The sequence below is a fragment of the [Mycobacterium] stephanolepidis genome (genome assembly GCF_002356335.1).
GTDB classification, from domain to species: domain Bacteria; phylum Actinomycetota; class Actinomycetes; order Mycobacteriales; family Mycobacteriaceae; genus Mycobacterium; species Mycobacterium stephanolepidis.
In genome coordinates this window covers 684,188-739,574 of the sequence record NZ_AP018165.1, presented here as the reverse complement: position 1 = coordinate 739,574, position 55,387 = coordinate 684,188, and the positions used below count along the sequence as shown (strand labels likewise).

Annotated in this window: 62 protein-coding genes, 5 tRNA genes and 1 pseudogene (2 of these 68 cut by a window edge); 31 read left to right on the top strand and 37 right to left on the bottom strand. The window is 62.1% G+C overall.

The genetic code is table 11. The features are described from left to right. On the top strand, window positions 1-9 hold the 3' portion of the coding sequence (locus MSTE_RS03780) for a PPE family protein (protein WP_096499115.1). It extends 1,452 nt beyond the left edge of the window; 9 of the gene's 1,461 nt are visible here — the last part of the coding sequence; the start codon falls outside the window, past its left edge; its stop codon occupies window positions 7-9. 22 nt (window positions 10-31) lie between these two features. On the opposite strand, the gene MSTE_RS03775 is transcribed toward MSTE_RS03780, so the two are convergent. The 3 genes from MSTE_RS03775 to MSTE_RS03770 all read right to left on the bottom strand — a co-directional run bounded on the left by MSTE_RS03775 (window position 32) and on the right by MSTE_RS03770 (window position 1,827). After that, window positions 32-391: a hypothetical protein gene (locus MSTE_RS03775; RefSeq protein ID WP_231896981.1), complete on the bottom strand. Its 360-nt coding sequence runs from the start codon at window positions 389-391 to the stop codon at window positions 32-34. 137 nt (window positions 392-528) lie between these two features. Beyond that, a tRNA-Phe gene (locus MSTE_RS24895) sits at window positions 529-596 on the bottom strand. Window positions 597-649: 53 nt separating this feature from the next. Continuing rightward, window positions 650-1,827 (bottom strand): IS3 family transposase gene (locus MSTE_RS03770; protein ID WP_408645809.1). Its coding sequence is split into 2 segments (ribosomal slippage): window positions 650-1,558 and window positions 1,561-1,827, totalling 1,176 coding nucleotides; the frame shifts between segments, so codons are not numbered across the junction. Between the two features lie 229 nt (window positions 1,828-2,056). Here MSTE_RS03770 and MSTE_RS03765 point away from each other — a divergent pair. Beyond that, window positions 2,057-3,586: a rolling circle replication-associated protein gene (locus MSTE_RS03765; protein WP_096505391.1), complete on the top strand. Its 1,530-nt coding sequence runs from the start codon at window positions 2,057-2,059 to the stop codon at window positions 3,584-3,586. Between the two features lie 36 nt (window positions 3,587-3,622). On the opposite strand, the gene MSTE_RS24890 is transcribed toward MSTE_RS03765, so the two are convergent. From MSTE_RS24890 to MSTE_RS03735, 6 genes are all read right to left on the bottom strand, one after another. After that, window positions 3,623-4,585 carry a hypothetical protein gene (locus MSTE_RS24890; RefSeq protein WP_157997624.1) on the bottom strand — a complete coding sequence of 321 codons (963 nt, stop codon included), beginning with the start codon at window positions 4,583-4,585 and terminating at the stop codon, window positions 3,623-3,625. A gap of 59 nt (window positions 4,586-4,644) precedes the next feature. Continuing rightward, the gene (locus MSTE_RS03755; protein ID WP_157997623.1) at window positions 4,645-4,884 is read right to left on the bottom strand and encodes a DUF4333 domain-containing protein; all 240 of its coding nucleotides are present in this window, start codon (window positions 4,882-4,884) and stop codon (window positions 4,645-4,647) included. Between the two features lie 154 nt (window positions 4,885-5,038). Further along, a complete protein-coding gene (locus MSTE_RS03750; protein WP_096499109.1) occupies window positions 5,039-5,350 on the bottom strand; it encodes a DUF4333 domain-containing protein in 312 nt (103 codons plus the stop codon). Then, window positions 5,328-5,819, bottom strand: coding sequence for a hypothetical protein (locus tag MSTE_RS03745; protein ID WP_096499107.1), 492 nt, complete (start codon window positions 5,817-5,819; stop codon window positions 5,328-5,330). Before MSTE_RS03745 ends, MSTE_RS03750 begins: the two co-directional genes overlap by 23 nt. Window positions 5,820-5,821: 2 nt before the next feature. Continuing rightward, window positions 5,822-7,195: a hypothetical protein gene (locus MSTE_RS03740; protein WP_157997622.1), complete on the bottom strand. Its 1,374-nt coding sequence runs from the start codon at window positions 7,193-7,195 to the stop codon at window positions 5,822-5,824. Window positions 7,196-7,198: 3 nt separating this feature from the next. Continuing rightward, the gene (locus tag MSTE_RS03735; protein ID WP_096499102.1) at window positions 7,199-7,504 is read right to left on the bottom strand and encodes a hypothetical protein; all 306 of its coding nucleotides are present in this window, start codon (window positions 7,502-7,504) and stop codon (window positions 7,199-7,201) included. Window positions 7,505-7,682: 178 nt separating this feature from the next. Here MSTE_RS03735 and MSTE_RS03730 point away from each other — a divergent pair, with 178 nt between their 5' ends. The 3 genes from MSTE_RS03730 to MSTE_RS03720 all read left to right on the top strand — a co-directional run bounded on the left by MSTE_RS03730 (window position 7,683) and on the right by MSTE_RS03720 (window position 9,441). Then, window positions 7,683-8,396 carry a hypothetical protein gene (locus MSTE_RS03730; RefSeq protein ID WP_157997621.1) on the top strand — a complete coding sequence of 238 codons (714 nt, stop codon included), beginning with the start codon at window positions 7,683-7,685 and terminating at the stop codon, window positions 8,394-8,396. A 78-nt stretch (window positions 8,397-8,474) separates the two neighbouring features. Then, entirely contained in the window at window positions 8,475-8,846 is a 372-nt protein-coding gene (locus MSTE_RS03725; protein ID WP_167455672.1) for a hypothetical protein, read from the top strand. After that, the gene (locus MSTE_RS03720; protein ID WP_331712864.1) at window positions 8,806-9,441 is read left to right on the top strand and encodes a DUF3558 domain-containing protein; all 636 of its coding nucleotides are present in this window, start codon (window positions 8,806-8,808) and stop codon (window positions 9,439-9,441) included. Before MSTE_RS03725 ends, MSTE_RS03720 begins: the two co-directional genes overlap by 41 nt. A gap of 122 nt (window positions 9,442-9,563) precedes the next feature. Here the strand turns inward: MSTE_RS03720 and MSTE_RS03715 are convergent, their stop codons facing one another. Beyond that, window positions 9,564-9,992 (bottom strand): NUDIX hydrolase, encoded by a 429-nt coding sequence (locus MSTE_RS03715; protein WP_096499094.1) that lies wholly within the window; start codon window positions 9,990-9,992, stop codon window positions 9,564-9,566. A 98-nt stretch (window positions 9,993-10,090) separates the two neighbouring features. Here MSTE_RS03715 and MSTE_RS03710 point away from each other — a divergent pair, with 98 nt between their 5' ends. Continuing rightward, window positions 10,091-10,870 (top strand): GntR family transcriptional regulator, encoded by a 780-nt coding sequence (locus tag MSTE_RS03710; protein WP_096499092.1) that lies wholly within the window; start codon window positions 10,091-10,093, stop codon window positions 10,868-10,870. Window positions 10,871-10,907: 37 nt separating this feature from the next. Here MSTE_RS03710 and MSTE_RS03705 read toward each other — a convergent pair whose 3' ends face one another. Further along, window positions 10,908-11,966: a hypothetical protein gene (locus MSTE_RS03705; protein WP_157997620.1), complete on the bottom strand. Its 1,059-nt coding sequence runs from the start codon at window positions 11,964-11,966 to the stop codon at window positions 10,908-10,910. Between the two features lie 220 nt (window positions 11,967-12,186). On the opposite strand from MSTE_RS03705, the gene MSTE_RS03700 reads away from it, so the two are divergent. Genes MSTE_RS03700 through MSTE_RS03685 form a run of 4 tightly spaced genes read left to right on the top strand, consistent with a single transcriptional unit; the run spans window position 12,187 to window position 15,410 of the window. Further along, window positions 12,187-12,615 carry a plasmid replication, integration and excision activator gene (locus MSTE_RS03700; RefSeq protein ID WP_096499088.1) on the top strand — a complete coding sequence of 143 codons (429 nt, stop codon included), beginning with the start codon at window positions 12,187-12,189 and terminating at the stop codon, window positions 12,613-12,615. 23 nt (window positions 12,616-12,638) lie between these two features. Beyond that, window positions 12,639-13,988, top strand: coding sequence for a cell division protein FtsK (locus MSTE_RS03695; protein ID WP_408645902.1), 1,350 nt, complete (start codon window positions 12,639-12,641; stop codon window positions 13,986-13,988). 4 nt (window positions 13,989-13,992) lie between these two features. After that, window positions 13,993-14,229 (top strand): helix-turn-helix transcriptional regulator, encoded by a 237-nt coding sequence (locus MSTE_RS03690; RefSeq protein ID WP_096499085.1) that lies wholly within the window; start codon window positions 13,993-13,995, stop codon window positions 14,227-14,229. Continuing rightward, window positions 14,229-15,410 (top strand): tyrosine-type recombinase/integrase, encoded by a 1,182-nt coding sequence (locus tag MSTE_RS03685; protein WP_096499083.1) that lies wholly within the window; start codon window positions 14,229-14,231, stop codon window positions 15,408-15,410. The genes MSTE_RS03690 and MSTE_RS03685 overlap by 1 nt, the downstream gene beginning before the upstream one ends. A gap of 23 nt (window positions 15,411-15,433) precedes the next feature. Here MSTE_RS03685 and MSTE_RS03680 read toward each other — a convergent pair. The 3 genes from MSTE_RS03680 to MSTE_RS03670 form a co-directional block, all read right to left on the bottom strand. After that, a tRNA-Phe gene (locus tag MSTE_RS03680) sits at window positions 15,434-15,510 on the bottom strand. A 34-nt stretch (window positions 15,511-15,544) separates the two neighbouring features. After that, a tRNA-Asp gene (locus MSTE_RS03675) sits at window positions 15,545-15,621 on the bottom strand. Window positions 15,622-15,650: 29 nt separating this feature from the next. Further along, window positions 15,651-15,723 (bottom strand) — tRNA-Glu (locus MSTE_RS03670). A 139-nt stretch (window positions 15,724-15,862) separates the two neighbouring features. On the opposite strand from MSTE_RS03670, the gene MSTE_RS03665 reads away from it, so the two are divergent. Together MSTE_RS03665 and MSTE_RS03660 are read left to right on the top strand one after the other, a co-directional pair. Beyond that, a tRNA-Lys gene (locus tag MSTE_RS03665) sits at window positions 15,863-15,938 on the top strand. A 68-nt stretch (window positions 15,939-16,006) separates the two neighbouring features. Next, on the top strand, window positions 16,007-17,293 hold the full coding sequence (locus MSTE_RS03660; RefSeq protein WP_096499081.1) for an MFS transporter: 1,287 nt from the start codon (window positions 16,007-16,009) through the stop codon (window positions 17,291-17,293). A gap of 57 nt (window positions 17,294-17,350) precedes the next feature. Here MSTE_RS03660 and MSTE_RS03655 read toward each other — a convergent pair whose 3' ends face one another. Further along, window positions 17,351-18,046, bottom strand: a complete 696-nt coding sequence (locus MSTE_RS03655) for an alpha/beta hydrolase (RefSeq protein WP_096499079.1) — start codon at window positions 18,044-18,046, stop codon at window positions 17,351-17,353. Window positions 18,047-18,157: 111 nt separating this feature from the next. Here MSTE_RS03655 and MSTE_RS03650 point away from each other — a divergent pair. Continuing rightward, window positions 18,158-19,111, top strand: a pseudogene (locus MSTE_RS03650) (cupin domain-containing protein); the annotation flags it as partial. 8 nt (window positions 19,112-19,119) lie between these two features. On the opposite strand, the gene MSTE_RS03645 reads toward MSTE_RS03650, so the two are convergent. From MSTE_RS03645 to MSTE_RS03625, 5 genes are all read right to left on the bottom strand, one after another. After that, window positions 19,120-21,750: a LuxR C-terminal-related transcriptional regulator gene (locus MSTE_RS03645; RefSeq protein WP_157997619.1), complete on the bottom strand. Its 2,631-nt coding sequence runs from the start codon at window positions 21,748-21,750 to the stop codon at window positions 19,120-19,122. 177 nt (window positions 21,751-21,927) lie between these two features. After that, window positions 21,928-22,797 (bottom strand): hypothetical protein, encoded by an 870-nt coding sequence (locus tag MSTE_RS03640; protein ID WP_157997618.1) that lies wholly within the window; start codon window positions 22,795-22,797, stop codon window positions 21,928-21,930. Continuing rightward, complete coding sequence (locus tag MSTE_RS03635) at window positions 22,797-23,456, bottom strand: MspA family porin (protein ID WP_231896980.1); 660 nt, start codon at window positions 23,454-23,456, stop codon at window positions 22,797-22,799. Before MSTE_RS03635 ends, MSTE_RS03640 begins: the two co-directional genes overlap by 1 nt. Before the next feature lie 530 nt (window positions 23,457-23,986). Next, entirely contained in the window at window positions 23,987-24,889 is a 903-nt protein-coding gene (locus MSTE_RS03630) for a DMT family transporter (protein WP_096499069.1), read from the bottom strand. Between the two features lie 51 nt (window positions 24,890-24,940). Next, the gene (locus MSTE_RS03625; RefSeq protein WP_096499067.1) at window positions 24,941-25,405 is read right to left on the bottom strand and encodes a hypothetical protein; all 465 of its coding nucleotides are present in this window, start codon (window positions 25,403-25,405) and stop codon (window positions 24,941-24,943) included. Between the two features lie 102 nt (window positions 25,406-25,507). On the opposite strand from MSTE_RS03625, the gene MSTE_RS03620 reads away from it, so the two are divergent. Together MSTE_RS03620 and MSTE_RS03615 are read left to right on the top strand one after the other, a co-directional pair. After that, entirely contained in the window at window positions 25,508-25,996 is a 489-nt protein-coding gene (locus MSTE_RS03620) for a DUF1772 domain-containing protein (protein WP_096499065.1), read from the top strand. A 45-nt stretch (window positions 25,997-26,041) separates the two neighbouring features. Beyond that, entirely contained in the window at window positions 26,042-26,890 is an 849-nt protein-coding gene (locus tag MSTE_RS03615) for an SDR family NAD(P)-dependent oxidoreductase (RefSeq protein WP_096499063.1), read from the top strand. Here the strand turns inward: MSTE_RS03615 and MSTE_RS03610 are convergent. Beyond that, entirely contained in the window at window positions 26,887-28,002 is a 1,116-nt protein-coding gene (locus tag MSTE_RS03610) for a PucR family transcriptional regulator (RefSeq protein ID WP_096505389.1), read from the bottom strand. The two genes, MSTE_RS03615 and MSTE_RS03610, sit on opposite strands and share 4 nt — an antisense overlap. Window positions 28,003-28,290: 288 nt before the next feature. Here MSTE_RS03610 and MSTE_RS03605 point away from each other — a divergent pair, with 288 nt between their 5' ends. From MSTE_RS03605 to MSTE_RS03595, 3 genes are read left to right on the top strand one after another with little or no spacing between them, the layout of a single operon-like run. Beyond that, the gene (locus tag MSTE_RS03605) at window positions 28,291-29,184 is read left to right on the top strand and encodes a 3-hydroxyacyl-CoA dehydrogenase NAD-binding domain-containing protein (protein WP_096499062.1); all 894 of its coding nucleotides are present in this window, start codon (window positions 28,291-28,293) and stop codon (window positions 29,182-29,184) included. Window positions 29,185-29,211: 27 nt separating this feature from the next. Further along, window positions 29,212-30,132: a hypothetical protein gene (locus tag MSTE_RS03600; protein ID WP_096499060.1), complete on the top strand. Its 921-nt coding sequence runs from the start codon at window positions 29,212-29,214 to the stop codon at window positions 30,130-30,132. Between the two features lie 39 nt (window positions 30,133-30,171). Next, the gene (locus MSTE_RS03595) at window positions 30,172-31,056 is read left to right on the top strand and encodes a 3-hydroxyacyl-CoA dehydrogenase family protein (protein ID WP_096499058.1); all 885 of its coding nucleotides are present in this window, start codon (window positions 30,172-30,174) and stop codon (window positions 31,054-31,056) included. Window positions 31,057-31,064: 8 nt separating this feature from the next. Here MSTE_RS03595 and MSTE_RS03590 read toward each other — a convergent pair whose 3' ends face one another. From MSTE_RS03590 to MSTE_RS03580, 3 genes are all read right to left on the bottom strand, one after another. Further along, window positions 31,065-31,739: a GAP family protein gene (locus tag MSTE_RS03590; protein WP_096499056.1), complete on the bottom strand. Its 675-nt coding sequence runs from the start codon at window positions 31,737-31,739 to the stop codon at window positions 31,065-31,067. A 55-nt stretch (window positions 31,740-31,794) separates the two neighbouring features. Further along, window positions 31,795-32,778, bottom strand: coding sequence for an oxygenase MpaB family protein (locus MSTE_RS03585; protein WP_096499054.1), 984 nt, complete (start codon window positions 32,776-32,778; stop codon window positions 31,795-31,797). A gap of 106 nt (window positions 32,779-32,884) precedes the next feature. After that, window positions 32,885-33,895 carry an oxygenase MpaB family protein gene (locus MSTE_RS03580; protein ID WP_096499051.1) on the bottom strand — a complete coding sequence of 337 codons (1,011 nt, stop codon included), beginning with the start codon at window positions 33,893-33,895 and terminating at the stop codon, window positions 32,885-32,887. 74 nt (window positions 33,896-33,969) lie between these two features. On the opposite strand from MSTE_RS03580, the gene MSTE_RS03575 reads away from it, so the two are divergent. Next, on the top strand, window positions 33,970-34,620 hold the full coding sequence (locus MSTE_RS03575) for a TetR/AcrR family transcriptional regulator (RefSeq protein ID WP_096499049.1): 651 nt from the start codon (window positions 33,970-33,972) through the stop codon (window positions 34,618-34,620). On the opposite strand, the gene MSTE_RS03570 is transcribed toward MSTE_RS03575, so the two are convergent. Then, window positions 34,577-34,924: a hypothetical protein gene (locus MSTE_RS03570; protein WP_064407806.1), complete on the bottom strand. Its 348-nt coding sequence runs from the start codon at window positions 34,922-34,924 to the stop codon at window positions 34,577-34,579. The two genes, MSTE_RS03575 and MSTE_RS03570, sit on opposite strands and share 44 nt — an antisense overlap. A 212-nt stretch (window positions 34,925-35,136) precedes the next feature. On the opposite strand from MSTE_RS03570, the gene MSTE_RS03565 reads away from it, so the two are divergent. The 4 genes from MSTE_RS03565 (at window position 35,137) to phoU (ending at window position 40,575) form a co-directional block, all read left to right on the top strand. Continuing rightward, window positions 35,137-36,141, top strand: coding sequence for an acyl-ACP desaturase (locus tag MSTE_RS03565; RefSeq protein WP_096505387.1), 1,005 nt, complete (start codon window positions 35,137-35,139; stop codon window positions 36,139-36,141). An 11-nt stretch (window positions 36,142-36,152) separates the two neighbouring features. Further along, a complete protein-coding gene (dusB, locus tag MSTE_RS03560) occupies window positions 36,153-37,328 on the top strand; it encodes a tRNA dihydrouridine synthase DusB (protein ID WP_096499047.1) in 1,176 nt (391 codons plus the stop codon). Window positions 37,329-37,475: 147 nt separating this feature from the next. After that, window positions 37,476-39,785 carry an LCP family protein gene (locus MSTE_RS03555; protein WP_096499045.1) on the top strand — a complete coding sequence of 770 codons (2,310 nt, stop codon included), beginning with the start codon at window positions 37,476-37,478 and terminating at the stop codon, window positions 39,783-39,785. Between the two features lie 112 nt (window positions 39,786-39,897). Beyond that, on the top strand, window positions 39,898-40,575 hold the full coding sequence (gene phoU / locus MSTE_RS03550) for a phosphate signaling complex protein PhoU (protein WP_096499043.1): 678 nt from the start codon (window positions 39,898-39,900) through the stop codon (window positions 40,573-40,575). A 4-nt stretch (window positions 40,576-40,579) separates the two neighbouring features. Here the strand turns inward: phoU and MSTE_RS03545 are convergent, their stop codons facing one another. From MSTE_RS03545 to MSTE_RS03515, 7 genes are all read right to left on the bottom strand, one after another. Then, window positions 40,580-41,506 (bottom strand): NADP-dependent oxidoreductase, encoded by a 927-nt coding sequence (locus tag MSTE_RS03545; RefSeq protein ID WP_096499041.1) that lies wholly within the window; start codon window positions 41,504-41,506, stop codon window positions 40,580-40,582. A 114-nt stretch (window positions 41,507-41,620) separates the two neighbouring features. Further along, window positions 41,621-42,397, bottom strand: coding sequence for a phosphate ABC transporter ATP-binding protein PstB (gene pstB, locus MSTE_RS03540; RefSeq protein ID WP_096499039.1), 777 nt, complete (start codon window positions 42,395-42,397; stop codon window positions 41,621-41,623). 10 nt (window positions 42,398-42,407) lie between these two features. After that, complete coding sequence (gene pstA, locus MSTE_RS03535) at window positions 42,408-43,316, bottom strand: phosphate ABC transporter permease PstA (RefSeq protein ID WP_096499037.1); 909 nt, start codon at window positions 43,314-43,316, stop codon at window positions 42,408-42,410. Next, the gene (gene pstC, locus MSTE_RS03530) at window positions 43,313-44,389 is read right to left on the bottom strand and encodes a phosphate ABC transporter permease subunit PstC (protein ID WP_096499035.1); all 1,077 of its coding nucleotides are present in this window, start codon (window positions 44,387-44,389) and stop codon (window positions 43,313-43,315) included. Before pstC ends, pstA begins: the two co-directional genes overlap by 4 nt. Window positions 44,390-44,467: 78 nt before the next feature. Next, on the bottom strand, window positions 44,468-45,607 hold the full coding sequence (gene pstS, locus MSTE_RS03525) for a phosphate ABC transporter substrate-binding protein PstS (protein WP_096499033.1): 1,140 nt from the start codon (window positions 45,605-45,607) through the stop codon (window positions 44,468-44,470). Window positions 45,608-45,775: 168 nt separating this feature from the next. Beyond that, complete coding sequence (mshD, locus tag MSTE_RS03520) at window positions 45,776-46,669, bottom strand: mycothiol synthase (RefSeq protein WP_096499032.1); 894 nt, start codon at window positions 46,667-46,669, stop codon at window positions 45,776-45,778. A gap of 20 nt (window positions 46,670-46,689) precedes the next feature. After that, window positions 46,690-47,490 (bottom strand): winged helix-turn-helix transcriptional regulator, encoded by an 801-nt coding sequence (locus MSTE_RS03515; protein WP_408645901.1) that lies wholly within the window; start codon window positions 47,488-47,490, stop codon window positions 46,690-46,692. On the opposite strand from MSTE_RS03515, the gene MSTE_RS25790 reads away from it, so the two are divergent. From MSTE_RS25790 to MSTE_RS03490, 7 genes are all read left to right on the top strand, one after another. After that, the gene (locus MSTE_RS25790; protein WP_408645854.1) at window positions 47,425-47,565 is read left to right on the top strand and encodes a hypothetical protein; all 141 of its coding nucleotides are present in this window, start codon (window positions 47,425-47,427) and stop codon (window positions 47,563-47,565) included. The genes MSTE_RS03515 and MSTE_RS25790 overlap by 66 nt on opposite strands. An 81-nt stretch (window positions 47,566-47,646) precedes the next feature. After that, window positions 47,647-48,444 (top strand): mannan chain length control protein LmeA, encoded by a 798-nt coding sequence (gene lmeA / locus MSTE_RS03510; protein ID WP_030094250.1) that lies wholly within the window; start codon window positions 47,647-47,649, stop codon window positions 48,442-48,444. A 44-nt stretch (window positions 48,445-48,488) separates the two neighbouring features. Further along, entirely contained in the window at window positions 48,489-48,908 is a 420-nt protein-coding gene (locus tag MSTE_RS03505) for a thioredoxin family protein (protein WP_162291551.1), read from the top strand. Between the two features lie 10 nt (window positions 48,909-48,918). Continuing rightward, window positions 48,919-49,005, top strand: coding sequence for an Ms5788A family Cys-rich leader peptide (locus tag MSTE_RS25785; RefSeq protein ID WP_353615267.1), 87 nt, complete (start codon window positions 48,919-48,921; stop codon window positions 49,003-49,005). A gap of 69 nt (window positions 49,006-49,074) precedes the next feature. After that, a complete protein-coding gene (locus MSTE_RS03500; protein ID WP_096499027.1) occupies window positions 49,075-49,548 on the top strand; it encodes a DUF4395 domain-containing protein in 474 nt (157 codons plus the stop codon). 30 nt (window positions 49,549-49,578) lie between these two features. Further along, window positions 49,579-50,412, top strand: a complete 834-nt coding sequence (locus tag MSTE_RS03495; protein WP_046252538.1) for a sulfurtransferase — start codon at window positions 49,579-49,581, stop codon at window positions 50,410-50,412. Window positions 50,413-50,414: 2 nt separating this feature from the next. After that, window positions 50,415-50,720: a DUF1416 domain-containing protein gene (locus tag MSTE_RS03490; protein ID WP_096499025.1), complete on the top strand. Its 306-nt coding sequence runs from the start codon at window positions 50,415-50,417 to the stop codon at window positions 50,718-50,720. A gap of 101 nt (window positions 50,721-50,821) precedes the next feature. On the opposite strand, the gene MSTE_RS03485 is transcribed toward MSTE_RS03490, so the two are convergent. The 4 genes from MSTE_RS03485 to MSTE_RS03470 form a co-directional block, all read right to left on the bottom strand. Beyond that, window positions 50,822-51,391 (bottom strand): hypothetical protein, encoded by a 570-nt coding sequence (locus MSTE_RS03485; RefSeq protein ID WP_096499023.1) that lies wholly within the window; start codon window positions 51,389-51,391, stop codon window positions 50,822-50,824. 40 nt (window positions 51,392-51,431) lie between these two features. Next, a complete protein-coding gene (locus tag MSTE_RS03480) occupies window positions 51,432-52,010 on the bottom strand; it encodes a hypothetical protein (protein WP_096499021.1) in 579 nt (192 codons plus the stop codon). Between the two features lie 18 nt (window positions 52,011-52,028). Beyond that, the gene (locus MSTE_RS03475; protein ID WP_408645852.1) at window positions 52,029-52,676 is read right to left on the bottom strand and encodes an MspA family porin; all 648 of its coding nucleotides are present in this window, start codon (window positions 52,674-52,676) and stop codon (window positions 52,029-52,031) included. A gap of 333 nt (window positions 52,677-53,009) precedes the next feature. Beyond that, complete coding sequence (locus MSTE_RS03470; protein ID WP_096505385.1) at window positions 53,010-54,473, bottom strand: ATP-binding protein; 1,464 nt, start codon at window positions 54,471-54,473, stop codon at window positions 53,010-53,012. A 125-nt stretch (window positions 54,474-54,598) separates the two neighbouring features. Between MSTE_RS03470 and MSTE_RS03465 the strand changes: the two genes are divergently transcribed. Further along, complete coding sequence (locus MSTE_RS03465) at window positions 54,599-55,252, top strand: response regulator (protein ID WP_096499017.1); 654 nt, start codon at window positions 54,599-54,601, stop codon at window positions 55,250-55,252. Window positions 55,253-55,297: 45 nt separating this feature from the next. On the opposite strand, the gene MSTE_RS03460 is transcribed toward MSTE_RS03465, so the two are convergent. Beyond that, window positions 55,298-55,387 carry the end of a hypothetical protein gene (locus tag MSTE_RS03460; protein WP_408645900.1) on the bottom strand. The gene runs 276 nt beyond the window's last position, so only the last 90 of its 366 coding nucleotides appear in the window; its start codon lies off the right edge, out of view — the gene reads right to left on this strand; the stop codon is at window positions 55,298-55,300.

Sequence of the window (55,387 nt, the reverse complement as noted above, 5' to 3'; positions counted from 1 at the left end):
GCAGATTAGCGGCGCCGCATGCGGTGGGCGCTTAGCAGGTGATCGAGACCAGAGCGACCTTGTGATCGATCACCGACACAGTTGTCGGAGCATTCCGCACGTCCCGGGCCGTTTGCGCCGAGTAGACCGGGGACTGCTCCTCCACGGAAGCAACACACCTACTCAAATCTGTCGCAGCGCCACTCTTGGAGACGATCACCCGGTAGCCCTTGGCTTTCAGGTCGTTAATAACGGCACTCGCATCACCGACCCCCGTAGGACCCGCGTGGGCAAGCCCCGGGGAGTCCACGGCGCCGATCATGCCGACGGCCGCGATGGCAAGCAGTCCAGTCCGCCAGTACGTCCCCCGCCACACTGAACGGGACCGGTCTCGAAGAGCGAACTTAACCATAACTAGATACTATACTGGTTAAGTATTAATTAACAATGCCGCTTTCGTGGGCCTATGGCGGCAGCGACTGCGCCTCAGGTAATGGACACGATTGGTCCACAGATACAGAAAAACCCGCCGTCTCCGGCGGGCTCTCGTGGTGGCCAGGGCCGGGATCGAACCGGCGACCTTCCGCTTTTCAGGCGGATAGAATAGCCATTGAACTGCGGTTTATCTGTCTCTATGCGTTGGGTCTGCTGCACGGATAGGTGACAGTCTTTAGGCGGCCTGATTGGCCGGTGTGGTCATGATGGTCTCGTATTCGATGGGGGTCAACTTGCCGAGGGCGGGTTGGCGTCGGCGGCGGTGGTAGGTGCGTTCGATCCAGGTCACGATCGCTGTCCGTAGTTCGTCGCGGGTGTTCCATCGGCGCCGATTCAGGACGTTCTTTTGCAGCAGGGAAAAGAAGGACTCCATCGCGGCGTTATCACCGGCGGCGCCAATCCGGCCCATGGAGCCAATCATGTTGTGCCGGTTGAGGGTATGCACGAATTTTCGGGACCGAAATTGGCTGCCCCGGTCGCTGTGGACGATGCACCCACTCACATCGCCACGGCGGGCCACCGCATTGTTGAGCGCGGTCACCGCTAGGGCAGCTTTCATGCGGTTACTGATGGAATAGCCGACGATGCGGTTGGAGAACACGTCCTTGATCGCGCACAGATAGAGCTTGCCTTCGCTGGTCCGGTGTTCGGTGATATCGGTCAACCACAACATGTTTGGGGTGGTTGCGGTGAAATTGCGGCATACCAGATCGTTGTGAACAGGTGGGCCTGGTTTCTTGCCGACACGGCTGCGTTTCTTGCCGAATGCCGACCACCAGCGGTTCTCGCGGCAGCGTTTCCACACCGTCCGGTCAGACACAGCGATTCCCGCGGCCCGGACTTCATCAGCGAGGAATCGGTAGCCGAACTCGGGGTCATCACGGTGGGCGTCATAGACCGCGTTCGTCACTGACGCTTGCACCCACTCAGTTCCAGTGACCGGGCCAGCACACCAGCGATAAAATGGCTGACGAGCGATTTTGAGGACCCGGCACGTCACCGTGACGGGAACACCGTCGGCGGCCAGCTCACGAACGAGCGGGTACATCATTTTGGGGACTGACCCAGCTTGAGGTTGGCCTGCGACAAATAGGCCGCCGCCCGCCGCAACACCTCATTTTCCTGCTCCAGCAACCGGACTCGCTTCTTGAGTTCGCGGTTCTCGGCGGACTCAGTGGCGGTCACACCAGGGCGAACCCCCTCATCGACATCGGATTGGCGTATCCATTTCGACAGCGTCATCGGGTGAATACCGAAATCAGCAGCGACCTGCTCCAACGTCACACCAGCATCGCGATCACGGGCAATTCGCACCACATCGGCACGGAACTCTGCAGGAAACGGCTTCGGCACAGCGACATCCTTCCAGGCCCACCCCACAGGGCAAGCCATCTCAGTTGTCACCTATCCGTGCACCAGACCCGTTCTATGCGTCGCATTGAGCAGGGCTGACGTATTCAAGCTGTCCGGGGAACGGACATAAACCGGACACGGTGCTTGCACTCCCGATCAGGGACTCCCCTCGCTGTCGCGCTGATGCTAATGCGCGCTGTGGGTGGGGTTCCGGGGAGCGGGTACCTCGATGCCTTACAGCATCGCGTCCTCTACAACCGCGACGGAACCTCTCGACGGGGTTGGGTCGTCGGCAAGTTCTGCGTGCGCGTCTGAGTTGGTTTGTGGTGGGGCCGGAGCCGTGGACGGCGGGAGGCCGCGAGTGCCCGAGGCCCGAAGGGCCGCAGGGCGCGAGAGCGGCAGCGATCGGCTGTACGACGGCCACGGCGCAGGCCGCACCACCACCGCAGGCGGCGGGCTTGTTATATGTGCCAAAAATGTCCGTACCCCCGACGAGCAGGATTCCGGGGAGCGGGAGTGGCGGGCTGCTGATGCGTTGGGGCTGCGGTTCCCGAGCCCGGAAATGGTTGCCTCGGCTGCCGCGTTGTTCGATAGGGCGCTACCGTGGGCCTCGGGTCGGGACCGGCAAGGTTGCGAATCTGAATCCGGCCGATTCCGTATCACCGTGGGTCCGGGGGTGATACGGCTCGGCTGGACCAACCCCGTCCGCACCGAGAAAGCCAACCAGCGGGCCGTGGAACGCCGCGAACTGGACGTGGCTGACTGGCAGCACCGCATCAACGACCTCCTGACCAAAGCGAGCAGACTTGATGCTCAGGCCGTCGTGACTTTGTCGCGACGGAGTCTTACGGATATTGCCCCCGGCAGAACCGAAGGCACCATTACCAAGTGGTCACGTAAGTCTCGGTCGGCGATGTGCCGCACCTTCGCCGAACTCGACTACACCCCATTGGTCGAATCCGGGCGGATTCCTGCCATGATCACCTTCACCTATCCGGGCGACTGGGAAACCGTCGCACCCGACGGAGCCAGCGTTAAACGTCATATGGTGTTGTGGCGCAAACGTTTCCACCGCGAATACGGCGAACCGCCACGCTACATCTGGAAACTAGAGTTCCAGCGCCGAGGCGCACCCCATATCCATTTGTGGATGACGCCCCCGCTATCCCCCGGCAAGACGAGGTTGCCGTTCGCGTCGTGGCTCTCGGAAACGTGGGCCGATATCGTGGACCACCCCGACGACGAACAGAAGATTCGCCATCGACTTGCAGGGACCGCTATCGATATCCTCTCCGGGCTGCGGGCCTGCGATCCGAAACGGCTGGCGATCTACTTCACCAAACACTCATCCCCAAACACCCAGGGCGACAAGGAATACCAGCACATCGTCCCCGAAGCCTGGCAGCATCCCGGCAAGGGACCTGGCCGCTTCTGGGGCATCTACGGCCTACGCAAGGCAACCGCCGCCGTCGAAATCGCTCAAGACACCTACCTTGCAGCTCGGCGCATCATCCGCCGCTGGTCCCGCAACCAAGCTACCTACGCCAACCCCGACAGCCGCTTCCCCACCGCCGTGGTTCCCCGCACCGCCCATCGCATCGTCCAACGAGTAGACCGCAGCACCGGAATCGTCACCCACAGACGAGTCCGACGACGACGTCACATATGCGACCAAGGCGGCCTCAACGGCGGCTACGCCCTCGTCAACAACGGACCAGCATTCGCCGCCCAACTCGCACGTGCACTCGCTGTCACGTAAGTTTTACCGGCCAAAGGTGAATCAATGGTGCGCTGATCACAACGTGGATGGCCCATACTGTGCTCGCATGTAGTTGATTGCGTGGCGGGACACGGCCAGGAGAATGTACAGCGCAGCTGCGCGTTGTCTTGGTGTTGAGAAAATCTGGAAGTCCAACCGCTCTGGACCGAGTACTACGTATCTAACGGCGAACTCCCACGACGCTGGATGCGCATCCCGTTGAATCCCGATCTCATCCTCAACGTCTTGAGTGTCCACCGCCACGTTGGTATTGGGCCACCTGTCAGCCAAAATGTTGCGTGCCGCACCAGATATCAGCTGGAACGCGATATAGAACTGCTGTGTGGTAGCGACGGCGCCTTCCGCAGCGGGTACGCCGATCACGGCCGCCACCGACAGCTCATCATCGAATCCATCCGCCCAGCGGTACATGGCCTGTTCCCACAGGTCGCGATGCTCGGCCATCTCATCTTCGTTCAAGACGAGCGCGTTTGACTGATCGCGATACGAAGCGCTGTTGTACGGGTTCTCACTCGGCACCTTGAGTGTTCCATTGAGCAGCCGCAAAGATATGACCGCCTCGACCGCTTGTACAAGTACAGCGAGTGTGGAACGGCGCCGTTGCGCGCTAGGAAATTCTGTCAATGGAGGGTTAGCGGGATTTGCGATGGCCGACCGGGCAAGCTCCCACATTGCTGGTCGCGCACCGCCAACTGTTGGGAAATTCGACTGTGCATACTCACGAATTGAAGTGGTGTCCGGTACGAGTGAACGATAACGATCTTGAGTAATGGAGAGGCTTTCAGACAGCAATTGTTCCGTCGGGCCTAGGATACAGATTGCCGCCATTTCCCATTTCGTGTCACTACCCGCTGCGGCCTCGACTATTTGGGTGGGCAACAACTCATCGACAGACAGATAGTTGCTTGAACCCCGCGCGTACCTGGGAAGACTGTCGTAAACGTCACGCATGACGTCGGTGAGGTTTCTGAACATCATCCTCCTTGAGTTCAATCATGCCCAAATGCTGTTCACGACAGGACAGCCCGTCAGTCGTCCTACGAAGCGGGGACGAATTCAATGTCGTAGTCGATTCCGTCACCCTTAACAGATGTCGCCGTTACCTCCACACCTGCCGATGATCCGTCGGTCTCGGCAGTGGCGACACAGTATTGCTTGAAACCAATTTGCCCCTTGAGAGGGCCTTTGCACTCGACAGTCCGCATGGAGGTACCGGTCTTGGCCTTGATTGCCTGTTTCAAGTCGCTCTCCAGTTGAGACTTCGGTATCTCAGCCACAGCAGCACTCCTAGATGACGTAGTTGTGGCGCTGGAGCTGATACCGCCACCGGTAGTTGAATGACAGCCAGTCGCCGCCAGACCGACCAGAGCTAGTGGAGTCAATATGCGAGCGAGGTTCAAAACCATTGTCTACCAATCTGGTTGGTCTGCATCACTTATCAAGTCGAATATCGTAGTCGATGGCGGTCCCCTCCACCTTGTTTACCGTGACGGTCACGCCTCGCTCGGAGGAATCAGGCGAGGTCATCACGCATTTCTGGATGGCACCTGCTACGCCGCTGAGATTGCCCGCGCAGGAAACCATCTTCGCCTCGTAGTCGTGATCAACCAGCCACTGCTTGACTGAGGACGCGAGCTTGTCACTGGAAACTTGGACTTCAGATGAGTAACCAACTTCACCCACAGAGCATCCCGCTAAAAATAGTGTAGCCGTCAACGTGCTAGCCCTCGCCGCCGATAACATTAAGCGACTCAAGGAATTTGACGAACTCAACATTGGTCTCTCGCGCTTTCCCTTGAGGCGTAGTGAACACGATTTCTTCAATAAGCGTCGAAGCGTATGTCAATGGAAGAGCAATACAGATCCGGGTCTGGCAGACCGGGAGAAGCACAGCGCCCAGGTCCAGAAGGAATTCGAACTCCTGACCGTATTCAACCGGTGCGGTTCGGGAGATGTAGTCCGATCGGATCATTTTCAGGGCATGTACCCGGCTCCTCAGGTAATCGGCGTATCTGTCCGATGCCTCCTCCATATCTACGGCGGGAACGGTGAGTAGATGCTCGGTCACCGAGATATTCGTGACTAGACCACCCCCGCAATCCGCCTGTCTCACATAAGCAACCGACGCATGGGGCTGCCCCGCGTCTGTTGGCATAACGGAGACCCAGCCGTCCGGAGGGTTCGCGGTGAACCGGACATTGAACGCAGCCATCGCTAATTATTCGCCCAAGCCCACAACTTGCCGATGTTCTTGGCGACTTCCTTTGGGGCAATGGAGATCTCGACAGTGTCCTTCAAGCCGAGGCCCCACGCAAGCCCGGTCCGTCCCCCGAACTTGAACTCGTCGCCCTGCCATCCACCATAGAAGTGCAGCGCACCCCCGCCACCGGCATATTCGTTCACCGTGTTCTTGACGCCGAGACCCCAGATCTTCGCATCAATCTGCTGACCGCCTCGAAGCCCTGCCATGGCGTCGCCGCCGAATTGGATACCCGAGCGCGGAGCATCAGCCCCATCTCTCGTAAGAGTGAGTGCCGAATCCGCCTTACCGTCCACTCCCAGCGCCCCGGAAATCTGCCCGTTGAGAGTGAGCGGCCCCAGCCGAATCTCCTTGACGTGGGCCTCATTAGCGACAATGTCGGCGTTCACCTTGGCTGAGCCGCCGCCGCCATCAGTGCGGACTTCCCCTCCCGCACCGGCAGAGCCGGTCAGAAACTTCGAACTCCATCCCCACTTGGCGTCCTTACCAGCCCAATCAGGAAGCTCGCCCCCACCCTTCCCGAGATCCTTAACCGTTCCGCCAATTACTTTGGTCTTTGCTTCACTGAGTACCGGCCCCTCCGGTTTATTCACCTTTAGATCGTCGCCCCACTGATACTGCTTTCCGTTCGCGCCATCTTTGAGAATGTCCTGACCGAACGGCGCACCCTTGCTCTTACTCCAATCCTTGACCTTCTGATCGGGTGCTACTTCTACGCCACCTGCACCCGCCGCTTGTGTCTGACCATCTGCTTTAGGCCGCTCATCGGGGCTCTCCTTGGTCGCTCGTTGGACCACTTTCCCGCCCGTGCCACCGTTAATCACTTGCGCAAACTCAATATCCATCGTCTGACCGGCCTGCAAAGCGGTCGCGATGCGCTGATTCAAGCGCTCGACCTTAGCTTGCACTTTCGCCAAAGTCTGCGCATCATCAGGATTTTTCGGATTAAGGTTGCCCACCCAAGCGGGAACGACAACCCGATTCATATCCAGGTCGATGTCCATTGACGGCTCGCCGTTTGCGCTTCCGCTGGCATCCGCGACTATGTTTCGGATGCCCTTTGCAACGTCGTTGGCTCCGTCCCAAACGCGCTTAGCTTCCACACCCAGCTTCAAGTTCTCTTCGGCAGTTCCACTCGATGTTGCCGCATGTCGTCCGGACGCCTCTCTGGCGGCGCTACCAGAAGCACCGTCCCACGTAGATGCTTCCTGGAGTCTGCGGAGAACTTCTGCGTTGCTCTCGCTGGAGCGTCCGCGTTGGATGATCGCCTTGCTGATGTCCGCCACGGCATTCGGATATTCCAGCCATTCCCGGAGTGAATGCGCCATCGCTTAGCCCCGCTCGGAGTTCAGCTTGGCAGCGTTGGATTGATCCTGTTCCAACAGTTTGGCCAGCGCGTCTCGATGGTTCTGAGCATGGACCATCTGCCTGGTATACATGCTTGAGGTCTCTGCCTCCCAGTCTGCAAGGCGGCCGGAGAGAGCAGCCGCAGCTGCCCCACTACCGAGGCTGCGAGCGGACTGCCCGAGAAGCAGATGTGCGGCGGCATGCTGCTGGCGTAGCTCCGCAGCAGATGCCTCGATCTCACCGGCATGACTGTGGAGCTCATGTGGGTCGAAATTTAGGCGTTCTGACATGGCGCCGCCCCTACCTCCCGTTTCGTCTTAGACCTCGCCTCTCTAATGCTACGACGCTGCGACACCCGATCCGGTTCCACTACTTTCAAGATTTTTGAGTTGGCGCCTCAGGCCCAGCTGTTGACCCGACAAGGTATGCAGCGCCGAGGAGAGGAGAACGCCCGAGATAATGGCGCTCATGAGTAATCCATTTGGGGACGACTTAGCGAATGAACCGTTCGAAGTGGTATTTGCGAACCTGAATCCGTCCATCCAGAGCGCTCTAGATGGATTCCGGCAGCTGGCTGGAATGTTCGGCGCTGGGCCGCAAGCAACCGCCGATGCGGTCAAAACGAATTTGGAGCGTGCGCAAGGTGAGAATGAAGTCGCCGTGGCCTCTCTGCTGGCTGGTGTCGCCGGAATTTTTGATAGCTACGGGACGTGCTTCATATCCGTGGGCGATAGCCTAAATGCGCAGATCCGAGTAATTTCGGACGCATGGGATAGGTATGGCCACACCGGTTCTTGGACACAACCAGCCCGTCGGCCAGTTTCCGGCACCGACGCGCCGGATGTGGTGACCTCCACCTGTGAACCGCGTGCGCTTACTGACGACGAGCACATCAGCGCGACGGCAACCGAATCGACAATCGACAAAGTCCGCACTATCGCCACCAACCTTGCGAGTACTAGTCACCATATGTTCGGGGGCCTAGTTGCCAACGGCCTACCCGTCGGTGAACTTATGGATGCAATCGACATCGCGGCGGTTGATCATGCGAAAGCATTTGCGGACCTGCATAAGTCGTTGGCGAAGAACGTACAGGAATTCAGCAGTGCCGTCGAAAACGGTGTCGACACCTACCAGCACACCGACCGGTGGAGTGGGCCAACCGTCTCAATCTCCACCTAAGAACCGCTGCGGCTCGGCTCGAACGGCGCCTATGATGGTGGCTAAAGGCTGCAAACCTGGACGACAAGGGGGATATTCGTGACCGGTCTTCAACAAGCAATTGAGAACGCGCGCGCTGGCAGGCTCACTCTGTCGCTGAACACGGACGAGTTTGACAAGCTCATCACTGCGTGTGATGTGTACATCGAGGCCCTACGCGATCTGCAGTACGACGCTGTCAACCTGAGCGTGCACCCCTTGGGATTTTCCGAGGATCATCTCGGTTCCGGCAAGCAGCTTGCCCAACTCTTTCAACGCAAGGCAGCGGGCGAACCCAACAGTGCAGAAAGCACCTTCCTGTCGCACATCGAACAGGCCGAGGAAATGAAAGCTCTCTTCATTGCCGTGCGTAGCAGCATCGTGCAGACAGATGCCAGCAATGCCAATAACTTCGGTCAGCACGGCAGATAGTCAGGACACCACACTGTCACGCTACGCACGGTGCACGACACTCGCTCTCGCGGCACTAACTGTTCTCGTGCCCTCTTGCGCATCAACAAAAATTAGTACTGACGGAACAGCGGCAACACAACCTGTCAGCGCCAGTACCTCGACAAACCCAACCGCACCAGCGACCAACACCGGCAGCCGACCAAAAATCACTTTCGATCCCTGCAAGGACATTCCGGCAAGCGCATTGCAGGCCGAAAACCTCTCGATGCCCCGCCCCAACCGCAGAACCGACGGAGATATCGAGGACGTGTCGTGCGCGTTTCGTCCACAACCGACTGAGTATCGGGTCGGAATTGAGGCATCCAACTACACCCTGGATATGGACCGAAAGATTGACGGGCACTGGGGTTTTCAAGATCTGACAATCGGTGGCCGCAAGGCTCTCTTCTTCCACCCTGGGCAACGAGCCAGCGATTGCGTCATCGATATCGAGGCAGTCACCGGGGTGTACGGGATACTGATCACTGGCGACAACAAATACGGCCCTTACCCTGATTGCATGGCGGCAGCCCGCCACTACGCTGAGGCGTTCGTCCAGTACTTCCCCGCCTAACAGTCCATATTAAGGCCACGATTACCACGGATTGCCTTGCACGACAGTCTGATGCGCGCCAATTCGCCCGGCGGTCGCCTTGCAGCGCACGTTCAGCAACCCATGCTGGCAACTAGACGACACTAGGCCGGTACGAGATTGACTCCATCGTGGGCACGGGAATGCACCTGCACATCGAATGCGTCGAGAACCCTCACTGCGAAAGCTGGGGTCATGGATGCTTCAACTTGCCCTCTAGTCATCCATCGGACCTCGCGGGCTTCTGCCGTGGGGTGCGTATCACCGCGTACTGGCCGGCACCGGTACACCAGGGCAACGATCCCGTGCGTGAGGTTCTTGTAGACGCCAGTCAGACGTTCGACAGATACTTCAAGACCGGTTTCCTCTAGCACTTCGCGTCGCACACCGTCCTCGAAGGATTCGCCTAGTTCAAGGACGCCACCGGGTGCCTCCCAGTGGCCGTTATCGTCGCGTCGAATGACGAGAACCCGATCGTCGTCATCGAAGACAATCCCGGCGACACTCACGGAATGTTTCGGTGTGCCTGCCATCACGAGCCCCTTAAATCGAATTCAATACCGCATAGTGACATGGCCGTATGTCAAGTCCTAGACTAGTCGTCTAGACATCTAAGGGGAAGGCTGAACTGGTGTTGCAACTTGGCCAGGTCGACCGGGCAGACGACCGACCTCCCTACCGTCAAATCGCGGACATGCTCAGGGCCGCAATCGAATCGCATCGACTCAGCACTGGCGAACGACTTCCATCCGAATCGGAACTGATCGAACATTTCGGCGTAGCCCGCATGACCGTTCGGCAAGCTGTACAAGAATTGCGAGGCGAAGGCCTCGTTGTTTCCGAACACGGCCGTGGGGTTTTCGTACGACCAACCTCACCCATACGACGACTGGCCTCAGACCGATTCGCACGTAAGCATCGCGACGAAGGCAAAGCCGCATTCTCGGTAGAAGCTGAAAAGTCCGGCTACTCGCCCCGCGTCGACAAGATCGTCATACGTCGCGAAAAGCCGAATTCTGTTGTTGCAGAAAGGCTTCGTATATCAACGACAACTGAGGTCGTTGTCCGGTCCAGGAGGTATCTAGCAGACGAGCGGCCAGTCGAAACGGCAGTGTCTTACATCCCGGCCGCATTCGCTGAAGGGACACCAATCGAACAACCAGATACAGGACCGGGAGGCATCTATGCCCGCCTGGAAGAAAACGGCTACACCCTCGCCCGCTTCACCGAAGAAGTCGGTGCACGCATGCCCACACCCGAAGAACGACGAGTACTGGACATCGGGCCTGGCGTCCCGGTGCTCACCGTGCTGCGGACGGCATATGACACGAACGACGTCGCCGTGGAGGTCTGCGACACCGTGAAAGTCGCACCCGCCTACCTTCTCGAATACGAGTTTTCAGCAAAATAAATGGGGTTCTCGCTGAGAACAACGAGTTAATGCCGAGCTAGCATTCCATCTTCTCAGCTGCTTCAGTGATGCCGAGTTCTTCCCGGGATTGCTTGAAGGTCCGTACGGGCGCAACTCCGTACGCGCAGCTAAAGCTGCCGGTTTCAGCGAATTCGACGTACTTGCCAACGATCTGTTCTGTTAATTCAGGATCAAGGGTGCTCGCAGGCCGGTCGGTAGGCGTTTGCGGTGCGCGGTAGTAGCCGTCAAATAGCTTGATGCCCGAATCGGTGAACTGCACTCCGACACTGCCGAACTGAGCATGCACGCCGGATTCGTCATCGACGTAGTGCAATGTAAAGCCTTGTCGTTCACAAGCGGCAATGAACAGCAAGTGGCTGTCCTCGTCAGAACATTCGTGTGGGGCCCCGACCGTGGCCTTGACTGCCTCCAAGAATACGTAGGCCGCCTCGACCATCATCAATGTACGGAGTCCACGCACAGTCTCGTTTCCTTTCGAGTCTTGGGAAACCAGGTGCACCTCGTGGAAGCGACTGCCTGACAGCGCGGCTCTCAGGTCAGCCGATAAATACGTTGTTACTGGATAGTCATCGCCTAGCGCTGGCGGCGAAAGGACACGATGAGTTCGATCGTTTATTACTAGGTTGACGTGGGTCAAGCCGGGTTTGTAGTTCGCCGCTCTCGCATCCTTGTCTTGGATACGTTGAGCAAGAAGAGCCGCCAAACTCGGATGACCGGTGACCTGTCGCACTATCGCTCTGACACTGACGGGCTCATCGAGGCCTTCAGCTCCCCTGGTCATGATCTGAACTGTTTCGACCTTTAGCGCATCGATATCGTCGCGATGTCGATGCGGTTTGCCTTCCATCAGATCGTCGAAATAGCCGTCGATGTTCTGCAGGCGAGCTTCGGATTCATCTTCAAACACCTCGGTGATCTCTACGCCGAACTTGGATTGCCTGGGACCGTATGCCGTCAGAACGAAGTCTGGCCTGTCATGAGGACTAACGTCCGCGACGTGGTCCGGGTTGTAGACGGTGTTGAAGATCATTCGTTCGATCTGCTGCTTCGTGATCCACGGTCGGGGCTGCTTCAAATTGACCTCCTGGGCCCAAAATCTTCACTTGCCTCCATTCATGGTGGCGCCCTGGCCTCAAAGTCGCGCCCACTGCCACGCTGGTATTTTCCACGCCTCGACGGCCACCGCAGATGATTCCCCGCCAGAAGGATATGCATCCTTGACACTCCTCTAGACGGCTATATAAGCTGTCACCGTTCTCCCACTCCTCTAGACGACTAAGTAAGGAGATTTCAAAATGTCTATTCCCAGGTGGATCAAGATGCCGCACAGCCAGGCGTTCGCCCAGGGGGCGTTCCTGGTGTCGGATGTGACGCCCGTAATCGATTTCGACCGCTCTTCCGGTGAGAACCGGGTGCAGGCGGCCGATAAAGAAACCGCCTTGCCGTTGTGGCAGGTCGAAGTGCTCGACGGTGATCGGGCCGCATCCAAGCGGGCACGCACGGTGACGATCAAGTTCGCCGCTGCCGTACAGCCAATCCCACCGTCTAACGACAGTGGAATGCCTTTTACCCCGGTGGTTTTCGAAGATCTGGTGGCCCTGCCGTATATCGAACGCTCGGGAGATTTCGGGCGCATCGCGTGGTCATTTCGGGCCGCTGGCATGAGCGCACCCGGCAAGGCCAACACCTCGGGTGCTCGCAGCGGATCGGCGGTGTCGGCATGAGCACCGATTACCCCTACCCCACCATGCCTGCACTACCGGACTACTCCTACTACCCCAGCGGAGGCGTAGATCTCATCCAACTGGTCACGGTGGCCGGAATCTGGCTGGCCGTGATCGCCGGTCTCATCTTGATCGTGTTGACCTGGTGGAAGCACACGGACGCAGGCAGTTTCGAGCAATACCTAGCAGGTCCGGTACGGCGTGCCCGATGGCGCTGGTGGCTACGTGGCCGCTGGTCACACATCAGCAAACGGTGCGGCCTGTCGGTGTCCGAGCAGGTCACGAAGAAGGACAGCGAAGGCAAACCGACCACCGAAACAGTGTGGACGCACCCCACCCTGATGAAGGTGTCCACCTCCGATACCTGCCTGTACGCCACCGTACGGACCCGTGTCGGGCAGACCGTCGATGACCTAGAAGCCGCCGTACCGGCAATTCGCGATGCCGCTGGGGCACATTCGGCCCGCGCCACCGTGGTCGCTCCCGGCACGGTGCGTATGGAATTCGTAATGCGCGAGCATCTCTCGGCGGTGAGCCACGCCCCCGCCCCACCAACATCGACCACCGCGCATGCGGTTTCGACGGTGTCAGCGTCCTCGGGGGTGTCAGCCACGAGCGTGCGGTTAGGGCGCTGCGAGAACGGCTCTCCCTGGGTGCTGCCGATCGCTCAACGACACACCCTGGGCGTCGGCTGTTCCCGTTCCGGGAAAGGCTCGCTGTTCTGGGGCATCGCGTGCGGGTTCGGCCCAGCCATCCAAGCTGGGCTGGTTCACCTGGTGGGCATCGATCTGAAATACGGGATTGAAATCTCTATGGGTAAGCAACTGTTCACCAAAGTTGCCACTACCGAGGCCGACGCAGTGAAAACCCTTGCCGCCCTGGAACAACTCATGGAGCAGCGCGGCCTAGACATGAAAGACAACGCACGCAACCACACTCCCACCAAGCAGTCACCGTTGGTGGTGCTGCTCATTGATGAACTCGCCGGATTGACCCACTACATGTCCGATCCGGCACTCAAGAAACAGGCCAACGCCTCGCTCAATCTGATCCTGTCCAAGGCCGCAGGGCTCGGAATCGTCGTGGCCGCATTCCTGCAAGATCCCCGCAAGGAAGTCCTGCCGATGCGCGGACTTTTCACCCAAACCATCGCCCTGCGGCTGCGCTCCCGCGACGAAGTGAACATGGTTCTCGGTGACGGAATGGCCGACAAAGCACCCGCACACCGCATCGACCCCAACAAACCCGGCACCGGCTACGTCATCGCCGAAGACGGCGGAGTCATGAAAGTCCGCGCCCACTACTGGACTGACGACCAAATACGTTCCACTACAACACAATACAATCCATCTACCACAACACGGAAGGAATGAACCTATGGTGATACACGACATTCGGGAAGCGCTCATTACTTCCGGGAATTTCCCGGAACTGTTAACGGCTGATCAGGTTTCGGCGCTGCTGGGGGTGTCTGCGGCCACCCTCAACCGGTGGGCTGCGATCCGTGAAAGCACCGGCCAGCAGGTCGGCCCACCGTGCTACTCGCTGTCAGAGCGGGTACGCCGCTGGGATAGCGCCGAGGTCCGCAAATGGCTCAAAGGGGCACAGCGCTGATGGCCGGAAACACCCCTCGCGGTATCCGCAAGCGCATGGGCGCCTCCGGCCAGCCTCGCTACCAGGTGCGCTACCTCGTGCGAGATGCATCATCGTCGTCCGGCTGGGCGGAAACCTCGGCCACCTTCGCCACACTGCGAGAAGCCAAGGCGTTCAAGGCAGACCGCGATAACGAAGCGGCCCGAGGCCATGAGCGATTCGACCCCCGCTTAGGGCGTATTGCGCTGGCAACGGTGTGGGAACACTACAGCGCCGTGAAAAAGCCTGCGGTATCGCCGAAGACGTGGAGCGGCTACACCCAGCAGTGGGAGCTGCGCATAAAACCGCGTTTCGGACACGTCCCCGTCGATGAAATCACCCGTGCACAAGTTCAACAGTTCATGGCCGATCTCACCGTAGGCCCCTGGGCCAAAGTATCCACACTGCAACGATTGCGCTCCATCCTGGAAGTTGCTCGCGAGGATGGCCGTATCCACCGCAATCCCGCCATGGGTGTCTCTGCTGGGCGCATACCGGAGCGGGAACGTCACCGCTACCTCAGCGCCCCGGAGGTAGCCGCGCTGGCTGCCGCCTGCGGCGACCAGGGCGATGTGGTGACCATCCTGTCCTATACCGGCCTGCGCTGGTCCGAACTTGTCGGCCTGCGCGTTGGTGACATCGACTTGGACGCCAAACGACTACATGTCCGCCGGGCCGCACCCGAAGTCGAAGGCCGCATCATCATCGGCCCACCTAAGACCCGTGCCGCCAAACGCACCGTGCCGCTGCCCCAAGTCGTCATTGATGCACTGACGCCGCGTATTACCGGGCGCAAGCCCAACGAGCCCGCCGTAACCTCGCCCAACCGAGCACTACTGCGCTCGAACAACTGGCGCAGGCACACGCACTGGAACAAGGCTCTGAAAGCCACCCAGCTCGCGCCGCTGACCATTCATGACCTACGCCACACGTATGCCAGTTTGGCCCGCAAGTCCGGCGCGGATCTGCGCTACGTGCAGAAGACCATGGGCCACTCCACGCCGACCGTGACCGCCAACATCTACAGCGACCTTTACGCGGACGAACTCGACCACGTCGCCACCAACCTCGACCAACTGCATAACAGTGAGACCAAGCCCGACAAGACGGGCGATAAGACCGGACAAGAACCGGACGAACAAGACAATCCAGCGAGTGCTTGAACCGTGTTTATGCAGGTAAAGAATGGTGGCCAGGGCCGGGATCGAACCGGCGACCTTCCGCTTTTCAGGCGGACGCTCGTACCAACTGAGCTACCTGGCCGGACGGCAGATCCACAGATACTGCCTCGCCGTACTGGCGACCCTGACGGGACTCGAACCCGCGACCTCCGCCGTGACAGGGCGGCGCGCTAACCAACTGCGCCACAGGGCCTTACTCTGCTCCCAGTATGACTGGTTGCGTACCCCCAACGGGATTCGAACCCGTGCTACCGCCGTGAAAGGGCGGCGTCCTAGGCCACTAGACGATGGGGGCCCATTCCGAATCTCTCCGGGGTACCCACAACGCTTGTCGCGTTGGGAGCTCGCCCAGCTTAGGGCACAACCCGCCCAGAACCCAAACCGGATAACCACGGTGCTCGCGTGGTGAGCCAACCAGTATCCTGTCTCTCCGCGCCCCTATAGCTCAGTTGGTAGAGCTACGGACTTTTAATCCGCAGGTCCCAGGTTCGAGCCCTGGTGGGGGCACCAGAACGCCGTTGCAATCAGCGGGAGCAGGAGCCTTATCAGGCCATCGCCCGCTGCCTACCGTTCGGACAATGACGTCCACGGCCGAGGAAACCACCGAGACACCCGCGCGACAATCCCGGCCGGTGACCTTCCGGCAGGCGTTTTTCGTCGCCGTGACAGCGGGCCTCGGGTACGGCTTCGACTCGTATGCGGTGAACATCTACGGTCTGGTGCTGCCCGAGATCAAGAAGACGCTGCACATCACCGAGGCCCAGGCGGGCTACATCGGCTCGATCTTTCTGCTCGGCTACACCATCGGCACCGTCGGCTTCGGTCTCGCTGCCGACCGGTGGGGTCGCAAGACGACACTCGGGGCCTCGATCCTGCTGTACGGCATCACGACCGCCCTGGCAGGTCTCACCACGAACGTCGCCGCATTCACCGGGCTGCGGTTCCTGACGGGTGTCGGCGGGGCCGGCGAGCTTGCGGTGGGCGCTCCCTACACCGCCGAGGTGTGGCCGGCCAAGACCCGTGCCATAGGCGTTGGCGGCGTCATCTTTTCACTGTTCTCGCTGGGATACGTGCTCGCCGCCGGCGTTGCTCTGGTCCTGGTTCCGCGTTTCGGCTGGCAGGCGGCATTCGTGGTGGCGATCGTGCCCGCGGTCGTACTTTTCCTTGCCCGGCAAGGCATCAAGGAATCTCACCGCTACACCCAGACGAAAGCCAAAGTCGAACGCGGCGCCACCAAACCCAAGCTGTGGCACGTTCCCGGTGTGCGTCGACGGCTCATTGTCGGCTGGCTGGTCTACACCGCCAACGCGGTCGGCTACTGGGGCATGACTCTCTTCCTGACCACGTACATCGTCAAAAAGTTCCACGCCACCTCGGTAGAGGCGATCCGCTACGCCCTGATCTTCTTTCTGCTGCAGGCCGTCTTCGTCTTCATTGGCACCGCACTCGCCGACTGGATAGGGCGGCGCCCCTCGGCCATTCTCGCCGCAGTCATCGAAATCACTTCTACGGCACTGGGAGCCACATCAGACTCGCTCTCGCAGTATCTGGTGTTCGGCGCCATCTCCATCGCGACACTCGGTTGGCTGTGGGGCGTCGGCGATACCTATGTCGCCGAACTGTTCCCCACTGTCTTGCGCGGCACCGGATTCGGTATCGCAGTCGGCGGTGGCCGTGTTGTCTCCATTGCCGCGCCCACCCTGGTGGGCTGGGCCATAACGCACTACGGAATCCAAACGCCCTATCTTGCGCTCAGTGGGCTGTGGATCCTGACGATTGTCGGATACCTGCTCGGCCCCGAAACCAAGGGCAGGGAGCTCGAAGACCTTGCCGACGAGGCCTTTACCGAAGACCTAGCGCCCTAACGAACGCAATTGGGGACACCGGCAGCATGTGCCGGTGCCCCCAACTCGCGTGATTTCCTAGTCGGCGAGTTCCTCAGCGGCCTCGGAAATGAGATCGGCGATGGCGACGGGCTGCGACGCCAGCGAGGCGTGGCTGGCGTCCAGTTCGATGGTCTTGCGGGGGTTGATCCGCTGCGCCATCTTGCGTTCGTTCTCCGGGTTGATCATCCGATCTTGCGTGGATACCTGGTACCAGGAGGGCTTGACCTTCCATGCGGGTGCCGTGATGGCGTCGCCGAATGTCGATGCCAACGGGGCTTTTTGAGTGACGGCCATGATGAGGGCCGCATCCTCGGGCAGATCCTGCGCGAAGCTCTCACGGAACTTGTCCTGCTTGATCCACAGATAGCCATCGCTGTCGGGGGCCAGATTGGCCGCCGCAGCGGGAGGCAGCTGCTCGGTCAGCTGACCGGGGCTCTCCCCCGCGTCGGGAGCGAATGCCGCGACATAGACCAGGCCCACCACGTTCGGGAGATCGCCCGCCTCGGTGATCACCGCGCCGCCGTAGGAGTGCCCGACAAGGAGCACCGGCCCGTCGATCTGCTCCACCATCTGCCGCGTGCGAGCAGCGTCATCGGCCAGTGACGTCAATGGGTTCTCGACCGCATACAGCTCCCCGTAGCCACGCTTGTGCAGCTCGACGATCACGTTCCCCCAATGTGCGGCGCCACCCCAGAATCCGTGGACCAGGACGATAGCCGGTTTGCTGGACATATCTGCCTCTCAGTAGATGTTGGACGACCTCGACCCCGTCGTGTCCGCTCTCGGCGACACTGTTGACTTACCGGGGCTCCACCAACATATTTGGACTATGGAGCAAGTGGTATGACCGATCATCCTGAATATTTTGCCGATCAGCCAAAATCGCACAGCTGGTTCTCAGATTCTCCCGATATCGACGCCTTCTCTGGAGTCTTGTCCGCCATCGGGTTGCGCGGAGAAACCGTGATGCGTTGCTCCTCCGAGCCGCCTTTCGATATCGCACTGCCTTCGAGCGATCGCGTGCTGCACATCGCAGAAACCCCGGGCCTTCGCGTGCACACCGACGGAGATCTTGAGTACACCCTCGGCGCAGGGGACATGGTGCTACTGGCACGGGGTACGGCGCACCGCCTCGCCCAGGGCGAGCCAACCTGTGTCCGAAATCTGTCCGCGGCGGACGGGCACGTCAGCGCCCGTGATACCCACACCGCAACCCGTTGGGTCAGTGGGCGATTCACCGCGGAGAAGAAGGCTGCCGACCCACTGCTGTCGGTCTTGCCGCCAGCCATCGTGGTACGGACCGACCAGCCCGGCCATGAATGGTTATCGCTGTCTCTGCAGCTCGTGCTGGCCGAGGTCGTCACACCCAGCCCGGGCTCGTGGGTAATGCTCTCGCGGATCCTGGACCTGCTGTTCATTCACGCACTGCGGGAATGGTCGACCTCCGATCGCGCCGAACCCGGCTGGCTCACTGCGGCTCTGGATCCTCGCCTTGCGCCAGTCCTCACCGCGATACACAACAACCTGGAGCATCCCTGGTCCATCGCGGAGCTCGCCAAGCACGCGCAGCAGTCGCGCTCGGCCTTCACCCAACGATTCACCGCGCTACCGGGGCAACCGCCCGCCGGCTACATCACCGAACGACGGCTCGACCGGGCAGCGCATCTCCTGCGTTTCAGCACCGATGCGGTCAGCCAGGTCGGCAGAACTGTCGGTTACAACTCAGATGCCGCCTTCAGCCGGGCATTTCAACGCCGATTCGGCGAGCCTCCCTTGCGTTGGCGCATGCGACGGCGCGACATCTTCTACCCCGGAAGGGGCTGGCGGTTAGGTGGTACCAGCAGGCGGGAACGGCCCGGCCCGGCCATGTCCGCGAGGCCAATCGCCTCCCTCCTATTGGCGACACGGAGCTTGCGATAGATGGCCCGCTGATGCGTCTTGAGGGTGCTGACCGATATCGACAGGCTTCCCGCTATTTCGGCCGCTGTCATAGGAGTTCTCATGTATGCCAAAACTTCCCGTTCTCGCGAGGTGAGCGGCGACACCGCGCCAGGTACGTCAGGGGCTTCGCATGCGAGCAGACACTCCGCCAAAAACCTGGGATAAGCCGTCATTGCCACATGGGCCGCCAGAAGCTTCCGGCAGCCCGCATCTGCATTGTCGACGAAGGGATACAAGATCGACTCCGTCGAGGCAAGCGCTAGAACATCTTCCAGAAGTACATGCGCGGAGTCAGACCGACCGGAGTCCCAATCCAACAACGCGAGGATCAGCAAGGCATACGCGCGGGCAAAGGAGGCCGTATCAGGAACCAAGGCGCGGTCGGCCAACGTGCGCGCCAGCACAGGGTCACCGACACGACGACACATGCCGGATACGACCGCCGACGCCATCGGGGCATGCACCTCGGTGAGCCCGGCCGCTAGGCGCACTGCCTCATCCTTGCCCGCGCGCGCCTCCGCCAGCAGAGCCAAGCTAGCGCTCCGAAAACTTGCGAGCGGCAGCCCTCGGCTATTTGTCTCTGAGATGCGCACTGCCGCAGCCTCTGCCAGCGACCACGCGACTGAAACACCGCGACGTGCGAGCGTCGCGGTGCAGAAGACCACCATCATCCGGCCCACATCCGGATAGCCGGTCCCGAGCGAATTGTCGATGGACAGAAAGTCCTCCAGGGCCGCTGGCAGCGCAGCCCGCCAGAACTGGATGAATCCCGTGGAAAGACGACGAGTCCCTACTCCGTCCTGCATCAGCCACGGCTTGAGCGCTACCGCAGCGTCCTCCTCATCGTCCGAATCCTGCAGTATCCTTTCCGCATTAGAGAACTCGCCGGAGTGCGCATAGGCCACCGCCACATGCTCGCGGACCCGCTCAGTGACCTCAGCCATGCGCAGTGCCCGACACTCGTGCAGCGCAGCTTCCAGTAAGCGTGCGGATCTACTGACGTTGCGCCGCAACCGGGTTTCGGTCCATCCGGCAAGGAATAGCGCACAGGCATACACGCGGGGTGGCACGACTTCGGGATCTCCCAACGTCTCCACGAGCGAATCCACGGCGGCGGACATGGTGCCGTAATCGTCGGACGTCAAGATCTGACTCAAGTTGTCGATGAGATTCAAGCGCCGCGAAACGGTACCGCTCGGTGCCATCGACTGAGCCCACGACAACAATGTTTGGGCGCCCAACCGGTCACCAACGAGCTCTCGACAACATGCCTGGATCATCACGATCTCTGCGAAGTCACCGAACGATTCACTGACCTCCGTACAGGCCCGATCCAAAGCCGCTGTTCTGCACTGCAACAGCATTTCGAGCCAGTGAGTGGTGATCACATCGCAGGCCGCATCTACGTCCTCGGCCTGTATCGCATGCCCTACGGCCTCCATCGGATGCTGGTCACGCAGCTCCTGCACGGCCAGCGTGTTCAGCGTCTTCCACCGGGCAGCGTCGGACTGGCGCAGGATATTGCGACAATGAGCCGCAAACATCGAATGCCATTGGTAGACAGTGCCTTCGCTTGATTCAAACCGTTCAATGAAGAGCCCCGAAGACACGCATTCGGCTAACAACTTGGCAGCATCGTGCCGCCCGGACAGCACCCGCGCCAACCGCTCGTCAATGCTCGCGCACACCGAGGTCGCGGATACGAAGTCCGCAAGCTCTGGCCGGAGCTGCTCGAGTACGGCCGACCGGATGTACTCTGCGAAATCAAAATCCGTCGCCAACGCTGAATGACGGCGGCCCACCAGCGCAAGACGGACAGCGGCAGGCCAACCGCCGGTGACGTCGAAGATCGCGTCAGCAGACTCCTCGGTGACCGACCCCCCGACACTCGCCGCGGTTCGAACATCTTCTCGGGTGAAAACCAGTTCACGGGCACCGATATTGGCGACCCTGCCGTATGCGCGCAGACGGACCAACGGTGCGTCCAGAGCGCCGACAGCAATGAGGATCAGCCTGAGCCATTCGGGGCCATGTTCAAGGAACTCTATGAAGAGCGGATCCTTGAGCGCCGCGTTCGCCTTGTGAACATCGTCGACAACGATGGTTACCGTGCTAGCCATCTCAATCTCCGACAGCGCAACCATCATCAGAACGGGAGAAGAGAGTTCGAATGCTGCGGTGAGAGAATCACAAAGCTGGTCGGCCCCGCGAGAACGAATGGCCTGGCGCAGGGCGGCGACTATGCCACGCACCAATTCACCAAAGTCGTACGTGCGCCCCGTGACAGCCAGCCACGCCACCGAACCCTGCTCCTGCTGGGCGGCCCACTGCCCGACTGCTACCGTCTTGCCGAAGCCAGAGGGCGCGACGACGACGACCGTCCTACCGTGGCACAGATGAGCCTCGATCAAACGCCCGATCGCTGGGCGATCGATCATCTCGGGATTCGCGGTGGGCTGCGTCGCCAGGTACCACGGCACCGAACGCCAAGTCACAGAGACGAGCCTTCCATATCTACCAACCGATTTCGTTATCGGCAGCTCCGATGGCAGCAGAGTGCGCAACGGATGATCGGCCCCCTCTTGAATTGTCCACCCGGGGCCCCAGCAGGCCCCAGGCGGACAATTCTACTGCGGCTCTCTATTGAGAAAGCCCGCCCCCGGCCCCCTTGGTCACCTCACGCCATCTTGGGCGATCTCGTTGGGGTGGTATGAGATTGAAATCTCGATCGGATGGTCAAACACTCCGGGAGACCCTGCGTCGACCGTAAGCTCGCCCAACGGTGAAAGGCTAGAAGATACCGGAATAGCCGCCCCGCCAGCGTTCTTCGCAGTCGGTGGCGAGAAGGTACCGACTGTAGCGGCTGGAGCACCCGCCCCCGCCTCGCTGGATTTGATAACAAGGCGGTCGCCCTCCATCGTCCCGTACATGCCACGCGGCAGCTTGAGGAAGTACTCATAGCTCGCGGGCGCCAACCCGTTCTTCTTGCGGACAACGAAGTCCGCTCCCCCGTCGGGCAGCGGTGTGACCACGAAGTCGTTGTTGTCGTTGCTGTAGGTCGCCATGCCATTGGGGCCCCACGCGGCAGGCGCCAGCAGCATTTCATCGGGCAAATGGACCGTCAGATCCTGCCCTGCCAGTCCCGTCTTCACAAAGATCCCATTGCGTGCGAACACGGGCAGAGTAGCCGCCGTCCGGGGCACCGCCCCGGTGAGTGGCTTACCGTTGCCCGGGCCCATCTCGACGGGCACCGAGGAACCTATGCGGGCTCCGCCAATGGGATTGATGCGCGCTGGACCACCGGGCTGCGCGTCGGTTGGCGGCGAGATCACGAGCGTCGGCTGGCCGGCCCCGCCCGGAGTCGCGGCCACGACCACAACCGGCGGTAGCTGGCCCGCGCCTCCAGGGGACGGAGCTGGGCTGATGGGGTCGGCATGCGCCAGCGCAGGAGCTGCCAGCATCACCGCGATCGACGTGCCCACCACGGCACGCTTGATGCCGCCTCGCTTATCACTGCCCGGAGAATTAGTGCCATGCATCATTAAAGGTCCTTTGGTTCGCCATAAATGGTCTGCGTGTTGTTTCCGCGTGACGTGCGCACTTTGACAGTCGCGTATGACTGGATTTTCACCTGGCCTCCGCATCCGTCAGCCTCAATGTTCTGGTTGTTGAATTCGGAAACCACCGAGGTATCACGGAGCATGATTCGGTCCAGTGGCACCTGCGCCAGGCCACCGGGCTTCAGCAGGACATGGATACCCCCGCCGATGCCACCATGCACACCGACGCCCTGGGCCGCGCCGACACCGCCGAAGACCGTGCCACCACTGGGGAATCCCGCCTGTCCACCGATGCCCTCAGCCAACCCGGCACCCGCATACACGTCACCCGTTATTTGACCCGAAAGATCAACACCTGCAGAGGAATCCGTACGGCATCCAACGAAGTAGCCAGACTCCAGCTGCCCATCCTGAATGGGGTTGGCCCCGGCGCCCGTGATGTTGACCTCTGCCTTGAGGCTGACCCGGGCCTGCCACGAGTTGGATGCCCCGGCGATGTTGTCGATGTGGTCGATGATCTCGTTGGACAGGGTGAGGTCGACCGTCCAACCATCTGCCGTCACATACTGCTGCTGCTTGAATGGCATTACCTGGGGGTCCGCGAAGGCTATCGGCACCCCCAAGGAAACGATTGCCGCCATCGCCAATACGCCCGCGGCGGGCGTACCAGCGATACCTCTCGATAATGAACTACTCCACCGCATGCATGTACCCATAAACTCCCTGCCTGCCAATTATTTTTAGGAACGCGGTTCGCAATACCTGATATCAACGGAAAGGCGAGACGCCGCTACAGCAATACCTGCAACAGCGCTACTCCGACCCTTAATACTTCTTTGACCCAGCTAGTCCTGAGCAACATACATTAAGGGCTTTATACCGCCAGGCCCATCCCAATCAAGATCCACTTATGGCTAACCCATTAGCATGTCAATACATCATATTTACATGGCTTTTTATAGATTCTTTGGTGGTACTGGATAACTCTGGCAACGGCTGAGATCTCGATCACATCGCTTATTTTTACTGCATCTAAAGCAATGGCATAGCTAACTATATTTTCGTTGTTAATAGTTCATTATGGTCATCGTTCGAAAAGGATGATGACGGGCGTCATAGTGGTGACGACACTGTGTGCCACGCAACTACGTGGGCGCCAGCGACAGCTAGATCAGCGACTTCCCTTGCGGCTCAGAACAATTCCGGCGACAACGATCGCCCCTCCCAGTGGTTCGTGCCACCCGATTCGCTCGTTCAAGACCAGCGCCCCCAGCAGCACCCCGATCACCGGAGCCAAGTAGGTGACCGACGACGCAGCGGTGGCACCCCACCCATTGACGATCTGGGTGTTCCAGACGTACGCCAACCCGGTGCCCAGCACCCCGAGTGCCGCCATACTCAGCACCACGGCAGGGGTGACCACCATCCGGTGATGGTCCGCGAGCGCCACCACGGCGGTCATCAGCACCGCCCCCAGACCCACCTGAATACCGGCGACCGTAAGAGCCGGTAGTCCCAGCGGCGTGACGTACTTACGCATGTAGACAAACCCGATCCCGTAGCTCAGAGTTGCCCCCAAACACGCGAATTGCGCCAGCACCGGCCCTCCGTGCCCGATCAACTGCCACGGAGCCAGCACCACGCACACCCCCAGAAACCCGAGCCCCAAACCGAGCAGCTGCATCCGGCCGGGTCGCTCGGCGCGCAAGGCGACAAGTGTCACCAATGTGGTCATCAGGGGGGTCGCCGCGTTGTAAATACTGGCCAGCCCCGAGTCGATGCTCTGCTCGGCCCACGGATAGAGCACAAACGGAATGACGCACAACGTCAGCGAGACGACGCCGATGTGCCCCCACACCTTGAGCTCGCGTGGTAACGAAACACGCAGCAGCGCAACCAGAAATACCAGCGTCAGGGCGCCGAAGTCCAAACGCGCGGCAGCCACCTGCAGCGCCGACAGTCCCTGCAGCCCCACCTTGATGAACAGGAAACTCGCACCCCACACCAAAGCAAGAGCCGCGAACCGCAAGGGAAGCCAGCGGCTACGGGCAGGGGCGGCAGTCGCGGTGTCCACCCACCAATTGCACAGGACGTTCGACCGCCCGCGCTAGCGCTTTTCCGCCATCTAGACGCCGGTGCTGGACCCTGGGCGCACGATCATCAGCACGGTCACCGCCGCCCACAACAGGTTGAAGATCCCGGTGAACATCGCCAACCGCGCGAAGACCCGTGCATCGAGAGACTCACCAGCGCCCAACTGGGCCAACACCCGTTGTTGTCGCGGCAGCACCACGAACACCAGCACCACCGCCGCTATGCCGGTGAGGACCAGCGATGCGATCAGCCAGGGGCTGCCCAGTACACCCATCAGATCGGCCAGCGGCAGACCAAACATCGGAATCGCAATCCCTACCACCGCATACACCCGGCAGACCCGATGCAGGGTGCGCAGACTTCCCGGCTCGCCGCCACCATCGGGCGTGGCTTCAGCCCGGCGCGCGAAAGCTGGAAACATGCTGGCTGCCACGGCGATTGGCCCTACCGCGAGAATCACCGCCAGGACATGGATGGAGAGCAATAGCTTGGTCACGCGCAGACGGTATCGGTACTAGCGCAATGCCGAAAGCGTGCAGCTGGCCATATTTCGACGACTTTCGGCCGTATCACGCCACGATATTGGGAGTATGTGCCGATGGGCCGTCGGATACTGATGTACTTCACCGTGTTCGGGATCGCGATGTGGTTCTTCGGAAACCTCTACGAGGCCGTCGTGATCGGACCGAACATCGCCGGTGACACCAAGGAACAGCTACGGGCCTTTCAGCAGTTCACCGAGGTGACCAACCCGGTGTACTACTACATCCCACTCACCCAGATCGCCGCCGTCACGCTGATCGTCTGGTTCGTGCGCACCCCGTGGCGGGCCCCGGAGAAGCGCTCACTACTTATCGCAACCCTCGCCGAGATAGCGGCCGTCGCTCTCTCAATCTACATCATTACCAAGCTCAACATGACGCTCTTTTTCGGATCGCTTGGCGAAACTCCCGAGGAGCTCCACCGTCTCGCACTGCAATGGAACCTGCTCAACCTCACCCGGGTTGGGGTGACGGCACTAGCACTGGTGTTTGCTCTGGGGGCACTGACCAAAGTACGCGCGCGGACGTCGACCCAGATCCCTTAACCTGTGACACTCGATCTCATTTAGCCATCTCAGCGAGGAGTGCGCATGCCCAAGACGATCGTCATCACCGGCGCCAACGCCGGAATCGGCCTGGCCAGTGCGCACCGATTGGCTGCCGATGGACACACCATCGTCATGGCGTGCCGCAATCAAGACAAAGCCAGAGCCGCCCGTGATCAGATCCTGGAAGCGACGCCGGGTGCTCGGGTCGATGTCCTGTCGCTGGATTTGTCCTCGTTCGGGCACATCCGACGTTTCGCCGCAGAGCTGGCAGCGCAGCACCCCCAGGTCGATGTGTTGATCAACAATGCCGGCGCCTCACCCATGCGCCAGTCCAAAACTGAGGACGGTTTCGAGCTGCAGTGGGGCGCCAACTATCTGGGCCCATTCTTGCTGACGCACCTGCTGCTTCCTCAGCTGCAGGCCGCACCAACCCGCGATGCCCGCATCATCCACTTGGCTTCCGTTGCCCACAGCGTGGGCAGGATCAACGAAAACACCTGGCGAGGAAGGCGTTTCTACTTCACCTTCTCTGCCTATGCGCAGTCCAAGATGGGCAATCTCCTGTTCAGCAATGCGCTGGCGCGCCGCCTCCCCGAGGGGGTCACGTCGAACGCACTGCATCCCGGCAATGTCAGATCCGACATCTGGCGTGAGATACCGCAGCCCGTGCGGTCAGTGGTGATGCTGGCGCTGATCACACCGGAGCGGCCGAGTCAGCTGATCACCGACATGGCGGTGTCGGCGGAGCACCGCGGACGCAATGGGGAATACCTCGCCGCACAAACACCGAGCCCGGTACGGCGCTACACCAAAAATAAAGCGGCGCAGGACGACCTATATGCCAAGAGTTGCGAGCTCGTCGGTGTCGAGCCGTTGCCGGTCCGCGGCTAGGAAAGGTTCAGGCGGCGCTCGGCTTCGATGGCGAGATGCAGCTCGGCGATGTCACGGGGGCGAGCGATATCGCGTCCCGTCAGTTGCTTGAGCCTGCGCAACCGATACCGCACGGTGTTGGGATGGCAGAACATCGCACCTGCAGTGGCCGGAATGGAACCGTCACAAGTGACCCACTGCTGAAAGGTGCTCACGAGCAATTGCCGATCCGCGGCACCAATGTCACCGAGGCCACCTAACACCAGATCGCAGTATCGCTCCATGGTCGGCGGATCGGTAACCGCCGCTATCGCATAGGGATTCACGTCGAACGCCAAAACCGCCTCGTCCCCCGTGGCCGCCGACAAAGCGGCCTTCGCATAGTTCAGAGCCGAACCATGCGGAGGGTAGCCGTCATATACCGGGCTAACCCCTATTCGCTGCACGACAAGACCGCGTAGCGCTTCGCCCAGCTCTCCGAGCCGCGAACGCATAACGAGCGCAACCACTCCCACCTGCATATCGGGCTCAACCCGCCACGCGGAGGCAAAGCCACGGTCGCCCAGGGTCTTCTCCGCAGCACGCAACGCGCGGTAGTCGAGCGGCCCCGAATCAATGGCAACCACGACGAAGCACCCAGAATCCGGTAGCCCGAGTAGATGTGCCGCATCCCCTGCGGTCATGCCCGCTGGTAGGCGGCCGTCGATAAGCCCACCTACCAGCGCAGAACGTTCCTGATCCCGGTGGATGAGCTGCTCGACGACGACCTCGCGGTACCCCTCGGCCATCGCGTCGGTATAGATGTCCTGGTTCTGCCACGCCTGTGAAGCGGCGGCCCGCAATTCCTGCCGTGACAAGCCGGCTGCGTCAATCGCCTGCAGGATTTGGTCCCATAGAAATTGGCCCCCGGCCCGGTAGGCCGACATCACGTCGGCCAACGGCACCCCTTGTTCTGCGCGCAGCCTGCCGACCCTCCCCGCCACACTCGTATCGGGAGCTCCCGCTCCCATTACCTCCAAGACGAACACCATCTGGTCACGGCCGGCCGCGAACAGATCGTCATCGGTGACCAGCGCAGGATCCCGGTATGCGGCGACGCGTTCGCGAATGATCCGACATTGTTCGGCGCACATCTCGTCCACTCGAACAAGCAGCTGACGTCCGACAACATTCAGATTTGCCTTCGCGGCGTCGGACAGTGACTCACCCACGGTGACCAGGCTACTGCTTTCCCACGTCACGGATTGTTCAAATGGACAATCAATCTTGGTCTGTACACCATCGACGTGCGACTTAGAGCTAGATACGTTGTTCATGGAGTCAGAATCAAGTCGATAGAGCACGGTGAGGCGCCACACGGACAGCCGCGGGCAAGAACCCGAATCTGCCGTTGCTACGCCACACAAGAGGCAGGAGGAACAATGAGCGATCAGCAGAAGACCATGGCAGTAGTCAGCGCCGGCGTCATCGGACTGTCGTGGGCACGGCTGGCCCGTGACCATGGGTGGCGCGTTGGCATAACCGATCCCCGCGAGGACCTCGATGCGGTGGTTGAAGCAACCTTCGGCGCAGGTGACCCCGACGTCTTCGCGAGCCACACACTCACCGAGGTCGTCGCCGAAGCTGACTTGGTCCAAGAAAGCGGTCCCGAGCGCCTAGCCGTCAAGCACGACCTATTCGGCCAGTTCCTGGAGTCGGCCCCCGAACACGCGGTGTTGGCCACCTCAAGTTCCTCGATCGGCGCGACGCTCATCGCCGACGGCCTCGATGCAAGTGACCGCATCGTTGTCGGTCATCCTTTCAACCCGCCCGAGTTGATGCCTCTCGTTGAGGTGGTTCCCGGAGCGCATACGAGTGATTCCACGCTTCGGACCGCCCTCGAACTGTATCGAGCTCTGGGCCGCGCGCCGATCGTGATTCGTCGCGAGGTCCCCGGTTTCGTCGCCAACCGGCTCCAGGTAGCACTCACGCGCGAGGCCCTGTACCTCGTCGCGGAAGGTGTGGTCAGCGTCCCGGACCTCGACTTCGCACTCCAGAACTCGCTTGGCTTACGCTGGGCTGCAACAGGATTGTTCGAAGGAAACGCACTGGGCGGTGGCCCAGAGGGCGCGCGGCATCTGTATAAGGGCCTTGGCGCCGAGGTAGGCAAGATCACGCCGGGAACTCCCCCATCGGACCCGCAGATCATCGAACAACTCCTCGAAGCAATCGACGCCGCCTATGGGACCGGCGACGAGAACTACCACCGGCTACTGACGCGACGCAACGAACACACCCGTGCGATCTTGGCGGCACTACATCAACTAGATGCCTGAATAGCACGACATCCTAAGGAGAACAGCATGTTTCGACACCTTCTTGCCCTGAATCAGCTCCAGAGGGCGATCCTGAAGTTCCCCGTCTCGGGTGGAGAACCCACGGAATTGGTGACCGAACTCAACGAACTGCCCGACGGCATAGTCGTCGACCCCGCACGGCAGAACATCTACTGGACCAACATCGGCGTGCCTACGCTCACCGACGCCAACCAACCCCTTACCGAGCACAACCTCGACTTCTACGGAAAGAACGGTTCCATCGAGCGAGCTGCCATCGATGGAACCGAGCGGTCCTACCTCCTGCCAGCAGGAAGTTTTGTTACTGGTAAACAACTTTCGGCGGCGTGGTCACTCGGACGGCTGTACTGGTCCGATCGCGAGGGCGCGGCTGTCCGCAGCGCGCGGCTGGACGGCAGTGACCTACGCGACGAGGTGACCGTCGCGGTGACCGAATCGGACCGCAACATTGTTCGCAATCATTGCGTCGGCGTGGCGGTCGACGAACAAAACGGACTTCTGTACTGGACGCAGAAGGGCCCTACCAAGGGCGGCGATGGACGGATCTTCAGAACTTCCTTGGAGATCCCCTACGGACAGAGTCCACAGCGCCGAGACATAGAGGTGCTGTGGACCGACCTGCCCGAGCCGATCGACATCGAACTAGATCTTGACGCCGGATTGATCTACTGGACCGACCGGGGGGCAGCGCCCTTGGGCAATACGTTGAACAGAGCCAAGATTCCTGCACCCGGACAGGGAGGTGGAGAGGTCACGATTCTCGCTTCGGGATTCAGCGAAGCGATCGGCCTGGCAATCGACAAGGAAGCCGGCATCGCCTACGTGAGCGACATGGCGGGTGAAATCCGGGCCGTCAACCTCGACGGAAGCGGCGAGCGCTCGTTCGCGAAGGTCGAAGGCAACCTCACCGGAATCGTCGGAATCTAAACGAAACTCGCCGATCGTCAACATAGAACGGAACAAAACATGACCTACTCACCCCCGACAAACATCGCCAATCGACCCGTCACCGTCTTGGGCGCGGGCACACTCGGCCGCCGCATCGCCCTCACCTTCGCAACGCGTGGCGGCGCGGTGCATCTCTACGACGTATCCGAGGACTCACTGAAGTCGGCCAAGGAATTCCTCGATCAAAGAATTCCGGAATTGGTCAAAGCCAGAGCCGATGTGGGCGCCACACCGGCGAGTGTCGAGTTCTTCACCGATCTGCCCAGCGCGGTGAAAGACGCTTGGTATGTCGCCGAATCCGTTCCCGAGGTGCAGGCACTCAAAATCGATATCCTCGGCCAGCTCGATGACATCGCCGCGCCCGACGCGATCATCGGCACCAACTCGTCGTCCTTCATGAGCAGCGAGCTCATCGGCAAGGTCAAACACCCAGAAAGATTTCTGAACACCCACTACGGCCAGCCTCCCGAGGCGCCGCAGGCCGAGCTGATGACCGACGGGCAGACCGATGAACGGATCTTCGACATCCTTAGTACAGAGCTGCCTATGCACGGCTTCGTCACTGCCGTCGCACGCACGGAAAGTGTTGGTTTCATCATCAATCGGGTGTGGGCCGCCATCAAGCGGGAAGCCTTGGCCGTAGTTGCCGAGGGCGTTTCGACACCGACAGAATTCGACCGGATCTGGGTCGCGGCACACATGAGCCCGGTGGGTGTGTTTCGCGCGATCGATCAGGTAGGCCTCGATGTCGCGCTGGACATCGAAGAAAACTACATCAAGCACTTCCCCCATATCCCCACCACATCGCGGGACCTTCTGCAGCGATATGTAGATGACGGCAAGCTGGGCGTGAAATCCGGCGAGGGGTTCTACAACGACTACCCGAAGCCATCACACGGCTGAACACGGCCTCAGGCCAACGCGTGAATTCCGTTGTATAGCACCATTACACCGATGACGATCAAGATGGTGGCCATCAGGGCGGCGTTGTTCTTCTCCATCCAATCCTTGAGCCGGCTCATCGTGTCATCGAGTCGGTGCCCCGCCGCCGCGTAGGCCAGTATCGGGATGGCGACGGTCGAGGCCGCAACTACGACAAAGAACGCCGCTGCCGTCCACCGGTCAGCGAGATCCAGCCCACTGGCACCAATCGCCAATCCGGCTGGGACGCAAATGAACAGGACATCCGGCCGTACCAGTACCAGGGCCGTCCCCGTGATCGCCGCCCGGGCCGGGCCGATGGTGGAGAACGATCGCATCCACCCCGGTGAGTCGGTGTGATGATGCCGGGTCAGCCATCGATAGATACCGAACAGGATCAGCACCGATCCGAGGACCACCCGCACCCACGAGGCCCAGTTCGGCGCCGATCGGTGTAGGCCGCCGAGTAGACCTGTGGCCGAGACACACAGCGCCGTGAGCGCGGCGAGGCCGAACAGCCATCCGGCCAGGAAGGCAAGCCCACTCGGCCGTGGCCGTGACGCTTGCAAGACCAACACTGCCGGGATGACGGTGATCGGTGAGAGCGCGACAACCAATCCGAGCGGAACGAGTCCGGTAAGGACAGAGCCCCAACTTCCTGCCATGAGCAGAAATCATGGCACTAAGAACGCGGTGTCACCGGCGAAAGACAAACAACGGCTAGGACACCTTGGGGCTGTAATGGTGGGGGCTGTCGCGCAACTCCACCGGCGGCAGATAGCGGGCTGACGCCTGCGGCAACGGCGCGGTGGCGGGCGCCCGTCCGGTTGCCCGGTCCCAACCCGCTCGCGCGCGCGGATGCTTTCTCCACCGGAAGGGCACGAGCCTGAAGACCGCGTGGTTCACCCGGCCCAACAGCTCCAGGCGCCGCTCATCACGATCGGTCCAGATGTACCCCAGTCGCTGTCGCACCGGATCATCGAACATCCCAACCATCACCCACTCAGAGAACCGAGTGAAGACAGGAAGAGTCAATCGCCACATCCAGTTCGGCAGCAGCGGCAGGAATGGCGGTTTGGGCAACTGGGCGAAGTCCAGCAGGTCACGTGTGGCCTTGTTGTCCTCTAAGACGTTGGCACACATGTGATCCCAGTACACCTGGAACTCCTCCCAGCTGGCCGGCACGGGCCGCATGCTCATGCCGTACATCTGGTACCAGACGATGTGCTCGTCGAAAAGCTGGCGCTTCTGCGCTTCCGATAGGCCCCCACCCAACCGCTCCACGGAGAGCAGCAGCGACTTGAAGAAGGTTGCGTGCGCCCAATAGAAGACATCGGGATCCAATGCGCTGTAGCGGCGCCCTTGACTATCAACACCTTTGATACCGATGTGATAGCTGCGCACCTCTGCGCCGGTCGCCGGCGCCCGGTCCGCATCGAAGACCACACCGGTGATCGGATACAGGGAGCGCAGAAGGCGCTCCCACCGCTCACGCAGGAAAGTCGAGTGCTCCTCGACGGCGGCACCGAGTTTGGGGTGCATGTTCTGCATCGCGGTGGCGTACGTGCCCATCAACATTCCGGACCAGTCCGCCGTGAGCTTCCAGGTCAACGAATCGGGCCCCAGCGGCATAACCACCGATCGATCAGAACCGTGCGAGACAGGACACCCTGCCGTCAGGGAATTGATCTCGCCATCGGTCATGACCCGCTCCGTCGTAGCCCATCTCAGAAACTGAATCTGGATTCAGATGTGTCTTGAGACTAAGAGCCCCGATGTGGTGACGTCAAGCACCAAAAATAACCAGAGTTCAGGAGACCTTCGGGTTGTAATGGTTAGGACTGCCCCAGGTATCCAGCGGCGGCAGGTTTCGATCCGGGGTCTGCGGCAGCGGCGCATCCGCCGATATACGCCCGACCGCGCGATCCCATCCGGCGCGGGCGCGGGGGTGACGCCGCTTTCGCTCGGGCACGAATGTGAAGAGCACATTGACGGCCTGCCCGAACTTGCGGTGCCACCATTCGTCGCGCGCAGACCAGGTATAGCCGAAACGTTCCCGAACGGCCGGGTGGTACAGCCCAACGGTCAGCCACACAAACATCGGCGCCACCAAACGTCGTTGGAACCGCCACAGCCCCTCGGGAATCCAGGGCGCAAACGGCGGCACCGCCAAAGTTGTCAGGTCGAGCACATCTCGCGTGGCCTTGTTGTCCTCTAAGACGTTGATGCACATGTGATCCCAGTACTCCTGGAAATCCTCCCAGGTCTTCGGCACTGGCCGCATACTCATGCCATACATCCGGTACCACGTGATGTGCTCATCGAAGAGCTGACGCTTCTCGGCCTCACCGATACCGCCGCTGAGCCAGTCCGCGACGACGATCGTGCCCATGAAGAAGGTTGCGTGGGCCCAGTAGAAGACGTCCGGATTGAGTGCGCTGTACCGGCGCCCCTGATCGTCGACTCCCTTGATGTTGACGTGATAGTCGCGCACCTCGGCGCCCGTAATCGGTGCGCGATCCCCGTCGAACACGACGCCACCGATCGGATACAACGAGCGCAGAAGCCGCTGCCAACGTTCCCGGAAGAAGAGGGAGTGCTGCTCGACGGCCGCGCCCAACTGTGGATGCATGTTCTGCATGGACCCGGCATAGGGGCCTTGCAGTACACCCCGCCAATCGCCGAAGTACTTCCACGTCAAAGATTCCGGGCCGAGTGGCACGGTGGTCGACGAACCCGCACCGTGACTCACCGGGCAGCCCGACACGAACGCACCGGATTCCGCGGCAGACTGGGCGAGCTCGGACATATCGTTGACCATTCGGAACGCTCCATTGCAGTTCGACGTATAGTGACAATCAAGGTTGTCAACTTTGATATCAGATTAGGAGGCCCGTGACGAACGGTCAAGCGCAGCGACGTAGCTGGGCGGGCGTCTCGGCGGCCGAGCGCGCCGATGAGCGGCGGCGCGAGCTCATGGCAGCCGGCGTGCGACTACTCGGCCTGAGCCCCCGGCCGGCCGTCACCGTCCGTGCCGTATGTCGATCCGCCGGCATGACCGAGCGGTACTTCTACGAGAACTTCTCCGACCGAGACACCTTCGTTCGCGCTGTCTACGACCACGTCGGATTTCGCGCGATCGAGGCGCTCAGCGGCGCGCGATCGGCACACGAGGGTGTCGACGCTTTCGTCCGGCTGATGGTGGACGAACCCACCATGGGGCGAGTTCTCCTGATAGCGCCGACATTTGAGCCGACACTCTCGGAGTCCGGTTACGACTGGCTGCCACGATTCGTCGCGCTGCTGCAGGGAAAGCTCAGCACCAATCTGGCCGACGAGGTGCAGCAACAGCTGGTCGCGACCAGTTTGGTCGGGGCGCTGACAAGCCTTTTCAGGGGATACCTGAATGAGGAGCTGAAAGTGGAACGCCAGCGGTTCGTGGATTACTGCGTGCAGATACTGCTACAGGGCGCGAACTCGACGCCGGCGACAGCTGGGTCGACTACGCCGCCGCAGACTTCGCCTTCTCCTCGGCAGCCTTCTTAGCCGCCGCGACCTCCGCCTTGTAGCAGCGCAGGGTCACATGAACCATCTTTCCGCGGTCGTCCTGACCCTTCTTGACGGTGAACGCTTCCTGGTGCGAGACAAGACAGTTGTCCAGGCCTACCTGATCACCGGAGCGACCGGCCACAACGACCGTGTAGCCCTCGCCCTTCAGGGTCGAGGAGGCGTCGCTGTAGAACTGCCCGGTGGTATCGGTCGGACCACCCGCATGGGCCAGCCCCGCCATCGCCAACGAAAAACCCGCACCCGCAACCGTGACAATGGCCGCGTTGACTACCGACTTCACTGGTTACACCTCCACCTTGGGTTGTCAGCAAGCATACTGCGGGTGTACAGGCCTCGCAGCTCGAACGAGAAATGCCTTCATCCGCACGCCAGAAGGCCCGCGGGCAGGTTGTTGTGCACCACAGTCCACCCACTTGTATGCAACCGCCGTTTACAGATATATTGACTGCAACTTCCAGATACAGATAACTCTGTCGAACCTGAGGGATGTCCATGCAGAAGGAATTCACCGACCTGGAGCTGCTCCATGAGCTTGAGCCCGTGGTCGAGGAGAATGTCCATCGCCACCTCGGCGTCACCAAGGACTGGAACCCGCATGACTATGTCCCCTGGTCAGAGGGCAAGAACTACAAGGCTCTAGGCGGACAGGACTGGGACCCCGAGCAGTCCAAGCTCTCCGAGCTGGCCAAGGTCGCCATGATCACCAACCTGCTGACCGAGGACAACCTGCCCTCGTATCACCGCGAGATCGCCATGAACTTCACCATGGACGGACCCTGGGGTACCTGGGTGAACAGGTGGACCGCCGAGGAGAACCGCCACGGCATCGCCATCCGCGACTACCTCGTGGTGACCCGCTCGGTGGACCCGATCGAACTCGAGAAGCTGCGCGTGGAGCAGATGACCCGCGGGTTCTCCCCCGGCCAGAACCGCCAGGGCGGCGAGGAGCTCTTCGCCGAGAGCCTGTTCGACTCGGTGGTGTACGTGACGTTCCAGGAGCTGGCCACCCGTGTCTCGCACCGCAACACCGGAAAGGCCTGCGCCGAGCCCATCGCCGATGAGCTGCTCAAGCGCATCTCCACCGATGAGAACCTGCACATGATCTTCTACCGCAACATGGTCGAGGCCGGTCTCAAGATCGCCCCGAACCAGGCCATGAAGTCCATCTTCCGGGTTCTCGACAACTTCAAGATGCCCGGTTATACGATTCCCGGCTTCCGCCGTAACGCGGTCACCATCGCCACCGGCGGTGTCTACGACCCGCAATCCCACCTCGATGAGGTGGTGCTGCCGGTGCTGCGCAAGTGGCGCATCTTCGATCGTGACGACATCAACGGCGAGGGCGACGAGTACCGCGCGGGTGTCGAACGCATCATCGGCGATCTCAGGACGACCTCCGAAGACTTCGAAGAAGTCAAAGCCAAGTACCTGGAGCGCCAGGCCAAACGCGCCGAACGCAACGCCGCCAAGGCCGCCAGGGAAGCGATCAGCGTCTAATCGACTGACACGTGACCGCATCCGTCGACCTCCCGAAGGCCCGATCCCACCAACTGCGGATCGGGTCTTTGGCATTACCCAGCCCGGTCGTACTGGCACCGATGGCGGGTGTCACCAACGTAGCGTTCCGGACGTTGTGCCGGGAGCTGGAGCTGGCCACTACCGGCACCGTGAGCGGACTGTATGTCTGCGAAATGGTGACCGCACGGGCGCTCGCCGAACGCCACCCCGTCACCCTGCACATGACCACCTTCTCCCCCGAAGAGTCGCCACGCTCGCTGCAGCTCTATTCGGTAGATCCGGAAACGACCTACCGCGCCGCCAAGATGGTGGTCGACGAGAATCTCGCCGACCACATCGATATGAACTTCGGCTGCCCGGTACCCAAGGTCACCCGAAATGGCGGAGGCGCCGCGCTTCCCTATAAACGGCGACTGTTCGGCCAGATCGTCTCCGCCGCCGTACGCGCCACCGAGGGCACCGACATACCGGTGACGGTCAAGTTCCGTGTCGGCATCGACGACGACCACCACACCCATCTGGATGCCGGAGCCATCGCCGAGGCAGAGGGTGCTGCGGCCGTCGCGCTACATGCCCGTACCGCCTCGCAGCGTTACTCCGGCGCCGCCGACTGGAACCAGATCGCCGCACTCAAGAATCACGTGACAACCATCCCCGTCCTCGGGAACGGCGACATTTTCGACGCCGCCGATGCAGTCGTCATGATGGAGCAGACGGGCTGCGACGGTGTTGTCATCGGTCGCGGTTGCCTCGGCCGCCCCTGGCTCTTCGCGGAGCTGAGTGCCGTATTCAACGGTCAGACGATTCCAGAGCCTCCGAATCTCGGTCAGGTCACGGACATCATGCGGCGTCATGCAGTGTTGCTCGTCGACCATTTCGGGGAAGACAAGGCGTTGCGCGATATGCGCAAGCACATCGCGTGGTATCTGCACGGCTTCCCGGCCGGTGGAGACCTACGCCGCGCACTCGCACTCGTCAGTACCCTCGCCGAGCTGGACACCCTTCTCCATCAGCTGGACGCCACCGCGCCTTTCCCCGAAGGCGGAAACGGTCCCCGTGGGCGCCAAGGGTCACCGGGCAAGGTGTCGCTACCCGATGGCTGGCTCAATGACCCCGACGATTGCACTGTTCCCTCGGCCGCCGATGTCATGCACTCTGGCGGGTGACGTGGGGTCACATCTCGGTCACTGGGCATGGTGATCTGCGGCAATGCTCAGTAGCATGTGACGACGACCGTGCCCCGGGCACGGCGCTATGTGCTGCCGGTGTGCCGTGTACTTGCAACTGTCCAGACGTCTTAAGCGAGGTTGAACATGGGTGATGGCCCCAACGCCACTCCTGCCCAACCACGCGCATATGGCGCGGCCCCATGGGAACGCGCCATCGAGCCCGTTGGCAGTCATCCTGACATCGACGTGGCGCCGGAACGGTCCAACACACCGTGGACACCGCCGCCGGCCCTGAGTCACTCACTGCCAGACCCCACCGACGACGAGTGGACGCGGCGTTTGGAGATCGAGCAGTCGGTACGCGAGACGCAGCGCGCCGAGCCCTCGACTCCCCCTCCCCGGCCCGCACCCCGACAGGCCGCACGGCCTCCCCGACCGGCTCCCGGCGGAGCGAAGCCGACTCGCGCACCGGAGGCGACCCCGCCGTCGGCACACGAGACCGGATCACACTCCCTGTCGGTGGCCGACCTGCTGGCCCGTGAGGGTGCCGGCGGTGGACGCCGATCGCGGCGGCATGCTCGCTCAGAGGACGAGGACCGCGCCGAGGAGCCCGCTCCCGGGCCGATCGCCGACGAGAGCCACACCGATGTGCTGCCGCAGGTGCCGCAGAAGACACCCCGTCTCGATCACCAACCCGAAGAATCGGTCGATGAACATCCCGACTTTGTGGACTACCCCGATGACGCCCCCCTCTACGACAAGGCCGCAGCACGCCGCATACGGGCATCGAATCTGGACGACAACATCGACACCCGCGCCATCCCGATCCGGGTGGGTAATCCGGAAGCCTTTGTTCAGGAACCTGAGCCCAAGCGCTCGCGGCGGCCCATCTACTTCGGGCGCTCCATCGCCGCCGTCGTCGCGGTGTGCTCCCTGGCCCTGACCGGTGGCGCGTGGCAGTGGAGCAATGTCAAGAACAACAGACTCAACCGCGTCGAGGCGCTGGACCCGAACTCTCACGACATTCGCGATCCCAACGCTCAATACGGCGACGAAAACTTCCTGATCATCGGCGTGGACACCCGGGCGGGCGCCAATAGCAACATGGGAGCCGGAGACACCTCCGACGCCGAAGGCACACGCTCGGACACCATCATGTTGGTCAACATCCCGGCGAACCGTAAGCGCGTCGCGGTCGTGTCTTTCCCGCGCGACCTGGCGATCCAGCCGACACTCTGCGAGGTCTGGAACGAGGACACCCGGTCCTACGGACCCGATAAGGCGTACACCGAAACCAAACTCAATTCGGCATTCGCATTCGGCGGACCCAAATGTCTGGTCAAGGTCATCCAGAAGATGTCGGGGTTGAACATCAACCGCTTCCTCGGGGTGGACTTCGCCGGCTTCTCCAAGATGGTCGATGCACTAGGCGGCGTCGAGGTGTGCACACCCACGCCGATCGAGGATTACGAGCTGGGCACGGTACTGGAAAACGCTGGGCGCCAAACGATTGACGGGCATACAGCCCTGCAGTACGTCCGCGCACGTCAGGTCACCACCGAATACAACGGCGATTACGGACGCATCAAGCGCCAGCAATTGTTCCTGTCGTCCCTGCTGCGTTCGATGATCTCGCACAACACGTTCTTCTCGTTGAGCAAGCTCAACAACGTCGTGAACACCTTCATCGACGACTCCTACGTCGACAACATCAGGACCAAAGACCTTGTGGACCTGGGGCAGTCGCTCCAGGACGTGAAGGCCGGGCGAATCACCTTCCTGACGGTGCCGACCGACGGCACCGATTCCGAGGGCAACGAGACGCCCCGCACCACCGACATCCGAAAGATCTTCGACGCCATCATCAATGACAATCCGCTGCCCGGCGAGCTGCAGCCCGACGGCACCCGCGTTCCGATGCCCGGCACCACCACCCAGGACACCACATTGGCGTCCAGCGAGCACGGAGCCGCAAGCGAGCTCGGCGAAACATCCACCGCCACACCAACTCCGGCCGCCACGCCGAGTGAGCCCGTCGACCTGGTGACCACCGAGCCCAGCGAGATCAATGTGCACGTGTCCAACAGCACGGGCCAAACGGGCCTGGCAGCGTCGGCCGCGAGCCAATTGACCCACTATGGATTCGGCATCACCACCACCGACGACTATCCGTCCGCCCTGCCCTCCACCACAGTCTTCTTCTCGCCAGGGCACGAGCAGCAGGCCGCGACCGTTGCCGCCTCCTTCGGCGGTGCCAAGCTCCAGCGAATCAACGGCGCGCAAACCACCGTGCGTGTGGTCCTCGGCAGCGACTACGCCTCCACCGCGAACCTGCAGGCTCCGCCCGCCGCCGGATCGACCGTGCCGCTACAGCTGTCCTCGGGCGCGATGGCACCCGCCGAGCTCCCCATGGACCTGACGGTCGTGAACGCCGGCGACGCTACCTGCGGATAGTCCGTCTATTTAGACGCTGCTCTCAGTTTCTTCCACGGAACCTGTGGCGGCATTCACTCGCCGTTCACGCCAGGGCCATGACTCAACGACGGCGGGTCCGTAGGCTTGATCCATGCGTACCGCGTTTCAGGAGCAGCTGTCCTCACTATCGGCACAGCTGGGGGAGATGTGTGGGTTGGCCGGAACCGCCATGGAGCGGGCCACTCGTGCACTGCTGCAGGCCGATCTCGTCCTCGCCGAGCAGGTCATCTCCGACCACGAACAGATCACCGCGATGAGCGCCGCCGCCGAGGAGAACGCCTTCGCCATCTTGGCCCTGCAAGCTCCCGTGGCCGGAGATCTCCGCGAGGTTGTCAGCAGCATCCAGATTGTCGCCGACGTGGACCGGATGGGCGCTCTGGCCCTGCATGTCGCCAAGATCGCCCGGCGCCGCCACCCGCAGCACGCCCTGCCCGAAGAGGTCAACGGGTACTTCGCCGAGATGGGCCGAGTCGCAGTCGATTTGGGTAATAGCGCGCAAGAAGTGCTACTGACTCGCGACCCGGAAAAGGCCGCCCGCATCAATGAAGAAGACGATGCGATGGACGACCTGCACCGGCATCTGTTCACCGTCCTGATGGACCGTGAGTGGAGGCACGGAGTGGCCGCGGCCGTCGACGTGACGCTGCTGGGCCGCTTCTACGAGCGCTTCGCCGACCACGCGGTGGAGGTCGCCCGCCGGGTCATCTTCCAGGTGACCGGCACCCTGCCGCCAGAGGGACAGGGTCACGATCACCTGACGTCGCTCTGAGCGGCTACGGCACCAAAACGATCTTTCCCCGGGTGTGCTGCCGCTCTAGAAGTTCGTACGCGCCGCGCACCTCGTCCAACGGAAATGTCTGCGCGACAATCACATCCAGCTTTCCGTCGACAATCAGTGCGGCCAGCTCCGCAAGCACCTGCGCGGAGGCGCCTTCGGCGTTTCCCACACTTTGCACGCCGTATCGCTCGATCGCCGCGAAATCGATGATGGTGTCGATTCGCCGCAGCTCCACTCCAAGCTCGTTGAGCGCCAGCTCCACGTAGCCGCCACCGAAGAGGTCGAGGAAGGCGTCGACCCGCCCCTCGGGCGCTGCTGCCTTGATGCGGTCTGCCAGCCCGTCGCCATAGTTGACCGGGATGACGCCGTGCGCGGTCAGCCACTCGTCGTTACCCGGCCCGGCGATACCGATCACGGTCGCACCAGCGGCCTTGGCGAGCTGCACGGCGATCGTGCCCACTCCCCCCGCCGCGCCGGAAACGGCCACCACGTCGCCCGGAGCCAGATCAACCGAGCCGACCGCGGCGTAGGCGGTGGTACCCGCGACGAAGAGGCTGCCCGCCACCTCCCACGACAGACTCTCGGGCTTGGTCACCAGCTGGCTCGCCGGAACGACGACGAACTCCGCGTGACTGGCCCGATCGTCGGTATAGCCGAACACCTCGTCCCCTGGTGCAAAACGCGCCACGCTGTGGCCAACCTCCACCACGACACCTGCCAGGTCGCTGCCCTGCCCGGAGGGGAAGGTCGCAGGGAACCGATCGTGCAGCACCCCGGTACGGATCTTCGCCTCGCCGGGGTTGATTCCCGCCGCCCGCACCTGCACAAGCACATCAGTGGGCCCAGGTACCGGACGCGGTACCTCACGCACCTGAAGGACGTCGATATCGCCGTACTGGTCGAACTGCACTGCCTTAGTCATGCCGACTAAGACAGCGGCACGGCCCGAGGTATTCCGCCGAGTCTGCGTCTCACGGCGTCTCGAGGCACAAAACCGTCGTGAGATGCAGACTCGGCGCCAATCGTGCGATCTGGATCAGCCGAAGCGACCGGAGATGTAGTCCTCGGTGGCCTTCTGACTGGGGTTGGAGAAGATCTTCTCGGTGTCATCGATTTCCACCAGCATGCCCGGCTTGCCGGCGGCCTCCAGGTTGAAGAACGCGGTCTGATCGCTGACGCGAGCGGCCTGCTGCATGTTGTGGGTGACGATGACGATGGTGAACTCTTGCTTGAGCTCGGAGATCAGATCCTCGATGGCCAGCGTGGAGATGGGGTCCAAGGCCGAGCACGGCTCGTCCATCAGCAGCACATCCGGCTGCACGGCGATGGCCCGGGCGATGCACAGACGCTGCTGCTGACCACCGGAAAGCCCGCCACCCGGGCGGTCGAGACGGTCCTTGACCTCGTTCCATAGGTTGGCGCCCTGCAGTGAGCGCTCGGCGACCTCGTCAAGTGTCTTCTTGCTGCGCACACCCTGCAACCGCAGGCCGGCAACCACGTTGTCACGAATCGACATGGTGGGGAACGGATTTGGCCGCTGAAAAACCATGCCGATGGTCTTACGCACCGATACCGGATCAACCCCGGAACCGTAGATGTCAGCTCCATCGAGCAGCACCGAACCCTCGACACGGGCACCCGGTGTCACCTCGTGCATCCGGTTGAGAGTGCGCAGCACCGTCGACTTGCCGCAACCGGACGGGCCGATGAACGCCGTCACGCTGCGAGGCGGAACCGACAGCGCGACATCTTGCACGGCGTGAAACTTGCCGTAGTAGATGTTGACGTCCTTGAGATCGAGACGCTTGGCCATGACTACCTTCCTAGACCTTTTTGGGCGCGAAGAAACGCGAAATGAGTTTGGCGACCACGTTGAGAATCGCGACCAACAAGATGAGGGTGAGAGCGGCGCCCCAGAGCCGGGACTCGGCAAGGCCCACCACCGAACCACTGCGCTGATCGAGCATCATGCCCGGCAGCGAGGCCATCTCTCCGCCGAACATGTCGTAGTTGATCAGCTTGCTGTAACCGACGAGCACGAGCAGCGGCGCGGTCTCGCCCATGACGCGTGCCAGCGCCAGCATCACACCGGTGACCACACCCGAGAGTGCGGTCGGCAGCACGATGCGCGCGATGGTCTTCCATTTGGGCACGCCCAGCGCAAAGGAGGCCTCGCGCAGATCATTCGGGACGATCTTGAGCATTTCCTCCGAGGAACGCACCACCACCGGAATCATCAGCAGCACCAAAGCCAGCGAGACCGCAAGACCGGACCGCGGCAGCCCGAGCGTGGCCACCCACAGGGCGTAGATGAACAGCGCAGCCACGATGGACGGCACACCGGTCAAGATGTCGACCATGAAAGTGGTGAGCTTGGCCAACCGGGAGTTGGCACCGTACTCGACCAGGTAGATGGCCACGAAAATGCCGATGGGCACCGAGATGATCGCACAGAACAGACCTTGGAACAGCGTGCCCACGATGGCGTGATAGGCGCCGCCGCCCGCGATCCGGTTGGTCATCATGTTCTGCGATTTGAACCACCAGTCCGCACTGAGGATGGCACTGAATCCACGATCGAACACCGTGTACAGCACCCACACCAGTGGGATCAGGGCGATCAGCACCGCGGCCGAGACCAAGACCGTGGCAAGAGCGTTGGTGGCCTTGCGCCTGCCCGAGAGCGGATGGAAGGCGGGTTCCTTCACAGGCCTGTCGAGAGTCGCGGTCATGCCCGGCCCTTTCCGCCGACGACGGCTCGGGCCGCCGAGTTCACCAGGAATGTCAGCACGAACAGCACCAGTCCGGCTGCGATGTATGCGCCGGCCTCCAGCTCATTGTTGAATTCCGATGCGTTGGAAGCGATATGAGTTGCAAAGGTGCTTCCACTGTCGAACAGCGACCATCCGAACGCCACCGAGGTGCCCGACAGGATCAGCATCAGCGCAATGGTCTCGCCCAGTGCACGGCCGAGCCCCAGCATGGAACCGCTGATGTATCCGGAGGTACCGAACGGAATGATGGTGGTACGCACCACCTCCCATTTGGTGGCACCCAACGCGAGCGCGGCCTCGATCTGCCCCTTGGGGGTCTGGATGAAGACCTCGCGCGTCACGGCCGCGATGATCGGCAGGATCATCACCGCCAGCACAATGCCACCGGTGAACAGGTTGCCGCCGCCTCCGATGTTCACGGGACTGTCGGCGAAGAGCGGGATGAACCCGAGGTTCCTGTTGAGCCACAGGGCAAGCGGCGCGATCGCCGGTGCCAGTACGTAGATGCCCCACAGACCGTAGACGATGGACGGCACCGCGGCCAGCAGGTCGATGACGTAGGAAAGCGGCCCACGCACCCGCGCGGGTGCGTACTCGGTCAGGTAGATCGCGATGCCGAGAGCCACCGGCATGGCGAGTAACAGCGCGAAAACCGAGACGAAGACCGTGACCTGGAACAGATCGAGCACACCGAACTGCATGTGCGCCGTGTCGTCGGTGCGCCACGGCCCGTTGTAGAGGAAGAAGTTCTCGTCGTCGTTACTCAGCGCCGGCACAGCGCGCAGGATCAGGAATACAGCCACCAGACCGATGAGCGCGACAACGAATACACCTGACCCCTTGGCGAGTCCGGAGAAGATGCGGTCGCCGGGACGGGTGACCGTCTTGGTGGCCGTATTGGTGGACTTGGCGGGTGGCTGATGGTCGCCCTCGTCGCTCATGGGTTGTGGCTTCTCCTCGAAGACCGATCCGTCAAGACCCGCCGGACGCGCTACCCCCACGGGATCGATCCCGCTGGTCTGGCTGCTCATTGAACTCGCTGTCTATGTCGTTGATGGTACGTCCCCACCCGGGTCACCAAGGCTCACCGGGTGGGGACGAATCAGCTGCTAGGAGAGCGCCTTGATGGCCGTCTCCAGACGGGACTTGAACTGCGTGGGCAGCGGGGCGTAGCCGACATCGGCCAGACCCTTCTGGCCCTGGTTCACCGCGACCGTCAGGAACGACTTCACCGCGGCGGCGACGTCGGCGTCCTTGTAGCCCTTGGAGCAGACGATCTCGTAGGTGGCCAGCACGATCGGGTAGGCGCCCGCGGTCTTGGTCCCGTAGATCGAGGCCAGGTCCAGCTTGAGGTCATTGCCCTCGCCCGCGAACTTGGCGGTCTCCACCGAGGCGGCGGCGGTCTCCGGGGTCAGTGCGACGGCGCCGGCACCGCTGTCGATCTGGGCGTACGGCATCTTCAGGTCGTCGGCGTAGCCCTTCTCCACGTAGGTGATGGCACCGGGCAGAGCCTTGACCTTCTCGGCCACACCCGAAGACTTCTCGGCGCTCTCACCGGCGCCCCCCTCCCAGGTGCCACTGCTGCCCTTGGTCCAGCTCTCCGGGGCCGCGGTGGTGAGGTACTTGCCAAAGTTCTCGCTGGTACCGGATTTGTCCTTGCGGTACACGGGGGTGACCTTGGTGTCCGGCAGCGTCACGCCCGGGTTGAGGGCGGCGATGGCCGGGTCGTTCCAGGCGGTGATGGCGCCGGTGAAGATCTTGGCGGCCGCATCCGCGTTCAGAACCAGCTTGTCGACACCGGGAACGTTGTACGCCAAGGCAATTGGTCCGAAGACGACGGGCAGGTTCCATGCCTCGTTGCCGCCGCAACGCTCCTTTGCCTTGCCCGCTTCTTCTTCGGACAGCGCCGAGTCGGAGCCGCCGATGTCGACCTGTCCGGCGATGAAGTTATCGCGCCCCTTGCCCGAGCCGGTGGGGTTGTAGTTGATCGACTTGCCGGAGCACGCGGTCGAGTACTCGTTGGCGAAGATGTCGAAGGCGTTCTTCTGGGCCGAGGAGCCCTCGGCGCTCAGCTTGGCCTTGCCCGCACACTCGCCCGAACCGGAAGCAGCGCCCGACGCGCTCGAGGAGGAGCCTCCGGTGGTGTTGTCGCTACCGCAGGCGGCGAGGCCGGCGGTCAAGGCGACCGCGGCGGCTGCCGCGAAGATCGTGGTGCCGGTGCTCTTAAGATTCACGGCCTTGAGGTTCACGGCTCTCGCTTTCTCGCATGAATGATGGGAAGACGGGTGATGGGGGTGGATCTTCTACGCGCACCCCGGAAACTAAAGGCAGACGATGGACGGGCACCCGACCGCAGGTGAACGGAAAGTGAACTCACAGACTTGACAGTCCGGTCGTTATCGCAGGTAAAAGCCTTGTCAGACCCGACCGTATGCAGCGTCGGTGTGGAATACCGCAAATCCCAGCCGCTCATATGTCCGCAGCGCCGCGCCATTGTCCGACTCGACGTACAGCAACACGGTGCTCAGACCGGCATCAGCCAGGTGGTGCAGCCCCACCAAAGTCAGCAGATGGCCCAGTCCCCGGCCCTGCGCGGCGGGGTCAACGCCGACGACGTATACCTCGCCCACTCCGGGCTTGTCCAAATGCGTTTTGGTCCAATGAAACCCGAGAAGATCGCCCGTCTGCGCATCATGTGCGAGGAACAATCCACCCGGATCGAACCACGGTTCGGCAAACCGGGCGGACAGATCGTGCTGACCCCATCCTCCCTGCTCCGGATGCCAGGAGAACGCGGCATTATTGACCTGCAGAATATCCGAATCATCTTGTGGCCCAGCGTAATGACGGATGACAACACTCGCATCGGCGGAGATGGCGGGCAGATCGGCCAGCGGGCGGCGCATCTGGTGCAGTCGCCGCAACGCGACCAGCCCGAGCGCGTCGGCCAGTGCCCGGGCGGGCGGGAGGTCGCCGTGCGCCCAGACACGGGTGCTGTCGCCGCCCTCAGCGAGGGCTTGCCGAATCATCGCCGAACCGATTCCGCGCCGTCGCGCCCCTGGCGCAACCACCAATTCGGCCATCGCCGTGGCATTCTCGTCGGCGGCCGCCTCCTCGGGCAGCACCAAATTCAGGTACCCCGCCACATCGTCACCGTCCTCGGCGACCAGATGCTTGGCCCCGGTTCCACGCAGCTCCCACAGCACCTGTTGCCCCACCGGGGCAATGCCGTCGACGCGGGTGGCCTCGACAATCAACTCACGTATCTGCAATTGGCGCTGATCATCAAGAAGCGGGACCCATTCGGTCATACCGTCACGCTAGTCGTGATTCAGCCCGCGTTGCGCGCCCCAGGTTCGGCGGTGAAGTCTTCATCGGCGCCGTCATCATCCACGTCGTTGTCCAGTTCCGCGTCGCCGTCAGGGTCCACGGCACCGGCGCTCTCGGATCCGCCGGCATCGCCCTTCGCGCGTGGCGGGCGCACCGCCTTGTAACCGACATTGCGCACGGTACCGATGAGCGATTCGTACTCACCGCCCAGCTTGGCGCGCAGCCGTCGCACATGGACGTCCACGGTGCGGGTGCCGCCGAAGAAGTCGTATCCCCACACCTCCTGAAGCAGCTGGGCCCTGGTGAACACCCGGCCGGCATGCTGCGCCAGGTACTTGAGCAGCTCGAACTCCTTGTAGGTGAGGTCGAGCGGGCGGCCACGCAACCGCGCGGTGTACGTGCCCTCATCGATGACCAGTTCGCCCAGCACGACCTTGCTGGCGTTCTCCACGTTGACCGCACCCGCGCGGCGCCCCACCAGCAGGCGCAGCCGCGCGTCGATCTCGGCGGGACCCGTGCCGGGCAGCAGGATGTCGTCCAGACCCCAGTCGACGTTGACTGCCACCAGGCTGCCCTCGTTGACCACGGCGACCACCGGAACCGAGGATCCGGCCGCGCCCAGCAGTCGGCACAGTCCGCGCGCCGACGCCAGATCGGTGCGCGCATCGACGATCGCCACGTCGGCAGAGCCCGCCTCTAACAGCGAGGACACCTCGCTGGGCACCGGTCGCACGGTATGGGCGAGCAGCGACAAGGACGGCAGCACCGCGTCCGGATTCGGGTCAGCGGTCAGCAGCAACAGGTCCAACGAGCCCTCCAACACCCGGGTGCTTCGGTCTCCAGGTGTTCCATAATGTACCGCGCCACCTGCTTGTAAGCGTGGATGAGGCGCTTGCGTGAACACCAACAGTCCGTGGCCGAGAATCGCGAACGCGCGGGAGTACGCCAGAATGTGCAGATGCGCAAACCCCTGATCGCCACTATCGCGGCGGTATGTGCACTGGCAATCGTGGCCACCGGCACCGATTTCGGATTTGCGATTTACGCCGAATACCGGCTGTCCCGGACCCTGCGCGCCGAGGCGAATCTGAGCTCCGATCCGTCCGTCGCCATCTTGGTGTTCCCGTTCATTCCCCAGGCTCTGGCGCACCGGTACAAGGAAGTTGAGATCAAGGCGCACGGCGTGGACCACGCGGAGACGGGTAAGGCAACGCTGGAAGGCACGCTGCACGGCATCGATATCTCCCAGGCGTCCTGGTTGATACGGCCGGACTCGCCGCTGCGTGTGGATCGGGTAGAGAGCCGGATCATCATCGACTCCAATCACCTGGGTCGATTCATGGGAATCAACGACCTCGCCGTCGAACCACCTCCGAAAGAACAGAACGACGCCACCGGCGGCACCACCGAATCGGGCATCTCCACCGGAACCGGCCTGCTGTTCACCGGCACCCCGAAGACGGGTGATTTCCAACATAAGGTGACCGTGTCCGTCGACGTCTCCGTCGGAGGACGCGACAAGACAGACCTTCAGTTCGTCGCCACATCCGTGGTCACGGGCCCGGGAACGGCCGACCGCGACGTGCCGGAGGAACAGCAGGCAGGTGTATTCGCCGCGTTCACCAAGGTGGTCCCACGGCAGAAGCTCCCCTTCGCCATCGAACCAACAACGGTCGGCGCACGTGGATCAGATGTGATCATCGAAGGTATCGCCAAGGGAGTAACCATCTCCCTGGACGCGTTCAAGCAGTCATGACGTCAGGTTTGTCCGCTCTTCAGGCGAGCGGCTCATCGCCACTTGTGACCGCGGTCATTGCGATCGCGGTCGCGCTGCTGGCGTCGAGCCTCATCGCGGTCGCCATCAAGAGCAAGGCCGGCAAGCTACGCGCCGGCCCCGGCGGAACGGACGATGCGCAGGCCCCGCCCGGGATCGCGCTTTCCGCCACCGGACCGACAATCGTGCACTTCAGCGCGGTGTGGTGCGGCCCCTGCGCGGCGGTTCGTCGCGTTGTGGACCAGGTGTCCGCCGAGCAGCCCGAGGTGGCGCACATAGAGGTAGATATCGACGCGAACCCCGACGCGGCCCGCGCCCTGTCGGTGTTGTCACTGCCGACCACGTTCATCTTCGATGCCACCGGACGGCAGGCATATCGGGTCTCCGGAGTGCCGAAGGCCGCGGACCTGCGCACTGCCCTGCAAGGCATGACGCAGCCGGGGTAAACTCGTCGCCGTGCAAGCCCGCCTTGAGCCGATGCTCACCAAACGACGCGCCGTCGATCTGTGCCGCGTCGCGGGCTGCTGCTGTTGTTGCTGCTAATCGCGGCCACCTTCGAGTGTGCCGTAACAGGTGTAGCCATATCCGCCACCCTTAGGAGCACAACAACCCATGACCACTGCCAACTCAACGCCCCCAATCACTCAGGTTGACGTTCGCGGACCTCGCTTCGTCGCCTGGGTCACCACCACTGTTCTCATCATCACCCTGGCGGTATCTGCCGTATCGCCGGTGGCGGCCGCGGTGATCCTGGGACTTCAAGCGGTGGTCTTTGCGATCGGCGCGCTGCTCGGGCCGCATCGCGGCCCCTACGGGACGATCTTCCGGACGCTGATTCAGCCCAGGCTGAGCCCGGTGACCGAACGCGAGCCCATCCCGCCGCTGCAGTTCGCCCAACTGCTGGGCTTCACCTTCGCCGCGGTCGGAACCATCGGGTTCGCCACCGGCCTCACATTGCTCGGCTTGATCGCGACGGCGTTCGCGTTGGGCGCCGCCTTCTTGAACGCCGCCTTCGACATCTGCCTGGGCTGCCAGCTGTACCCTCTCGTCACCCGTTTTCGCCGCACACAACCGTCGGCTCAGTGACCCGACACAACCACCGGAAGGAACCCCTGCATGGCACGCTCTGACGTACTGGTCTCCGCCCAATGGGCGCAAGACAACCTTTCCGCCCCTAACACTGTGTTCGTGGAGGTGGACGAGGACACCAGCGCGTACGACGTCGGCCACATTGAGGGCGCCGTCAGGCTGGACTGGAAGACCGATCTGCAGGATGCGGTCAAGCGTGATTTCGTCGACCAGCAGCAGTTCTCGAAGCTGCTGTCCGACAAGGGCATCGGCAATGACGACACCGTGGTCCTCTACGGCGGCAACAACAACTGGTTCGCCGCATACGCCTACTGGTACTTCAAGCTGTACGGACACCAGGACGTCAAGCTCCTCGACGGCGGCCGCAAGAAGTGGGAGCTGGACGGCCGCGCGCTGTCCACCGATACCGTCTCCCGGCCCGCGACGTCTTACCAGGCCGCCGCACCGGATAACTCCATTCGCGCCTTCCGCGACGAGGTGATCGCCGCCATCGGTGCCAAGAACCTGGTCGACGTGCGCTCGCCTGACGAGTTCTCCGGCAAGATCCTGGCTCCCGCGCACCTCCCCCAGGAGCAGAGCCAGCGCCCCGGGCACGTCCCAGGCGCCATCAACGTCCCGTGGAGCAAGGCGGCCAACGAAGACGGCACCTTCAAGTCAGATGAAGAGCTGGCCAAGCTCTACGCCGACGCGGGGCTGGACGGTGAAAAGGAAACCATCGCGTACTGCCGTATCGGTGAGCGTTCCTCGCACACCTGGTTTGTGTTGCAGGAACTCCTGGGACACCAGAACGTGACGAACTACGACGGCAGTTGGACCGAATACGGCTCTCTGGTGGGAGCCCCGATCGAGTTGGGAAGCTAGTTATGTGCAGTGCACCGAAGCAGGGCCTGGCCATTCCGGCGGGCGTCGACGTGGAGAAGGAAACCGTGATCACCGGCCGCGTGGTCGATGGCAACGGCCAGACGGTGGGCGGTGCTTTTGTGCGCCTGCTGGATTCCTCCGATGAGTTCACCGCCGAGGTGGTGGCGTCTGCGACAGGCGACTTCCGGTTCTTCGCCGCACCGGGCGACTGGACGCTGCGGGCGTTGTCCTCGGCCGGGAACGGCACCGCGACGGTGAGCTCGACCGGCGCCGGCATCCACGAGGTCGACATCAAGATTGAAAGCTGAGCGGCCTTCCGCTCTAGCTCGATAAGGCACCCAGGTACGTATTCAGCCCGGATCACGTACCTGGGTGCCTTTTCGTGTCAGTAGCAGACCGCCCGCCGGATTCAGTTCGCGGTATCCGGTGCGGCGGCCGCGCTCCGAGCCGGTTGCCGCGCCTCTAGGCCTGGCATTGGCGTATCCGGTGCGCTCCCCGTGGGAGCCGGATTCTCCAGTCCGAGAGGCTGCCCGGTAGGGACGTTCTGCCGGCCAGTGGCAGCTGTCACCCCCGGCGCGGTACCTCCGGCGGCCTCCGGTGCGTCGGTCCGCTGCATGGGCGCCGACGGACGGGCGCCGAACACCTGACCGAGCGGACCGGCTTCATGTGGCTTGACCGTCACATGCTTCAGCTGCACGCCCAGCCGATCGCCCGGCATACCGACGTGGGATGACATGGGGTCGGCGTTGGTCATGGCCCTGGTGCCGCCGGCGTCGCGGACCCGGGGTGGCGGAGTCAACGACCAAATGGACTGCAACCCATAGACACCGGGGTAATAGCCGATGTATCCGGGCGGTGTGTAAATCTGCCCGGTGGGGTCTCCCGGAACAGACGGGTCGGCCGCCGCGATGGGCGCGCCGAGTACGCCGGCGCCCACGAACGCCGCGATTACCCCGGCCTGGCGAATGCGTGCTCTCATACTCTCAGATACCTCGTGTTGGATTGCGGTGCAGGACAATTCAGTGCGATGTTGCGGGGCCGAGGTCCGGTCCACTGTTGAGTGAGCCGGGCGCGATGGTTCCGTTGTCCTTCGGCTGAACGGACTCGCTGTCGGCAGCGGGTGATGGTTGATGGGCGCCCGGGACGGGATCTTCCAGGCCACCTGGGGCACCGCCTGGCGCGCTGGCACCAGGCACCACGCCGGCGGATGGATCAGGCGTACCGATCGAGTCCATCGGCGATTCCGGCCGCACACCCGGCGCGACCCCCAGCGTCGAGTTACGCAGTGGTTCGACGCCGAGTTCGGAGCCGGGCATTCCGTACTCGGCCGACGCCGAATCGGTGTTGCTCATGGCGCTGGTGCCGGCCGCGTCGAGGACGCGGCGCGGCCGCATCCAGAAGCCGAGGATGTAGGTGTAGGCGCCGGGTTGGTGACCGATCCGGCCCGGCATGTTGTGGTACGGGAGCCCGTCGTACCCCGGCGGCGGCCCCGGAGGGACGGGTGGCGAGGGGGCTGCGAGTGCGTTTGGCGCGAGGAAAAGACCCGCGCCCAGGAGAGCGACGAGCAGTCCCGTGCCCTTACTCATGTGTGATGCCATTGGGGTGACCGTCCTCGTCTAGATCTTGATGGGTTCGCCATAGATGGCATACGAGGAGTGGGCACTGGTGGTCGAGATCCGCAGGTAGCCGTAGGACCGGATGGTGACGTCCCCACCACACGCGTCGACCTTGACATGCAGGTTCGTCACATCCAATGTTGCCCGGCCCGCCGGATTGAGCGCCATGTTCAACATCGGCAGATCAACGATGACGCCGGGCTCGAGATCGGTCTGTACGTATCCCGTGGCACCTGCTCCCGCCGAGCCACCGATGGAGTTACTCGACCCCAGCGAGCCCGTTCCGCTCACACCTCCGGAAACGGCACCACCCAACTGCAGACCGCTGGACACGTCGGATTGACAGCCCAACTGGTATCCCATGATGAAGAGGCTGTCGAGGATCGAGCCCTGCCCGCCGCTGACGGTCGCCGAGGAGTAGAGGTTGACAAAGGCCTCACGCGAGTTCGTGGCATTGGCGAGGTTCGGGATCGAGTTGACGACCTCGTTGTAACTGTTCAGATGAATACGCCAGCCGTCCGGTGTCACCTGATCCAGGTCCTCCGGCAGCATGGTCACCGGTTCTGCTGACGCTGCGGGCGCTTCCACTGCCGCTACGGAGCAGAGCACTGCCACCACACATGCAGCGCGTGTAAATCGATCCAGCATTCCCGCCATGTGGCCCTTTCCAATGGTTTTGACATCTGCAATACGTCAATGCGAAGCGCCCATTTAGACAGACATAATTCAGTCGCAATTCGAGTTCATGCTTCGGAAACAATCCGCCGTTTCATCAGGCAAGATTCGCAAAACATACCCTTACTAAAAACTGCGCTAATTGCCTGATAGACGCTTTCCCACTGAACGGGTCTCATCTAGCTAGAGAGCAGTTAACGCCGCCTCGAATCTCGGTTAACGGAGACTAAACGCGGAATTTGGTGTGGTTTGCCGCTATTGGGCAGGTGGGATTTCCCCCCATTCACATGAGCGGCGGCAACCCAATCAGCGGATCGGAATCGAAATGTCCAGGGCCGTGCCGCGTCCGACGGGGCTGGACACGCTCAATTGCCCACCGAGCGCTTCGACCCTGTCGGTCAGACCAACGAGTCCCGAACCTTTACGAGGATTGGCTCCACCCACCCCGTCATCGCGAATGGCCATACAGAGATTGGCCCCCTCGCATCGCACCGAAACCTGCACCCCACTGGCCGCGGAGTGTTTGGCGGCGTTGGCAAGTGCCTCCGCCAGCACGTAGTACGCGGCCATCTCGACCGACTCACCAACGGCGCCGTCGACATTCACCTCGATGGTGACCGGAACAGCCGAGCGCCGCGCCAGCGTGCACAATGCGGGCCGCAAGCCGCTGGACAGGATCGCCGGGTGAACGCCGCGCGAGAATTCCTGGAGATCTTCGGCGACGCCGACCAACCCGGCATTCAATTCGGCGAGCTGGTTGGCCAGGTCCGGAACACCAACCGGCAGCTCCGCCGCCACCATGCCGAGCCGCAGGCGCAGCGAGGCCAGGCGCTGCTGGACACCATCGTGCAAGTCGCGCTCCAGACGACGGCGTGCCTCATCGGCTGCTGTCACGATCCGCGCGCGAGAGGCCGTGAGTTCTTCTCGGGTATGAGCATTCGCGATGGCGGTAGCCGCGAGATCGGCAAAATCGTTGACGGGCGCAACCTCAAGGCCGTCCCCCCGTAAAACCGCGGCCCCCCAGGTGCTCCCGCCGACACGGATCGGGGTACACAAGCCGGCACCGAATCCCAGTGCCTCTTCGGGAGGCACATCGTCGTCCAGAGCCAGCTGGGTTCCCGGGACGTGGCCCACTCCCCCGCCGCCGGAGGCCGCGACAACGGTGACGTTGTTGCCCGCCTCGTAGCGCAACAGCACCGCGGTATCGGCGTGCAGACAATGGACCATCTCGTCGACCAACGCCGCGAACACCTCCGCCGGCGCTACCTCACGCGCGACCAGCGTCGCTATCCGGCGCAACCCGGCCTGTTGTTCGGCGATAGCGGCCGCCTCCCGACGGCGCGCCTCGACCTCGTTGGTGCGAGCACGGGCCAGACTTGCCAGCCCATTGGCGACCAGCGCGGCAACCAGGAAAATCACGTGAACCACGCCGTTTTGCAGCTCGACCGACAGCACGTGGCCGTTCGGCCAATCCCGTACGTAGTCGAACGTGATGGCACTGGCAATGGAAGTGAGCACCGCGAGCCGCAGACCCCAGATGGCCGATACGACCAAGATGCCCAAAAGGTAGATGGTGCCCATGCGCTCGGTGGGCGCGATTTGCCGCAGCAGCAGCGCGGCCACGGTTTCGGAGACGAGAAAGCCTGCGGCCACCAGGATTCCCAGGGTTGCCGACGGGGGCGCACCCGGCCGGAAAGGCAGGGTCAGCCACCCTCGCAATCTGGGGGATGACGCACGGCGGTCATCGCCGACCGCGTCGCCGGCCACCATGGACCGCCCCAGCGGCAGCGTCGAGATGATCGGGGTCACGTCGGGAAACTTCCTTACCTCCGGGACCCAGATACGTCCCGCCCCTTCGAATATAGCCACGCAGGTTGCGCGGCTACCCTGTCGCTGTGGTCGCCTTGCGGGTGGTAATCGCCGATGATGATGTGCTCCTTCGTGAAGGGATCGCCAGCCTTCTCGACCGTTCGAATTTCGAGGTTGTCGGCCAGGCGCGCGACGCCGTCGACCTGATGGCTTTGGTCAGGGCTCAACGGCCCAACCTCGTCGTCACGGATATCCGGATGCCGCCGACGCACACCACGGAGGGACTCGACGCGGCCCGGGCGATACACAGGGAGTTCCCTGGAATCGGGGTACTGGTCCTTTCCGCACATGTGGAAGCGGAGTACGCGATCGAGCTCGTGGCCACCGGCGGCGGACGCGGCTACCTCCTCAAGAGCCGCATCGGCGATGTCGCGGAGTTCGTTGACGCACTGAACCGGATTGCCGGCGGGGCCGCGGTACTGGACCCGGCACTGGTCAGAGAGCTGGTGGTGACGCGCCGCCAGGATCACCCGATCGATGCGCTGAGTCAACGGGAACGGGAGGTATTGGGGGTGATGGCCGAGGGCTATTCCAATGCCGGTATCGCCCGCAGACTCTGGATTACCGAGAGCACCGTCGAAAAGCACGTCCACAATGTGATGACGAAGTTGAATCTCACCGAAACCGACGAGTATCACCGCAGGGTGCTGGCGGTAATCACCTTCCTGGCAGGAAGCTGACGCCGGCCCAGTAAATGGACTGTCCCAGAAGGCTTTCCGCCCGATCTACGACGCGGTGTTTCCACAGACAACACCCGGGTTCTCGCATTCGGGACCGGTGGCGTCCGGCAGCTGCGCCCATTCGGGCTGACCGCG

Coding starts and splice junctions, on each gene's coding strand:
- MSTE_RS03735 (WP_096499102.1), bottom strand. CDS start 7,504: ATGTCAGAACGCCTAAATTTCGACCCACATGAGCTCCACAGTCATGCC.
- MSTE_RS03485 (WP_096499023.1), bottom strand. CDS start 51,391: ATGAGAGCACGCATTCGCCAGGCCGGGGTAATCGCGGCGTTCGTGGGC.
- MSTE_RS24890 (WP_157997624.1), bottom strand. CDS start 4,585: ATGATGTTCAGAAACCTCACCGACGTCATGCGTGACGTTTACGACAGT.
- MSTE_RS03690 (WP_096499085.1), top strand. CDS start 13,993: ATGGTGATACACGACATTCGGGAAGCGCTCATTACTTCCGGGAATTTC.
- MSTE_RS03750 (WP_096499109.1), bottom strand. CDS start 5,350: ATGTTATCGGCGGCGAGGGCTAGCACGTTGACGGCTACACTATTTTTA.
- MSTE_RS03555 (WP_096499045.1), top strand. CDS start 37,476: ATGGGTGATGGCCCCAACGCCACTCCTGCCCAACCACGCGCATATGGC.
- MSTE_RS03470 (WP_096505385.1), bottom strand. CDS start 54,473: ATGGTGGCCGGCGACGCGGTCGGCGATGACCGCCGTGCGTCATCCCCC.
- MSTE_RS03730 (WP_157997621.1), top strand. CDS start 7,683: ATGAGTAATCCATTTGGGGACGACTTAGCGAATGAACCGTTCGAAGTG.
- MSTE_RS03720 (WP_331712864.1), top strand. CDS start 8,806: ATGCCAGCAATGCCAATAACTTCGGTCAGCACGGCAGATAGTCAGGAC.
- MSTE_RS03480 (WP_096499021.1), bottom strand. CDS start 52,010: ATGGCATCACACATGAGTAAGGGCACGGGACTGCTCGTCGCTCTCCTG.
- MSTE_RS03600 (WP_096499060.1), top strand. CDS start 29,212: ATGTTTCGACACCTTCTTGCCCTGAATCAGCTCCAGAGGGCGATCCTG.
- MSTE_RS03745 (WP_096499107.1), bottom strand. CDS start 5,819: ATGGCTGCGTTCAATGTCCGGTTCACCGCGAACCCTCCGGACGGCTGG.
- MSTE_RS03615 (WP_096499063.1), top strand. CDS start 26,042: ATGCCCAAGACGATCGTCATCACCGGCGCCAACGCCGGAATCGGCCTG.
- MSTE_RS03590 (WP_096499056.1), bottom strand. CDS start 31,739: ATGGCAGGAAGTTGGGGCTCTGTCCTTACCGGACTCGTTCCGCTCGGA.
- MSTE_RS03580 (WP_096499051.1), bottom strand. CDS start 33,895: ATGGTCAACGATATGTCCGAGCTCGCCCAGTCTGCCGCGGAATCCGGT.
- MSTE_RS03565 (WP_096505387.1), top strand. CDS start 35,137: ATGCAGAAGGAATTCACCGACCTGGAGCTGCTCCATGAGCTTGAGCCC.
- MSTE_RS03595 (WP_096499058.1), top strand. CDS start 30,172: ATGACCTACTCACCCCCGACAAACATCGCCAATCGACCCGTCACCGTC.
- pstC (WP_096499035.1), bottom strand. CDS start 44,389: ATGAGCAGCCAGACCAGCGGGATCGATCCCGTGGGGGTAGCGCGTCCG.
- lmeA (WP_030094250.1), top strand. CDS start 47,647: ATGCGCAAACCCCTGATCGCCACTATCGCGGCGGTATGTGCACTGGCA.
- phoU (WP_096499043.1), top strand. CDS start 39,898: ATGCGTACCGCGTTTCAGGAGCAGCTGTCCTCACTATCGGCACAGCTG.
- MSTE_RS03500 (WP_096499027.1), top strand. CDS start 49,075: ATGACCACTGCCAACTCAACGCCCCCAATCACTCAGGTTGACGTTCGC.
- MSTE_RS03610 (WP_096505389.1), bottom strand. CDS start 28,002: ATGTGCGCCGAACAATGTCGGATCATTCGCGAACGCGTCGCCGCATAC.
- MSTE_RS03655 (WP_096499079.1), bottom strand. CDS start 18,046: ATGTCCAGCAAACCGGCTATCGTCCTGGTCCACGGATTCTGGGGTGGC.
- MSTE_RS03740 (WP_157997622.1), bottom strand. CDS start 7,195: ATGGCGCATTCACTCCGGGAATGGCTGGAATATCCGAATGCCGTGGCG.
- MSTE_RS03635 (WP_231896980.1), bottom strand. CDS start 23,456: ATGGCGGCAATCGTTTCCTTGGGGGTGCCGATAGCCTTCGCGGACCCC.
- MSTE_RS03660 (WP_096499081.1), top strand. CDS start 16,007: ATGACGTCCACGGCCGAGGAAACCACCGAGACACCCGCGCGACAATCC.
- MSTE_RS03620 (WP_096499065.1), top strand. CDS start 25,508: ATGGGCCGTCGGATACTGATGTACTTCACCGTGTTCGGGATCGCGATG.
- pstA (WP_096499037.1), bottom strand. CDS start 43,316: ATGACCGCGACTCTCGACAGGCCTGTGAAGGAACCCGCCTTCCATCCG.
- mshD (WP_096499032.1), bottom strand. CDS start 46,669: ATGACCGAATGGGTCCCGCTTCTTGATGATCAGCGCCAATTGCAGATA.
- MSTE_RS03490 (WP_096499025.1), top strand. CDS start 50,415: ATGTGCAGTGCACCGAAGCAGGGCCTGGCCATTCCGGCGGGCGTCGAC.
- MSTE_RS03545 (WP_096499041.1), bottom strand. CDS start 41,506: ATGACTAAGGCAGTGCAGTTCGACCAGTACGGCGATATCGACGTCCTT.
- MSTE_RS25790 (WP_408645854.1), top strand. CDS start 47,425: ATGGGCGAGCAGCGACAAGGACGGCAGCACCGCGTCCGGATTCGGGTC.
- MSTE_RS03700 (WP_096499088.1), top strand. CDS start 12,187: ATGTCTATTCCCAGGTGGATCAAGATGCCGCACAGCCAGGCGTTCGCC.
- MSTE_RS03775 (WP_231896981.1), bottom strand. CDS start 391: ATGGTTAAGTTCGCTCTTCGAGACCGGTCCCGTTCAGTGTGGCGGGGG.
- MSTE_RS03640 (WP_157997618.1), bottom strand. CDS start 22,797: ATGATGCATGGCACTAATTCTCCGGGCAGTGATAAGCGAGGCGGCATC.
- MSTE_RS03765 (WP_096505391.1), top strand. CDS start 2,057: ATGCCTTACAGCATCGCGTCCTCTACAACCGCGACGGAACCTCTCGAC.
- MSTE_RS03605 (WP_096499062.1), top strand. CDS start 28,291: ATGAGCGATCAGCAGAAGACCATGGCAGTAGTCAGCGCCGGCGTCATC.
- MSTE_RS03685 (WP_096499083.1), top strand. CDS start 14,229: ATGGCCGGAAACACCCCTCGCGGTATCCGCAAGCGCATGGGCGCCTCC.
- pstB (WP_096499039.1), bottom strand. CDS start 42,397: ATGGCCAAGCGTCTCGATCTCAAGGACGTCAACATCTACTACGGCAAG.
- MSTE_RS03495 (WP_046252538.1), top strand. CDS start 49,579: ATGGCACGCTCTGACGTACTGGTCTCCGCCCAATGGGCGCAAGACAAC.
- MSTE_RS03475 (WP_408645852.1), bottom strand. CDS start 52,676: ATGCTGGATCGATTTACACGCGCTGCATGTGTGGTGGCAGTGCTCTGC.
- MSTE_RS03695 (WP_408645902.1), top strand. CDS start 12,639: ATGCCTGCACTACCGGACTACTCCTACTACCCCAGCGGAGGCGTAGAT.
- MSTE_RS03715 (WP_096499094.1), bottom strand. CDS start 9,992: ATGGCAGGCACACCGAAACATTCCGTGAGTGTCGCCGGGATTGTCTTC.
- MSTE_RS03585 (WP_096499054.1), bottom strand. CDS start 32,778: ATGACCGATGGCGAGATCAATTCCCTGACGGCAGGGTGTCCTGTCTCG.